The 42,478-nt window shown below is 71.1% G+C and carries 38 protein-coding genes and 1 pseudogene; 10 read left to right on the top strand and 29 right to left on the bottom strand.

Going from position 1 to position 42,478, the window contains the following annotated elements; all coding sequences use genetic code 11:
- Positions 1–948: zf-HC2 domain-containing protein (locus FNH09_RS17015; protein WP_162468701.1), on the bottom strand; the 948-nt coding region annotated here is incomplete at its 3' end.
- Positions 945–1,646: an RNA polymerase sigma factor SigE gene (gene sigE / locus FNH09_RS17010; protein ID WP_162468700.1), complete on the bottom strand. Its 702-nt coding sequence runs from the start codon at positions 1,644–1,646 to the stop codon at positions 945–947. The genes sigE and FNH09_RS17015, both read right to left, overlap by 4 nt.
- A gap of 295 nt (positions 1,647–1,941) precedes the next feature.
- Between sigE and FNH09_RS17005 the strand changes: the two genes are divergently transcribed.
- Complete coding sequence (locus FNH09_RS17005; RefSeq protein ID WP_152888702.1) at positions 1,942–2,592, top strand: O-methyltransferase; 651 nt, start codon at positions 1,942–1,944, stop codon at positions 2,590–2,592.
- A 177-nt stretch (positions 2,593–2,769) separates the two neighbouring features.
- On the opposite strand, the gene FNH09_RS17000 is transcribed toward FNH09_RS17005, so the two are convergent.
- Positions 2,770–2,937: a DUF3117 domain-containing protein gene (locus FNH09_RS17000; protein ID WP_003966491.1), complete on the bottom strand. Its 168-nt coding sequence runs from the start codon at positions 2,935–2,937 to the stop codon at positions 2,770–2,772.
- 384 nt (positions 2,938–3,321) lie between these two features.
- Here FNH09_RS17000 and chcB point away from each other — a divergent pair, with 384 nt between their 5' ends.
- On the top strand, positions 3,322–4,125 hold the full coding sequence (gene chcB, locus FNH09_RS16995) for a 2-cyclohexenylcarbonyl CoA isomerase (RefSeq protein ID WP_152888699.1): 804 nt from the start codon (positions 3,322–3,324) through the stop codon (positions 4,123–4,125).
- A gap of 80 nt (positions 4,126–4,205) precedes the next feature.
- On the opposite strand, the gene FNH09_RS16990 is transcribed toward chcB, so the two are convergent.
- Positions 4,206–4,784, bottom strand: coding sequence for a DNA-3-methyladenine glycosylase I (locus FNH09_RS16990; RefSeq protein WP_162468699.1), 579 nt, complete (start codon positions 4,782–4,784; stop codon positions 4,206–4,208).
- Positions 4,781–5,128, bottom strand: coding sequence for a DivIVA domain-containing protein (locus FNH09_RS16985; RefSeq protein ID WP_152888720.1), 348 nt, complete (start codon positions 5,126–5,128; stop codon positions 4,781–4,783). The genes FNH09_RS16990 and FNH09_RS16985 overlap by 4 nt, the downstream gene beginning before the upstream one ends.
- Positions 5,129–5,259: 131 nt before the next feature.
- On the opposite strand from FNH09_RS16985, the gene folP reads away from it, so the two are divergent.
- Positions 5,260–6,120, top strand: a complete 861-nt coding sequence (gene folP / locus FNH09_RS16980; protein WP_152888697.1) for a dihydropteroate synthase — start codon at positions 5,260–5,262, stop codon at positions 6,118–6,120.
- Positions 6,121–6,364: 244 nt separating this feature from the next.
- Here folP and FNH09_RS16975 read toward each other — a convergent pair whose 3' ends face one another.
- Positions 6,365–7,126 (bottom strand): LOG family protein, encoded by a 762-nt coding sequence (locus tag FNH09_RS16975; RefSeq protein ID WP_152888695.1) that lies wholly within the window; start codon positions 7,124–7,126, stop codon positions 6,365–6,367.
- 137 nt (positions 7,127–7,263) lie between these two features.
- A complete protein-coding gene (gene dapE / locus FNH09_RS16970; protein ID WP_152888693.1) occupies positions 7,264–8,343 on the bottom strand; it encodes a succinyl-diaminopimelate desuccinylase in 1,080 nt (359 codons plus the stop codon).
- Positions 8,344–8,427: 84 nt separating this feature from the next.
- On the opposite strand from dapE, the gene FNH09_RS16965 reads away from it, so the two are divergent.
- Both FNH09_RS16965 and FNH09_RS16960 read left to right on the top strand, forming a co-directional pair.
- The gene (locus FNH09_RS16965) at positions 8,428–9,456 is read left to right on the top strand and encodes a heavy metal transporter (protein WP_162468698.1); all 1,029 of its coding nucleotides are present in this window, start codon (positions 8,428–8,430) and stop codon (positions 9,454–9,456) included.
- A 356-nt stretch (positions 9,457–9,812) separates the two neighbouring features.
- Positions 9,813–10,250 (top strand): ATP-binding protein, encoded by a 438-nt coding sequence (locus tag FNH09_RS16960; RefSeq protein ID WP_152888691.1) that lies wholly within the window; start codon positions 9,813–9,815, stop codon positions 10,248–10,250.
- Between the two features lie 91 nt (positions 10,251–10,341).
- On the opposite strand, the gene FNH09_RS16955 is transcribed toward FNH09_RS16960, so the two are convergent.
- Both FNH09_RS16955 and fdxA read right to left on the bottom strand, forming a co-directional pair.
- Positions 10,342–11,439, bottom strand: a complete 1,098-nt coding sequence (locus FNH09_RS16955) for a bifunctional succinyldiaminopimelate transaminase/glutamate-prephenate aminotransferase (protein WP_162468697.1) — start codon at positions 11,437–11,439, stop codon at positions 10,342–10,344.
- Positions 11,440–11,571: 132 nt separating this feature from the next.
- Positions 11,572–11,892 carry a ferredoxin gene (gene fdxA / locus FNH09_RS16950; RefSeq protein ID WP_007495984.1) on the bottom strand — a complete coding sequence of 107 codons (321 nt, stop codon included), beginning with the start codon at positions 11,890–11,892 and terminating at the stop codon, positions 11,572–11,574.
- A 141-nt stretch (positions 11,893–12,033) separates the two neighbouring features.
- Here fdxA and FNH09_RS16945 point away from each other — a divergent pair, with 141 nt between their 5' ends.
- Complete coding sequence (locus tag FNH09_RS16945; RefSeq protein WP_162468703.1) at positions 12,034–13,062, top strand: GNAT family N-acetyltransferase; 1,029 nt, start codon at positions 12,034–12,036, stop codon at positions 13,060–13,062.
- Between the two features lie 17 nt (positions 13,063–13,079).
- Positions 13,080–13,931: a transglutaminase family protein gene (locus FNH09_RS16940; RefSeq protein ID WP_152888687.1), complete on the top strand. Its 852-nt coding sequence runs from the start codon at positions 13,080–13,082 to the stop codon at positions 13,929–13,931.
- A gap of 264 nt (positions 13,932–14,195) precedes the next feature.
- Here the strand turns inward: FNH09_RS16940 and FNH09_RS16935 are convergent, their stop codons facing one another.
- The 7 genes from FNH09_RS16935 to mshB form a co-directional block, all read right to left on the bottom strand.
- Positions 14,196–14,810, bottom strand: coding sequence for a response regulator transcription factor (locus tag FNH09_RS16935; RefSeq protein ID WP_152888685.1), 615 nt, complete (start codon positions 14,808–14,810; stop codon positions 14,196–14,198).
- Positions 14,807–16,003, bottom strand: a complete 1,197-nt coding sequence (locus FNH09_RS16930) for a sensor histidine kinase (protein WP_152888714.1) — start codon at positions 16,001–16,003, stop codon at positions 14,807–14,809. Before FNH09_RS16930 ends, FNH09_RS16935 begins: the two co-directional genes overlap by 4 nt.
- Positions 16,004–16,008: 5 nt before the next feature.
- On the bottom strand, positions 16,009–16,749 hold the full coding sequence (locus FNH09_RS16925; RefSeq protein ID WP_162468696.1) for an ABC transporter permease: 741 nt from the start codon (positions 16,747–16,749) through the stop codon (positions 16,009–16,011).
- The gene (locus tag FNH09_RS16920; protein ID WP_152888683.1) at positions 16,746–17,696 is read right to left on the bottom strand and encodes an ABC transporter ATP-binding protein; all 951 of its coding nucleotides are present in this window, start codon (positions 17,694–17,696) and stop codon (positions 16,746–16,748) included. Before FNH09_RS16920 ends, FNH09_RS16925 begins: the two co-directional genes overlap by 4 nt.
- Before the next feature lie 225 nt (positions 17,697–17,921).
- Positions 17,922–20,228 carry a peptidoglycan binding domain-containing protein gene (locus tag FNH09_RS16915; RefSeq protein ID WP_152888681.1) on the bottom strand — a complete coding sequence of 769 codons (2,307 nt, stop codon included), beginning with the start codon at positions 20,226–20,228 and terminating at the stop codon, positions 17,922–17,924.
- A gap of 191 nt (positions 20,229–20,419) precedes the next feature.
- The gene (locus tag FNH09_RS16910; protein WP_152888679.1) at positions 20,420–20,830 is read right to left on the bottom strand and encodes a DUF6113 family protein; all 411 of its coding nucleotides are present in this window, start codon (positions 20,828–20,830) and stop codon (positions 20,420–20,422) included.
- A complete protein-coding gene (gene mshB, locus FNH09_RS16905) occupies positions 20,827–21,690 on the bottom strand; it encodes an N-acetyl-1-D-myo-inositol-2-amino-2-deoxy-alpha-D-glucopyranoside deacetylase (RefSeq protein ID WP_152888677.1) in 864 nt (287 codons plus the stop codon). Before mshB ends, FNH09_RS16910 begins: the two co-directional genes overlap by 4 nt.
- 198 nt (positions 21,691–21,888) lie before the next feature.
- On the opposite strand from mshB, the pseudogene FNH09_RS50185 reads away from it, so the two are divergent.
- Positions 21,889–22,095, top strand: a pseudogene (locus FNH09_RS50185) (hypothetical protein); the annotation flags it as partial.
- A gap of 81 nt (positions 22,096–22,176) precedes the next feature.
- Here FNH09_RS50185 and FNH09_RS16895 read toward each other — a convergent pair.
- Entirely contained in the window at positions 22,177–22,371 is a 195-nt protein-coding gene (locus tag FNH09_RS16895) for a hypothetical protein (RefSeq protein WP_162468695.1), read from the bottom strand.
- Positions 22,372–22,544: 173 nt separating this feature from the next.
- Here FNH09_RS16895 and FNH09_RS16890 point away from each other — a divergent pair, with 173 nt between their 5' ends.
- Positions 22,545–24,662 (top strand): S9 family peptidase, encoded by a 2,118-nt coding sequence (locus FNH09_RS16890; protein WP_152888675.1) that lies wholly within the window; start codon positions 22,545–22,547, stop codon positions 24,660–24,662.
- A gap of 170 nt (positions 24,663–24,832) precedes the next feature.
- Here FNH09_RS16890 and FNH09_RS16885 read toward each other — a convergent pair whose 3' ends face one another.
- The 12 genes from FNH09_RS16885 to FNH09_RS16830 form a co-directional block, all read right to left on the bottom strand.
- Positions 24,833–25,894 (bottom strand): ABC transporter ATP-binding protein, encoded by a 1,062-nt coding sequence (locus FNH09_RS16885; RefSeq protein WP_152888673.1) that lies wholly within the window; start codon positions 25,892–25,894, stop codon positions 24,833–24,835.
- Positions 25,887–26,900 (bottom strand): ABC transporter ATP-binding protein, encoded by a 1,014-nt coding sequence (locus FNH09_RS16880; RefSeq protein ID WP_152888671.1) that lies wholly within the window; start codon positions 26,898–26,900, stop codon positions 25,887–25,889. Before FNH09_RS16880 ends, FNH09_RS16885 begins: the two co-directional genes overlap by 8 nt.
- Positions 26,901–26,907: 7 nt before the next feature.
- A complete protein-coding gene (locus FNH09_RS16875) occupies positions 26,908–27,894 on the bottom strand; it encodes an ABC transporter permease (protein WP_152888668.1) in 987 nt (328 codons plus the stop codon).
- Positions 27,887–28,810 (bottom strand): ABC transporter permease subunit, encoded by a 924-nt coding sequence (locus FNH09_RS16870; protein WP_162468694.1) that lies wholly within the window; start codon positions 28,808–28,810, stop codon positions 27,887–27,889. Before FNH09_RS16870 ends, FNH09_RS16875 begins: the two co-directional genes overlap by 8 nt.
- Before the next feature lie 6 nt (positions 28,811–28,816).
- The gene (locus tag FNH09_RS16865; RefSeq protein ID WP_152888664.1) at positions 28,817–30,451 is read right to left on the bottom strand and encodes a peptide ABC transporter substrate-binding protein; all 1,635 of its coding nucleotides are present in this window, start codon (positions 30,449–30,451) and stop codon (positions 28,817–28,819) included.
- Between the two features lie 216 nt (positions 30,452–30,667).
- On the bottom strand, positions 30,668–31,789 hold the full coding sequence (locus tag FNH09_RS16860) for an ABC transporter ATP-binding protein (protein WP_152888662.1): 1,122 nt from the start codon (positions 31,787–31,789) through the stop codon (positions 30,668–30,670).
- Positions 31,790–31,802: 13 nt separating this feature from the next.
- Entirely contained in the window at positions 31,803–32,864 is a 1,062-nt protein-coding gene (locus tag FNH09_RS16855; protein WP_162468693.1) for an oligopeptide/dipeptide ABC transporter ATP-binding protein, read from the bottom strand.
- Positions 32,865–32,879: 15 nt separating this feature from the next.
- Positions 32,880–33,857 carry an ABC transporter permease gene (locus FNH09_RS16850; protein ID WP_152888660.1) on the bottom strand — a complete coding sequence of 326 codons (978 nt, stop codon included), beginning with the start codon at positions 33,855–33,857 and terminating at the stop codon, positions 32,880–32,882.
- A gap of 98 nt (positions 33,858–33,955) precedes the next feature.
- On the bottom strand, positions 33,956–35,761 hold the full coding sequence (locus FNH09_RS16845; RefSeq protein ID WP_152888658.1) for an ABC transporter substrate-binding protein: 1,806 nt from the start codon (positions 35,759–35,761) through the stop codon (positions 33,956–33,958).
- A gap of 102 nt (positions 35,762–35,863) precedes the next feature.
- Entirely contained in the window at positions 35,864–36,886 is a 1,023-nt protein-coding gene (locus FNH09_RS16840) for an ABC transporter permease (protein ID WP_202919675.1), read from the bottom strand.
- 485 nt (positions 36,887–37,371) lie between these two features.
- Entirely contained in the window at positions 37,372–39,279 is a 1,908-nt protein-coding gene (gene typA / locus FNH09_RS16835; RefSeq protein WP_152888656.1) for a translational GTPase TypA, read from the bottom strand.
- Positions 39,280–39,512: 233 nt separating this feature from the next.
- Positions 39,513–41,786 (bottom strand): ABC transporter family substrate-binding protein, encoded by a 2,274-nt coding sequence (locus FNH09_RS16830; RefSeq protein ID WP_152888654.1) that lies wholly within the window; start codon positions 41,784–41,786, stop codon positions 39,513–39,515.
- 347 nt (positions 41,787–42,133) lie between these two features.
- Between FNH09_RS16830 and FNH09_RS16825 the strand changes: the two genes are divergently transcribed.
- The gene (locus FNH09_RS16825; protein ID WP_152888652.1) at positions 42,134–42,421 is read left to right on the top strand and encodes a hypothetical protein; all 288 of its coding nucleotides are present in this window, start codon (positions 42,134–42,136) and stop codon (positions 42,419–42,421) included.
- The last annotated feature ends 57 nt before the right edge of the window (positions 42,422–42,478 follow it).

The following is a 42,478-nucleotide window of genomic DNA, read 5'->3' as shown; positions in this document are numbered from 1 at the left end:
GGGGACGGGTGCGGCGAGCAGTCCGGGGGCGGTGGGCGCCGCGGACCACGCGGTGAGGGCGATCGGTGTGGCCACGGTGAGCGGACGTATCAGCGGGGACATGGCGGCGACGCCGGCCACCACCGGGGCGGTGAGCGCGTGCACGACGTCCTCGCCCGCGCCGGGCGCCTGCGCCCCGGGCAGCAGCGGCGCCGCCGACCCGGTCGGGGCGAGCGGGGTCTGCTCCGACGCCCCCGTCCGGCCCTGCCCGACGAGCGGCCCGAACCCGCGGCGCCGCTGGCCCTCGGAGACGCCCGTGGTCGACGTGCCCGGGGTGCGCGCCGGAGTGACGTTGCTGCCGCTGCCGGAGCCGCCGCGGGCCTCCGTGGCCGTGCCGCCCGGCGCACCGGTGGTGACCCCGCCGAGCGCCACCGCGGCGAGCGAGACCGCACCGGCGGCGACGAACGCGAACCGCAGCCCGCGCGAGGCGGACCGCTCGGCTTCGCCACGGCCCACCGGATGGATCCGGAAGCCGCGGTCGGGGGAGCCGGACGGCAGCACGGGACCGTGATCGCCGGAGGGGACGAAGCCGAAGTCGAACGGGTCCTCGCGCCGGACACCGAAGACCCCGGCCCGGCCGGCGAAGCCTCCGGAGGCACGGCCGGCGAAGCCCCCGAAGCCGCCCCCGCCGAGCGGCGGGGGTGCGTCGCCGGGGTCGCCCCCGGGAAGTCCCTGGAGCCGGGCCAGGAAGCTCTCGGAGGGGGCCGGTGGGGCCACTTCCGCGAAGACGTTCTTCAACCGGCGCTGGGCGTCGACCTCGGTCTTGCACTTCGGGCAGGTCGCCACGTGCGCCAGCACGCGCTCGCGCGCGTCATGACCGAGCTCTCCGTCCACCAGGGCGGAGAGTCGGTCTCCCAGGTGCTGCTCGGCCAGGAGCCGTTCGGTGGGGATGGGTCGTGATCCGGTCACGCGGTCGCGCCCCCTCCCCCCAGAGCGGGCACCCGGGGGACGAAGGAACGGCGCTCGGCGCGCGCCTGGGGCGAGCGGTGCGCCAGGGCCTTGCGCAGCTGGGAGCGGCCACGGTGGATCCGCGAGCGGACCGTGCCGAGCTTGACGCCGAGGGTCGCGGCGATCTCCTCGTACGACAGTCCTTCGATGTCGCACAGGACGACCGCGGCGCGGAACTCGGGCGCGAGGGTGTCGAGGGCCTGCTGGACGTCCGCGTCGAAGTGCGCGTCGTTGAAGACCTGTTGCGGGGACGGTTCGCGGCTGGGCAGCCGCTCCGCCGCGTCCTCGCCGAGGGCGTCGAAGCGGATGCGCTGCTTGCGGCGGACCATGTCCAGGAAGAGGTTCGTGGTGATGCGGTGCAGCCAGCCCTCGAACGTGCCCGGCGAGTACGTGGACAGCGAGCGGAAGACGCGGACGAAGACCTCCTGGGTGAGGTCCTCGGCGTCGTGCTGGTTGCCGGTGAGGCGATAGGCGAGCCGGTACACCCGGCCGCTGTGCATGCTGACGATCTCCTCCCAGGTGGGCGGAGTCCACGCCTGCCCGTCCGCGTCGGTGGAGAAAGTCGCGGTCTGGGTCGTGTCAGCGGCATGGCTGGGGTCAGCAGCAGTGTCGTTCACGGATTTCGGCCCGCCCGACGATCCGAGGAAGCGCCTCAGCACTCCCCCCCGATCCACAGGCTCAGCCGCACCTCCCCTGTCGGCTCTGGTGGTGTCCAGTGGAGCCCCTACCATAGCCACCTCGCCCGTTAGCTCCGGATAAGCGGTTTTACAAGAATTTGATCTGTGCTGGCACGGCTCATACGGCTGCGTGAGCACTTGCCCCTCGACCTGCTTGTCGCGCGGTCCGTCGTCGTGATCCAACCGTGTCCCCCCGCCCGTCTGCGCCACCTCTATAAACGCCCGGTCCCATCTGCGGGTTCCCGGCGGCAACGGATACAGTCACGCCCAGGCAACCATGGGACAGGAGAGGGTCATCACCGGCAACCGGCAGACGAGCTGGGCGTTCGCCGACGCCTATGTCGCCGAGGACGAAGCACTGCGCTGGGCCCGCGACCGGGCCCGCGAAGCGGGGCTGCGCTCGGTGTCGCCCGGCACGGGCGCCGCGCTGCGGTTGCTGGCGGCCTCGGTGGACGCGAAGGCGGTCGCGGAGATCGGCACCGGGACGGGTGTCTCGGGCATCCACCTGCTGCGCGGCATGCGGCCGGACGGCGTGCTGACCACCGTGGACCCCGAACCGGAGCACCAGCAGTTCGCCCGGCACGCCTTCCGCGCGTCGGGCTTCGCCAGCAACCGGGCCCGTTTCATCCCCGGCCGCGCGCTGGACGTCCTGCCCCGGCTGGCGGACGCCGGCTACGACCTCGTCTTCTGCGACGGCGACCGGCTGGAGTTCCTCGACTACCTAGCTGAATCGTTGCGCCTCTTGCGCCCCGGGGGCCTGGTCGTCTTCGAGGGCGTCTTCGCCAACGGTCGCACGGTCGACTCCGGGCCGCAGCCCACGGAGGTCATACGGATCCGGGAGCTGCTGCGCGACCTGCGGGAGATACCGGAACTGGTGCCGTCGCTGCTCCCCGTGGGCGACGGCCTGCTGTGCGCGGTCAAGCGCTGACGTACGCCCGCCCGCACCGCACGGCCGCGGCACCCGCAGGCCCCCGGCCCGCCGACGACACACCCATCGGCCCTCGGCCCGCCGAAGACGCAGCCACACCCGCACCCGCAGCGAACGCAGCCGCCCCGGCACCGAAGGGGCACCGGGGCGGCTGAAAGAGTACGGTCGCTTTCGCGCTCAGCCGACGACCTTCTTGAGGGCGTCGCCCAGCGCGTCAGCTTCGTCAGGGGTCAGCTCGACGACGAGTCGACCGCCGCCTTCGAGCGGAACGCGCATGACGATGCCCCGCCCCTCCTTGGTCACCTCGAGCGGGCCATCACCCGTTCGCGGCTTCATGGCCGCCATGCTCGTTCCCCTTCCTGAAACCAGCTCATCGTCAAAGCCGACGGCCCCTGGGAGGGCACGCGCAATCCTCAGCGTGGGACGCACGACACCGGCATCGAACACATTGCTTCCAGGCCATTATCCCGCATCTCAGGACCCGATGACCAACATCAGTCGGCATCGCTTGGGCAACGCGCGCGAGCAAAACCACTCAATTCGGCGATGTGACTGCGATACTGCTCCGCTGCACGGACGCCGCGCGACCGGAAACCCGTCGGAATTTCTTTGACGCAGGTCACACGGACGCTCCGGCGCACAGCCGGTGATCTCCGCCATGCTGTCCTTCGGACACCTGACGTACCGGCCGGTACGTCCTCACAGCGACACATCCGGAGGGGTTCCGCCATGGCCGACACCGTGCTCTACGAGGTGAGCGACGGGCTCGCGACGATCACCCTGAACCGCCCCGAGGCGATGAACGCGCTGAACGTCGAGGCCAAGGTCGCCCTCCGCGACGCGGTCGAGGCCGCGGCCGCGGACGGCGCCGTACGGGCCGTGCTGCTGACCGCGGCCGGCGACCGCGCGTTCTGCGTGGGCCAGGACCTGAAGGAGCACATCGGGCTGCTGATGGCCGACCGGGAGACCGGCTCGGACCGGACCATGAGCACGGTCAGGGAGCACTACAACCCGATCGTGCGGGCCCTGGCCGGGGCGCAGAAGCCGGTGGTCGCCGCGGTGAACGGGGTCGCGGCCGGGGCCGGTTTCGGATTCGCGCTGGCCGCGGACTACCGGATCGTGGCGGACACGGCCGCGTTCAACACCTCGTTCGCGGGCGTCGCCCTGACCGCGGACTCGGGCATCTCGTGGACCCTGCCGCGGGTGGTCGGGCCGGGTCGCGCCGCCGACCTGCTGCTCTTCCCGCGCGGTATCAAGGCACAGGAGGCGTACGAGCTGGGGATCGCGAACCGGATCGTGCCGGCGGCCGAGCTGCGCGCGGAGGCCGAGAAGGTGGCGCGGGCGCTGGCCGAGGGGCCGACGGTGGCCTACGCGGCGCTCAAGGAGGCCGTCGCCTACGGGCTGAGCCACTCGCTGGACGAGACCCTGGAGAAGGAGGACGAGCTCCAGACGCGGGCCGGGTCCTCGGAGGACCACGCGATCGCGGTCAAGGCGTTCGTCGACAAGGAGAAGCCGAAGTACCTGGGCCGCTGAGGCCGCCCGGCCGCGGGCCGGTCCGGCGTCGGAGGGTGGGCGCGCCCGGTCGTGGGCACGCCCGGCTCCGGCGGGCGGGCTCAGCCGCGGCGGGCGGTGCAGTCCGCGAGATGGTCGTCGACCAGTCCGCACGCCTGCATGAGCGCGTACGCCGTGGTCGGCCCGACGAAGCGCAGGCCGCGCTTCTTCAGGGCCTTCGACAGGGCCGTCGACTCCGGGGTGACCGCCGGGACGTCCACCAGGCCCTCGGGGGCCGGGCGGGCGGACCGGTCGGGGGCGTGCGACCAGATCAGCTCGTCCAGCTCGCCGGGGGCCCAGTCGGCCAGGACGCGCGCGTTGGCGATCGTGGCGTCGACCTTGGCGCGGTTGCGGATGATGCCGGTGTCGGCGAGGAGGCGTTCGCGGTCGGTGTCGGTGAAGCCCGCGACCTTGGCGATCACGAACCCGTCGAAGGCGGCCCGGAACCCCGGGCGGCGGCGCAGGATGGTGATCCAGGACAGGCCGGACTGGAAGGCCTCCAGGCTGAGCCGTTCGAAGAGTTCGTCGTCGCCGTGGACCGGGCGGCCCCACTCCTCGTCGTGGTAGGCCACGTAGTCGGGGGTGGACAGGGCCCAGGGGCAGCGCAGCAGGCCGTCCGGGCCCGCGATCGCGTCGCTCACCGGTGGTCCTCCTCGTCGGGCTTGTCCATGGAGATGCGGGGCCCGGCCTGGGCGCCCGCCAGCGCGGACTCCAGGTCGGCGATCCGTGCGTCGCGCTCGGCGAGTTCGGCGCCGAGGCGGTTGAGGACGTCGTCCACGTCGGACATGCGGTAGCCGCGGGCGGCCAGCGGGAAGCGCAGGCTGTCGATGTCGGCCCGGTCGACCGGGCGCTGCGGGGGCAGCGGGTCGTGCAGCCGCTCGGGCGCGGCCTCCGGCAGCGGGCCGGTGCCCTCGCCGCCGCCGACCACGGCCAAGGTCACCGCGGCGACCACCACGGCGAGCGCGACCACCAGGAAGAAGAACATAACCATCGCTGGGTCCCCATGCTCGGTGTGCTCGGTGTCGAAAGTGTCAGGGTCCGATCGTGCCATGCGAATCTGACGGTTAGGGTCGCAGGCGGCCGAAGACCAGGACGTACTAGGAGAGGTCACAGGGGATGCTCAGGCTGGGCAGGCGTGAATTCGACGCGCACGAGCCGGTGATCATGGCGATCGTGAACCGGACCCCGGACTCCTTCTACGACCAGGGGGCGACCTTCCGGGACGAACCCGCCCTCGCGCGCGTGGAGCAGGCCGTGGCGGACGGCGCGGCGATCATCGACATCGGCGGGGTGAAGGCCGGGCCGGGCGAGGAGGTGACGGCCGCGGAGGAGGCACGGCGGACCGTCGGCTTCGTGGCCGAGGTGCGGCGGCGCTTCCCGGACGTCGTGATCAGCGTGGACACCTGGCGGGCCGAGGTCGGGGAGGCGGTCTGCGCGGCGGGCGCGGATCTGCTGAACGACGCGTGGGGCGGGGTGGACCCGGGGCTCGCCGAGGTCGCCGCGCGGTACGGGGCGGGGCTGGTGTGCACGCACGCGGGCGGCGCGCAGCCGCGGACCCGGCCGCACCGGGTGACGTACGACGACGTCATGGCCGACATCCTGCGGGTGACCGTTGGACTGGCCGAGCGGGCGGTGGCGCTGGGGGTGCCGCGGGAGTCCGTGCTGATCGATCCGGGGCACGACTTCGGGAAGAACACCCGGCACAGTCTTGAGGCGACCCGGCGGCTCGGGGAGATGGTCTCGACGGGGTGGCCGGTGCTGGTGTCGCTGTCCAACAAGGACTTCGTCGGGGAGACGCTGGACAAGCCCGTGAAGGAACGGGTGCTGGGCACGCTGGCGACGACGGCCGTGTCGGCGTGGCTGGGCGCGCAGGTGTACCGGGTGCACGAGGTGGCGGAGACCCGGCAGGTGCTGGACATGGTGGCGTCGATCGCGGGCCGCCGGGACCCGGCGGTGGCCCGACGCGGCCTGGCCTGACCACCCCGGGCCGCGCCCGGCACATGGCCGGGTCCCTTGCGGACGGTCGGGCCCCGGCGAGGGCGGGCCTCGACGACGGTCAGACCTCGACGACGGTCAGGCCCCCGTGGACGGTCAGGTCCCCGTGGACGGCCGGGCCGCCGGCCGGCGGGCAGGCCTCGACGGACCGGGCGGCCCCCGACGAATCGTCAGGCCCCGGCGGGCGGGCGAACCGCCGCCGGGGCCGTCGGGCTCGGGTCCGGGCTCAGTGGCGGCCCGCCTCCTTGGAGACCAGTGCGACCGCCTCGTCCACGTCGTCCGTGACGTGGAAGAGGTTGAGGTCCTGCTCGGACGCCTTGCCCTGGGCGATCAGGGTGTGCCTGAGCCAGTCGACCAGGCCGCCCCAGTAGGTGCTGCCGAACAGGACGATGGGGAAGCGGGTGACCTTCTGGGTCTGGACGAGGGTCAGGGCCTCGAAGAGCTCGTCCAGGGTGCCGAGGCCGCCGGGCAGGACGACGAAGCCCTGCGCGTACTTCACGAACATCATCTTGCGGACGAAGAAGTAACGGAAGTTCAGGCCGATGTCGACGTAGGGGTTGAGCCCCTCCTCGAACGGCAGCTCGATACCGAGGCCGACCGAGACACCGCCCGCCTCGGACGCGCCCTTGTTCGCCGCCTCCATGGCGCCGGGGCCGCCGCCGGTGATGACCGCGAAGCCCGCGTCCACCAGGCCGCGGCCCAGCTGGACGCCCGCGTCGTACTCCAGGCTGTTCCTCGGTGTGCGGGCCGAGCCGAACACGCTGATCGCGGGCGGGAGTTCGGCGAGCGTGCCGAAACCTTCGATGAACTCCGACTGGATGCGCAGCACCCGCCACGGGTCGGTGTGGACCCAGTCCGACGGGCCGCCCGCGTCGAGGAGCCGCTGGTCCGTCGTGCTCGCCGTCACCTGGCTCCGCCTTCGGAGGACGGGTCCCAGTCGCTGTTCCTCCGGTGGCTGCTTCTTGCCCTCGGGGTTCCCGGTAGCCATGTGCGCTCCCTCCGCGGTCGGGACATCCCCCGCTCCGGCCGGACCGGAGTCGGGGGACAGGTCTTTCCACCTCAGCCTAGATCTACGCGGGTTACGTACGGGGGACGTCGGCATGTCCTGCGTGGAGCGGCGGCCCCTCAGTCCGTCAGCCAGGCGCGCAGCCGCTCCTCGCCCGCCAGGATCTTGTCGATATCCACCCGTTCGTCCCGCTTGTGTGCCAAGTGGGGGTTTCCGGGGCCGTAGTTCACCGCCGGGACGCCGAGCGCGGAGAAGCGGGAGACGTCCGTCCAGCCGAACTTGGGCTGCGGGGTGCCGCCCACCGCCTCGATGAAGGCCGCCGCGGCCGGGTGGGACAGACCGGGCAGCGCGGCGCCGCTGTGGTCGTCGATCACGAACTCCGTCACCCCGCAGTCCGCGAACACCTCGCGGACGTGGGCGACGGCCTCCTCCTCGCTGCGGTCGGGCGCGTAGCGGAAGTTGACCGTGACGACGCATTCGTCGGGGATGACGTTCCCGGCCACTCCGCCGGAGATGCCCACCGCGTTCAGGCCCTCCCGGTACTCCAGGCCGTCGATCACCGGCCGGCGCGGCTCGTAGGAGGCGAGGCGGGCCAGGATCGGGGCGGCCGCGTGGATCGCGTTGGACCCCATCCAGCCGCGTGCCGAGTGGGCGCGCTCGCCCGCCGTCCGCAGCAGGACCCGCAGGGTGCCCTGGCAGCCGCCCTCCACCTGGCCGTCGGACGGCTCCAGGAGCACCGCGAAGTCACCTTCCAGCCACTGCGGACGGTGCTCCGCGACGTGCTTGAGGCCGTTGAGCTCGGCGGCGACCTCCTCGTTGTCGTAGAAGACGAAGGTCAGGTCGCGGTTCGGGGACGGGACCGTGGCGGCGATGCGCAGCTGGACCGCGACACCGGACTTCATGTCGCAGGTGCCGCACCCCCACAGCACGCCGTCCTCGTCGAGGCGGGAGGGGACGTTCCCGGCGATCGGCACCGTGTCGATGTGGCCGGCCAGCACGACCCGCTCCGGACGCCCCAGGAAGGTGCGGGCGACCACGTTGTTGCCGTAACGCTCCACCGTCAGGTGCGGCAGGGTGCGCAGCGTCGTCTCGATCGCGTCCGCGAGGGGCTTCTCGGTGCCGCTCTCGGACCGGAAGTCGACCAGCTGCGCGGTGAGCCGGGCGGCGTCCGACGTGAGGTCAAGTGGGGTATCGGCCATGGCGCCGACCCTAGCGCGCCGGACCCTCCGCCCACTGTCCACACCCGGCGCGGCGGCCCCAGGGGCCTCCGCTACCTTGTACGAGTGCCAGAGCCGTCCCCCACCTCCCCCAAGCGCCGCGGCCGTCTCCTCCGTTTCGGAGCGGCCGTCGTGGTCCTGTGCGCGGTCGCCGGTTATCTCGCGGTCCAGTACCTCACCGGAGGCACCGGCGGCCCCGGCTGCCGGGTCGTCTCGGGCCAGGGCGATCCCGCGGTCTACGAGTTCACTCCCGAACAGGCGGTGAACGCGGCGACGATCTCGGCGGTCGGCACCGACAGAGGGCTGCCCGAGCGGGCCGTGACCATCGCGCTCGCGACCGCGCTCCAGGAGTCGGGGCTGCGCAACATCGAGCACGGCGACCGCGATTCGCTGGGTCTGTTCCAGCAGCGGCCGTCGCAGGGGTGGGGCACCGAGCAGCAGATCATGGACCCGACGTACGCGGCGGGCGTCTTCTACGAGCACCTGGTCAAGGTCTCCGACTACACGGAACTCCCGCTCACCGTGGCCGCGCAGCGGGTGCAGCGCAGCGGCTACCCGGAGGCGTACGCCAAGCACGAGTCGGACGCCGCGCTGCTCGCCGCCGCCCTCACCGGGCGCACGGCGGCCACCCTGACCTGTGACGGCCGTCAGACGGCCGCGACCGCCGCCACGGCCGCGGGGCCGAGCGCGGTCCGCACGGCGCTGGTACGGGACTTCGGGCGCGAGGCGTTGCAGGAGGCCGGCGCGGAGGTGGACGGCAAGCACGGCAGCAAGCACGGCGGCGGCAAGGCCACGTCGGCGCCCGTGCCCGAGGTGAGCGCCGCGGCCGACGGCCGGACCGTGACGGTGCCCGTGCCGAGCGGCACGGGCGACGCGGCGGGGCGCAGCACCGACGAGCGCGGCTGGCAGATCGCGCACTGGGCGGTGGCCAACGCCTCCGCGCTGCACATCTCGCGCATCTCCTACGCCGGGCGGGAGTGGACCGCCGGGACGACCGACAGCCGGTGGCGCACGGCCAGGACTCCGGCCGCCGACACGACCGAGACGGAGCAGGCGGCCGGGGGCTCGATCCGGATCGTCACCGCACCGCAGTAGCGGGCGGCGGACGGCGATCAGGGGCACCGCGCAGCCGTACGGGGCTTCACCCGCGCGGGTTGTGCGGGGCGGCCGGGGACGAACCCCCGCGCGGGCCCGCGTGCCGGTCCGTCCCGATACGCCGCATCCCTTGCGGCCCAAGGGCCTTGCGGTTCAGCCGAGTTGCAGACCGTGCGACCTTTGCCCGATTTTATCCGTACCTGATAATGCGATGCATTGCGAATTCTTTGCGCGGGACGTCCGCAACCTTCGCGGGCTTCGAGCGGTAGTCAGGGGGACCGAGCCCGGTCGATCAATCCCGATCAACTAACGGGTCCGGTCGGACACTTCCCTGTTCTCTCCCTCGAAGGAGCATCATGTCCCTGCCTCTGACCCGCCGGATCGCCCGTGTCGCGCTGCTGGTCGCAGCGGGAGCGGCTGCCGGGGTCGGTGCGGCCGGCTCCGCGAGTGCGGCCGCCGAGCTGCCGGCCACCCCGAACCTCGGCGGGCTGACCGCCCTGGACGGCGCGAACCTCGGCAACACGATCGACGGCGCGGCACACCACGTCACCGCATTCACGAACGAGACCGACGGCAAGGCCGCCAAGAAGGCGGCGCCGACCGCGGGCAAGACCGGTGGGAAGGCCGCCAAGAAGGCGGCGCCCGCGGCCCACAAGGGCGCGGGAGCCGGCGGGGGCGTCCTCGGGCAGGCGACGTCGGCGGCCACGAAGGGCGGACTGCCCACGGACTCCCTCACCAAGGGCGGGCTGCCGATGCAGACGCTGCCGCTGAAGGGGCTGCCGCTGGGCGGCTGAGCCGACACCGCACGGCGACGGGGTCCGGGGGAAACCCGGACCCCGTCGCCGTGTCCTGTCCGCGCGCCGGGCCGCGGGGGCCCGTCGGCGGTCAGCGTGCCAGTCGCTCCACCGCGGCCCGTACCCGCTCGTCCGTCGCCGTGAGCGCGACCCGGACGAACTTCTCGCCCGCGGTGCCGTAGAAGTCCCCGGGGGCGACCAGGATGCCGAGGTCGGCCAGCCGGGACACGGTGGTCCAGCAGGACTCGTCCCGGGTGGCCCACAGGTAGAGGCTGGCCTCGCTGTGCTCGATCCGGAAGCCGTTGCCCAGCAGCGCGTCGCGCAGCAGCGTGCGCCGGGACGCGTACCGTTCGCGCTGCTCACGGACGTGGACGTCGTCGCCGAGCGCCGCCACCACGGCCGCCTGCGTCGGGGCCGACGTCATCATGCCGCCGTGCTTGCGGATCTCCAGCAGCGGGCCGAGGACGGCCGGGTCGCCGGCCAGGAAGGCCGCGCGGTAGCCGGCCAGGTTGGACCGCTTGGACAGCGAGTGGACCGAGACGATGCCCTCGTACGAGCCGCCGTTGACGTCCGGGTGCAGGACCGAGACCGGCTCCGCCTCCCAGCCCAGCTCGATGTAGCACTCGTCGGAGAAGACCAGGACGCCGTGCTCGCGGGCCCAGGCGACGATCCGGGTGAGCTCCGCCTTGTCCAGCACCCGGCCGGTCGGGTTGGACGGCGAGTTCAGCCAGAGCAGCTTCAGCCCGGCCGGGTCCAGCTCGGTCGGGTCGTCGTAGACCTCGTGGTCCGCGCGGGCCAGGCGGGCACCGACCTCGTAGGTCGGGTAGGCCAGGCGCGGGTACGCCACCCGGTCGCCGGGGCCCAGGCCCAGCTGGGTGGGGAGCCAGGCGACCAGCTCCTTGGAGCCGACGATCGGCAGGACGTGCCGGTGGGTGACCCCACGGGCGCCCAGACGGCGCTCCAGCCAGCCCGTGAGCGCGTCCCGCAGCTCGGGGGTGCCCCAGACCGTCGGGTAGCCCGGGGAGTCCGCGGCGGCGACCAGGGCCTTCTGGATCAGCTCGGGGACCGGGTCGACCGGGGTGCCGACGGACAGGTCGACGATGCCGTCCGGATGCGCGGCGGCCGTCTTCTTGTACGGCTCCAGCTTGTCCCAGGGGAACGTGGGCAGCCGGTCGGAGACTGAGGACACGGGAATCTCGCTCACTTTCTCGAACGCACGGCCCCCGCGAACGGCAAACGCCTCGGCCCCGTACGGCGTGATCGGGCGGCGATCAGGCCGTACGGAACCGAGGCGGCACGGTGTTGCGGGCCGCTTGCGGTGTTACTCGGCCTGCGGCGGCAGCGCGGCGACGAAGGGGTGGTCGCGCTCGATCAGGCCCAGCTTGCTGGCGCCGCCGGGAGAGCCGAGCTCGTCGAAGAACTCGACGTTCGCCTTGTAGTAGTCCTTCCACTCCTCCGGAGTGTCGTCCTCGTAGAAGATCGCCTCGACCGGGCAGACCGGCTCACAGGCACCACAGTCGACGCATTCGTCCGGGTGGATGTACAAGGACCGCTGGCCCTCGTAGATGCAGTCGACCGGGCACTCCTCGATGCACGCCTTGTCCTTCACGTCGACACAAGGCTGCGCGATGACGTAGGTCACGCTGTCGTTCCTCCTCGATAGGGCGCTGGCGGGCCTCCTACAGGCTCCGCCGCCTGGCGCGCGGGAGCGCGGCGTCGTCGATGCCCGCCCCTAGTATCTCCGTTCTTGGGCATGATCCGAACAGGAGGGGTGAACCGACCTGTGGAAATCTCGGCCGCCGGTCGTCTGGAGGTCCGCATCACCGCCGCTGACGTGGGCAAACGCGTCTCTGTGCGACGGTTGACCGACCCCGGTGACACCGGAGGGAAATTCACCGACACGGTCGGCGTTCTCACATCATGGGACGACGCTGTGGTCGTGATCACACGACGGGACGGCGAAGTCGTACGGATCCCGCGGTCCGCGCTGGTCGCGGGGAAGGTGGTGCCCGCCGCGCCGGCGCGGCGTCGCGGCCCGGCCGCGTCCTACGAGGAGCTGGCCGGGGTCGCCGCGCGCGCCTGGCGGCCGCTGGAGAGCGCGCGGCTCGGCGGCTGGGAGCTGCGGGCCGCCGCCGGGTTCACCCGGCGGGCGAATTCGGTGCTGCCGCTCGGTGACCCTGGTCTCCCGCTCGACGAGGCGCTCACCGAGGTACGACGCTGGTACGAGGAGCGCGGCCTGCCCGCGTACATCCAGACCGCGACCGGCGCCGAGGGCACGGAGGAACTGCTGTGCGCGGAGCTGGAGCGGCGCGGGTGGGTGCGCGAGGTGAGCGCCGAGGTCTGGGCCGGGGCGCTCGCGCCGCTCGCCGACCTGGGCGAGCCGTCCGGGGTCGTGCTGTCCCGGGAGGCCGGTGAGGCGTGGCTGGCGCGCTATCAGCGCAAGGGAGTGAGCGACGTGGCCTTGACCGTGCTGGCGAGCGGGCCCTCGGTGTGGTTCGCGACCGTGCCCGGCGAGCGGGCGGACCAGCCGCCCGCCGCGATCGGGCGGTGTGTCGTCGACGGGCGGTGGGCCGGGTTCGCCGCCGTCGAGGTCGACCCGGCGCTGCGGCGGCGCGGGCTGGCCACCGCCGTGATGGCCGCGCTGGCCCGGCGGGCCCTCGACGAGGGCGCCTCCGCCGCATGGCTCCAGGTGGAGACGGACAACGCCGGGGCGCGGACGCTGTACGAGCGGCTGGGCTTCGCCGCGCACCACGCCTACCACCACTACCGGGCGCCGGCCGGGTCCGACGACGGCCGGTACGGATCTCCGTGAGCGGGCACGAGCCTGCCATGCGCCATCCGTTCCCCCCGCCGCCCGAACGCTCGGCCGCGCTGCGTCTGCGGTTCGCCGAGGAGGCCCGCTGCGAGAAGCCCGACCTGTCGGCGCTGTGTCTGCTGCTGGGCGCGGTGGCCGACGGCACGCTCGACGAGGCGGGCATGGACGCGGCGCAGATGGAGCTGGACCGGCTGGCGGGCCAGCTGCCGTTCCGGCCGGGCGGGCCCGCGGCCTGGGCCCGTGCGCTGCGCTCGGTGCTCGGGGAGCGCTGCGGGTTCGGCGGTTCGCCGGCCGACTACCAGTGGCTGGGCTCGTCGCTGCTGCACGAGGTGCTGCGCCGGCGGCGCGGACTGCCGATCCTGCTGTCCGTGGTGTGGATGGAGGTCGCGCGCCGTGCGGGCGCGCCGGTGTACGGGGTCGCGCTGCCGGGACACTTCGTCGTCGGGTTCGGGCCGCAGGACGAACAGGTGCTGGCGGACCCGTTCGACGGGGGGCGGCTGCTCAGCGGGGCCGATGCCGAGCTGCTCGTCGTGGGGGCCACGGGGGCGCGGCTGACGCCGTCGATGCTGACGCCCGCGGACCCGCTGGAGGTGGTGGGCCGGGTCCTGAACAACGTCCGGGCGTGGGCCTCGGCCCGGCCCGAGCGGTCTGACGTGGCGCTGTGGGCGGTGGAGCTGGCGCTGCTGCTGCCCGCGCATCCGGCGCGGCTGCGGTACGAGCGGGCGCAGATCCTGGTGCAGCGCGGGGACTTCGTGGCCGGGGCCGCGGAGATGGAGGTGTACGCGGACCTGGTGGACGTGGTGGACGCGTCCCTGGCGGAGAAGGTGCGCGGCCAGGCGACGGCGGCCCGCGCCCGCCTGAACTGATCCCCGGCCCCTCCCCGGGACCACCGCCCGGCCCGGTCGCCCCGGCAGCTCACGCCCGGCAGCCCTGGCGACCCGGCGATCCGGCGGTCGGCAGTCGGCAGTCGGCAGTCGGCAGTCGGCAGTCGGCAGTCGGCAGTCGGCAGTTTCGCGGCCCGGGAGCCCAGCGCCCCGGCAGCCCGGCAACCGCCGCCCGGCCCGGCGCCCTGAAGCTCGGCGACCGATGACTCCGCAACCCGGCGGCCTCGCGGCCTCGCGGCCCAGTCGCTACAACCAGCCCTTCTCCCGGGCGGTGCGTACTGCTTCCGCGCGGTTGCGTACCGCTAATTTCTGGATCGCCGTGGAGAGGTAGTTGCGGACCGTGCCCTGGGACAGGTGCAGGAGCTTGGCCAGTTCCGCGTTGGTGGAGCCGTCGGCCGCGGCGCGCAGCACCTCGCGTTCGCGGTCGGTGAGGGGGTTCGCGCCCTCGGCCAGCGCGGCCGCCGCGAGGGTGGGGTCGATGACCCGCTCGCCGGCCAGCACCTTGCGCACGGCCTCGGCGAGCTGGGCGGCGGGGGCGTCCTTGACCAGGAAGGCGTCGGCGCCCGACTCCATGGCGCTGCGCAGGTATCCGGGGCGGCCGAACGTGGTGAGGACGACCAGCTTCACCCGGGGCAGTTCCCGGTGCAGCAGGGCCGCCGCCTCTATGCCCGTCGCGCCCGGCATCTCGATGTCGAGGAGCGCCACGTCCACGTCGTGCGCGCGGGCCGCCGCCAGGACCTCGTCCCCGCGCGCCACCTGGACGACGACCTCGATGTCGTCCTCCAGGCCGAGCAGCGCGGCCAGCGCCTCGCGGACCATCGACTGGTCCTCGGCCAGCAGAACCTTGATCGTGTGGCTCATGCCCCGGATCCTATGTCCGGCCGGGATGCGGCCGGGACGCGGGCGACCAGACGGAACCCGCGCTTGAGGGGACCCGCCTCCAGGGTGCCGCCCGCCTTCTCCAGACGCTCGGTCAGACCCGTCAGGCCGTTGCCGGGAACCTTCCCCGAGCCGCCCTGGCCGTCGTCCTCGACGGAGAGTTCGAGGACGGGGCCGTCGAGGGTCTGGCGGCGCAGCAGCTCCACCGTGCAGCGCCGGGCTCCGCTGTGCCGTACGACGTTGGTGACCGCCTCGCGCAGCGCCCAGGCGAGGGCGGCCTCGCCCTCCTCGGGGACGCCGTCGAGGTCGGGGGCCGGGGGCAGCCCGGCGGTGACACCGGCCGCCGTCAGGGCGACCTGGGCGCCGGCGAGCTCGTCGGCGAGGCGGGCCCGGCGGTAGCCGGTGACGGCCTCGCGTACGTCGACCAGGGCCTGGCGGCTGACCTGTTCGATGTCGGCGATCTGCTGGGCCGCCTTGTCGGGGTGGCCGGGAAGCATCCGGCCGGCCAGCTCGCTCTTCAGCGTGATCAGCGAGAGCGAGTGGCCCAGCAGGTCGTGCAGGTCGCGGGCCAGGCGCAGCCGCTCCTCGTTGGCGGCGAGCTGGGCGACGGTGGCCCGTGCCTGGCGCAGCTCCACCGTCGTACGGACCAACTGCCGTACGCCGGTCATCGCGAAGCCGATGAGGACGACGAGCAGGACCAGGTTGCGCGCCTCCTCCTCGCCGCCGTGCAGGCCGACGAGGAGCATCACGACCGCGGTCAGCGGGATCGTCCAGTACGAGACCCGCAGCGGGAACGTCGTCCCGCAGGCGACCGAGACGTACACGAACAGGCCGAGCCAGGGCGTCCCGAGCGTCAGGCACAGGACCACGGCCAGTGCGCCGAGGGCGACCACCATGAGGGCGACGGCCAGGGTGCCCGTGTAGGCCTTGCCCATGTGCCGGAAGACCAGCGCCAGATAGACCGCGACGAAGGCCGTGAGGCCCGCCCAGCCGGCCCACGTGGCCGCGGGCGTGTGGTCGCCCGAGACGAGGTCGTGGACCGGCGAGCTGAGGAACACCAGCCAGATGACTATCCACACCGACTTGCGCAGGGCCTCACGGAGGGTGCGCGGGGACTCCCCCAGCCGCACGATCCGGGCCGTGCGGGCCTCGTCGGGCAGCGGGTCTTCCGTCATGGCACTCACGCCTTCAGCGTGTCCTTCCGGTACAGCCAGGCCGCACCGCCGGCGAACAGGACGAAGAAGACGGCGAGGATGGTGACGTCCCGGGCGTGCGGAACCTGGCTCTGCTCGATCGCCTGTCCCATCGCAGCGTACGCGTGCGTGGGCAGCCATTCGGCGATGTCCTGCAACCACTGCGGGAAGGTCGACGACGGCATCCACAGGCCGCCGAGCATCGACAGGCCGAAGTAGGTGATCATCGTGATCGGGCGGACCGCGTCCCCGCTGGCGAGGTAGCCGATGGCGACCCCGAGGGCGGCGAAGACGAGGCTGCCGGCCCAGATGGCGCCGGTGAGGGCGAGCCACTGCCAGGCTTCCAGGCGTACGTCCTTCACGGCCGCCGCGACGACGAACACGACGACGATGGACGGCAGGCTCACCACGGCCGCGCTGGCCGTCTTGGCGAGGACGTAGCCGCGGCCCGGCAGGGTGGTCAGCCGCAGCTGCCGCACCCAGCCGCTCTCGCGCTCCTTGGCGATGCGCTCGCTGTTGCCCATCAGGACGGCCGTCAGGGCGCCGAAGGAGGCCATCGAGACCATCATGTACGTCGGGAGGGTCAGCCCGGTGCCGTCGATCCTGGTCTTGCTGTCGGCCTGGCCCGCGATCAGCAGGAACAGCACGGACGGGTAGATCACCGAGAAGAACAGGAACTTGCGGTTGCGCAGGGCGCGGGCGAGTTCGAGCTTGATGAGGGCGTTCACGACTGCTTGGCCTCCTCGGCGGTGGTGATGGCGACGAAGGCCTGCTCCAGGCCGAGCCCGGCGACTTCGAGGTTGCGGGGGTAGACGCCCAGCCCGTACACGGCGTGGACGGTGGCGTCGGCGTCGGTGGACTGGATGCGGACGGTCCGGCCGCCGTCCTCGGCGGCGCCGCTCTGGGACACCTTGATCGAGGTGAGGAAGGGCAGGGCGCGCAGCGCGGTCTCGTCGACCGGTCCTTCGAGGTCGAAGGAGACCCGCCGGGCGCCGGCCTTCGCCTTGATCTCGGCGGCGGTGCCGTCCGCGAGCAGCCGGCCCCGGTGCAGCACGAGCACCCGGTCGGCGATGGCGTCGGCCTCTTCGAGGTAGTGCGTGGCGAACAGGACGGTACGGCCCTGGTCGGCCTGTTCGCGCATGGTGGCCCAGAAGGCCTGGCGGGCGGAGACGTCCATGCCGGTGGTCGGCTCGTCCAGGACGATCAGATCGCTGTCGCCCGCGGTGGCGAGCGCGAACCGGACCCGCTGGGCCTGGCCGCCGGAGAGCTTGTTGACCTTGCGGTCGGCGATCTGCGCGATGCCCGCCCGGGCCAGCACGTCGTTCGCCTTGTACGGCTTCGGGTGCAGGGCGCAGGCCAGCCTGACCAGTTCGCCGACCGTCACCTCGTCCATCAGGCCGCCGCTCTGGAGCATCGCGCCGACGTGTCCGGCGACTATGGCCTCGCGGGGGCTGGTGCCGAACACCCGGACCGAGCCGCTGTCGGCGTGCTTGAGGCCGAGCAGCAGATCCAGGGTGGTCGACTTGCCGGCCCCGTTGGGTCCGAGCAGCGCCACGGTCTCCCCCGGGTGCAGCTTGAGCGACAGGCCGTCCACGGCCCGTACGTCCCCGTAGCTCTTGCTCACCTGATCGAACGCGACCACCTCGGTGGCGGTTGCCTTCACTGTCGTCGTCATGGGCACCATCGTGGCGGCGACGGCCCCCGGCACGGCAGTGTCGGCGGTCCCGACTGTCGTATGACAGATGTCATGCCCACGAGGCGACGGCTCGGTGCGCGAACACGGCCGGGGAACGGCCGCGGGACACGACGAGGGGGCACCAGGCGGTGTCCGCCGGGTGCCCCCTCGGTTGGCCGTTCCGGCCCGGGAGCCGCCCCGACCGGGCGGATCCCGAGACCTGTCCTAGCTGGGGTTCGTGTCGATGACGGCGACCCGGTTCGTGGTGCTGAGCAGGGCCGGGCGCAGGGCGCTGATCACGTCCTGCACCGTGACGGCCGTCTTCTGGCCGGTGCCGCGGGTGATGAGCACGCCGTCGAAGGTGTGGCCGTAGAGCTCCTTGAGCGCGGCCTCGTTGTAGCTCTCGACGAGCTTGCCGTCGACCGCCTTGACCTCCAGGAACTTCCACAGGGACTTCTGCGGGCTGAAGGGGATCGAGTGCGCGGCGTCCGTCTGCACGGTGACCTTGCCGGACATCGCGGGCTGGGCGAACTTCTTCATCATCCGGTCGACCTCGGCGTCCGAGATCGTCGGCTGCCGGGTGGTGGTCGGGACCTGCACGGTGGCGGCCGCGCCGGTCTCCACCTGGGTGCGGTAGGCCTGCTGGACCACGGTCTTCGACCCGGCGACGTCGATGCCCTTGCCCGGCTTGCCGTAGACGGCCACGGCCTTGCCCGACTGGAACCTGATCGTGCCGTCGTTGGAGCTCGCGCCGCCCGCGGCGCTCTCCAGGGCGGCCTGGAGTTTCTCCTCGTCGACGGGCATGGCGGGCTCGATCTCGCGCTGTCCGCCGAAGAGCGAGCCGATCACGGAGACCGGGTTGTAGTCGCTCTGGGCGGCCGCGGCGACCGTGGCCTGCTCGTCGAACTGGAGCCCGGCCTGATCCGGCTTCAGCGTGACGGTGGTGCCGCCGACCGACAGCTTCAGCGGCTGGCCGACCTTCTTGCCGAAGGCGTCGTCGAGCTTCTTGACGGCGTCGTCACGGGTGCCGCCGCCGATGTCGACGCCGAGCACGGTGGTGCCCTTGGGCACGTCGGAGTGGTTCATCAGCAGGCCCGCGCCGTAGGCGCCGACCAGGACGACGACCGCGAGGCCGCCGAGCAGGACCAGCTTGCTGCGGCCCTTCTTCTTGCGGGGCGCGGCGGCGGGCACGTTCTGCGCGACGGGCTCGGGCAGCTTCGGACCGGTGTGCTGCGGCGGTCCGTCGAAGCGGGGGCCGGGTCCGAACGGCGCGCCGGGGGGCGTGACGGGGATGCCGCTGGTGACGGTGTCACCGGAGACCTTGTCCCGGGGGCCGCCGTAGCCGCCGGGGCCCGGGCCGGGGGCCGGCTTCTGCGGGGTGAGGATCGCGGTGTCGTCGCTCAGTCCGCCGCCGGGGACCGCCGCGCCGCCACGGGGGCCGGCGGGCATGGGGTCGGTGAAGGACTCGCCGCTGAAGGACTCGCCGCTGAACGACTTGGGCGTGCCGGGACGGCCGGGGGCACCGGCGCGGTCGGCGGCACCGGGACGAGCGGGGCCACCGGGACGACCGGGGGCACCGGGACCGCCGGGCGCGCCAGGGCCGCCGGGCGCGCCGGACGCGCCGGGAACGCGACGGACGCCGAGACCGCCGGGGGGACGCGCACCGGCGGGTGCGCCGGGCGCCGAGCCGGCCGGGGGCACCAGCGGGCCGTCGCCGGTGACGGGGCCGCCGGTGGGACCGGAGGGGCCCTGGGCGCCGCCCTGGCCCCCGGGACCGCTCGGCGGGCCGCCGTGGCCGCTCTGGCCGTTCTCCGTGAAGTACGGCAGGTCGTCGCGGCGCGGCTCGCCGGCTCCGGGGCGGGCACCGCCGCCCAGCGGGCCCGCTGCCAGCGCCTCGGTCACGTCGAAGGAACCGGTGCCGCCACCGTGGCCGGGCGCGACCGGGCCGCCGGTGGCGCCGGGCAGTCCGGCGCCGTTGGTACCGCCGGGACGGGAGCCGCCGGGGGCGCTCGCGGGGCCGGGGCGGCCGGCACCCGGCCGCGCGCCCGTGGCAGGCCCGGGACCGGCGGCGGGCGCCGGGGCGGGGGCTGTGCCCGCCGCCGAACCGCCGGGCATGCCCGCACCGTTGGTGGAGCCGCTCTTGGCCGTGCCGCCCTTGCGGGGCGCGAACCAGTCGCTGGTCTTCTCCTCGGCCGGGGCCTCGGGCTCGGCCGACGGCTCGACGGCCGCGGCGGACGGGGCGACGTCCGGCTGCGCGTGGGTGCCGGTGTCGTCGCCCGGGACGCTCTCGGGGTCCGTGACGGGCGTACGGACGACGACCGGCGGAATCGGCCGCGACCCGGGGATGTTGATCCGGATACGGGTCGTCAGCGTGGTCTCGGTCTTGCGCTCCTCCGGCTGGGCGGCCGGACGGCCCGTCCCCGCGCCGGTGTCGGAAACCATGGGGGTCCCGTACGGCGGCGTGCCCGAAGGGTATGCGGCTCCGCCGCGCCCGTCGGGCCCGGAGGACGGAGTGTCAGTTTCACGACTCAAGGCAGGTTCTCCCGGTTGACTCCGCCGCCCGCACAACCTCATGTGGGGTTCCCTGTGCTCGAACGGGGTCGAGTGCGCGGGGAAGGCTCGGCGGCGCGCACCACCATACTGGCCGCTTCCGGCCTGTATCCCGCGACCGCCGGGTAAAACCACACGGCAGGTACCCGTGCGCCGTACGGCGAAGTGGTACGTCACTTGCCAAGTCGGACGGAGTCGGCCTCCGATCGCCGCCCCCAGCCGAGGGTGGCGCAGATCACAGCAAGGGCCATGCCGCCCAGCAGGAAGAGGTACGAGCCGCCTCCCGCGCCGAACAGGAAGTCCCCTTCGGGACGGGTGGCGGTGAGGAAGACGACGGTGACCATCCAGCCCGCGGCGGACGCCACGGCCCCGCCGCGGCTGCCCGTGACGCGCGCCCCGCCGAGGAAGAGCCCGGCCGCGCCGGCGAGCGCGAGCAGCAGTCCGCCCGGGAACCAGCCGGACTGCACCAGGGCCCCGGCCATGGCGACCACCACGCCGAGCACGAAGAGCCCCAGACAGGCCAGGACGCGTCCGGCGGAGGGCCGTCGCAGCGGCTGGGCGAGCATCGAACCGTGTTGCGTCATGACGTCTCCTCCGCCCCGGCGAACAGGTCGGACACCCGTCCGGCCCCGTCCGCGCCGCCCGCCAGCTCGTAGTACTCGGTGGTGAACAGCGGCTGCGCGAGCTCGTTGGAGAGCGCGAAGGACGCCTCGTCGGGGGCCACCTCGATCTGGGTGGCGTGCGCGCGCATCGCGGCGGCCTTGGCGGCGGCGTACGCGGTGCCGTCGATCTCGGCGGTGATCCGCTCGCGGGCCACCACGCCCGGTACGTCGTCGACCGCGGCGGTCTCGGTGAAGGGCAGGCCGGGCAGGCGGTCGCGCAGGCGGCCGAAGGCCTCCTCGGCCACGGGGCGCGGCATGCGGTTGAAGTAGACCCTGGGGATCGGCAGACCGGCGTCGGCGGCCAGCTCCGCGGCGCGCACGGCGACGCGGTGGGCCTGGATGTGGTCGGGGTGGCCGTAGCCGCCGTCGGGGTCGTAGGTGACGAGGACCTGGGGGCGCACCTCCAGGATGACGTCGAGGAGGTGGGCGGCGGCCTCGTCGACGTCCGCCTGCCAGAAGCAGGCCGGGTCGTCGTTGTCGGGCAGGCCCATCATCCCGGAGTCCCGGTAGCGGCCGGGGCCGCCGAGCTGACGGAAGTCCTTCACGCCGAGCTCGCTCATCGCGGCCGCGAGTTCGCCCAGCCGGTGTTCGCCCAGCGCGTCACCGCTCAGGTGGGCGAGCTCGGGCGGGATGACCTCGCCGAGCTCGCCGAGGGTGCAGGTGACCAGGGTCACCCGAGCGCCCTCGGCCGCGTACCTGGCCATGGTCGCGCCGTTGTTGATCGACTCGTCGTCCGGGTGCGCGTGCACCAGCAACAGACTCCGGGCGCTCTGTTCCGTCATGCGTCCACCCTACGTGGGCGGCGGTTTCGTGGATCACGTCACTCGGAGTGGCCGCACGCCTTGCCGTGGACAGTGACGGCCCTGCCGCTCGGAGTCACCGCCGGGACGTCGCGGCACGGTCGTACGGCGAAGGGGGCGCGGCATGACACAGGTGGACGGTGAGGCGGTCCGGCTCAAGAGGGAGGCGGACGAACCGGGTTGGGGGGTGGAGCCGGACGAGCGCCTCCGGGAGATGGGCGCTTGGCTCACGTCCCGCTTCGGACGACGCCGACGACGAGTGCCGCCCGTCCCGGGCCGGACGGCAGGATCGGGCTGCTGAAGTTCGCGGACACCACCACCGTCGTCCGCGTCCGCGACTCCACGTACACCGCCGGCCCCCGCCTCCGGCTCTCGCCCGAGGCCTGGGCCGACTTCGTGCCGTACGCGTCCGAGGGCCGACGGACCGGTCCGGTCAACAGCCCACCGGAGCCCGCACACCCGTGCACATCAGAACTTGAGGCTGCCGATCATGCTGGCGACGCTCGTGGTCAGATCGCTGATCGTGGGCGCCACCGTCGACGAGGCGAGGTAGAACCCGAGGAGCATGCACACGACCGCGTGCCCGCCCTTCAGGCCCGACTTCTTGATCAGCAGGAAGACGACGATCGCCAGCAGCACTACCGCCGAAATCGAGAGTGCCACGGCGGCTCACCTCCAAGGACCGGGGACGTGGGGGCATAGCAGGGGAACTGGTAAATCCGTACAGCAGCCAGCGGGTTCATACCCACACAGCGCTAGTGATCATAACTATCCGTGCGCGCGCATCGGTCGGCGCACTGCCGCACAAGGGGGCGCATGGCCAATATGGTCAAGGCATGACGACCGAGCCTGATTCCTTTCCCCGTCGGCACGCGCGCACCCAGCGTTTCACGCTCGGCGCGCCGCGTTCGTACACCGTGGCTCCCGACGGCGCGCGGGTCGTGTTCCTGCGCTCCGGCTCCGGCACCGACCGGGCCAACTCCCTCTGGGTGCTTGACGTTCCGGAGGGGCACGAGCGCGTGGTCGCCGATCCCCGGGCCCTGCTGGGCGGGGCCTCGGAGAACCTCTCCGCCGAGGAGCGGGCGCGCCGCGAACGCAGCCGAGAGGGCGGCGCCGGCATCGTCGGCTACGCCACCGACGAGGCTGTGGAACTGGCCTCGTTCGCTCTGTCCGGGCGGTTGTTCACGGCCGAACTGCGGGCCGGTACGGCACGTGAACTCCCCGTCCCGGGGCCGGTGATCGACCCCCGGCCCGCTCCCGACGGGCGGCACGTCGCCTACGTCCACGAGGGCGCCCTGCGTGTGGTGGACGCCGAGGGCGCGGGCGACCGGGCGCTCGTCGAGCCCGAGTCGGAGTCGATTTCCTACGGACTCGCCGAGTTCGTCGCGGCCGAGGAGATGTCCCGTTCGCGCGGCTTCTGGTGGGCGCCGGAGTCGGACCGGCTCCTGGTCGCGCGAGTGGACGACACGCCGGTGCGACTGTGGTGGATCTCCGACCCCGCGCAGCCTGAACGTGACCCACAACACGTCCCGTATCCGGCGGCCGGCACGCCCAACGCGGAGGTGCGACTGCTGATCGTCGACCTCGGCGGAAGCCGCACGGAGGTCTCCTGGGACCGGGCGCGCTACCCGTATCTGGCGCGAGTGCACTGGTCAGCGGCGGGTGCACCGCTGCTGCTCGTGCAGGCGCGGGACCAGCGCAGCCAGTTGTTCCTGGCGGTGGACCCGGACACGGGGGCGACCCGGATGGTGCACGCGGATGAAGATCGGATTTGGCTGGATCTTTTCGCCGGCGTGCCCTGCTGGAGCCCGTCGGGAAAGCTGATCCGGATCGCGGACGAGGGCGGCGCGCGGGTCCTCACGGTCGGCGAACGACCGCTGACCGGACCGCAGTTGCACGTGCGGGCGGTGCTCGACGTCGCCGACGAGGACGTCCTGATCTCGGCGTCGGCCGGGGAGGGCGCGACGGCGCCCGAGACCGGTGAGGTACATGTGTATCGAGTCAACGAGCGGGGCCTGGAGCGCGTCTCGCAGGTGCCCGGCGTGCATACGGCGGTACGCGCCGGAGGCGTGACCGTGCTGGCCTCCGCCACGCCGGACCGGCCCGGGACGGAGGTGCAGGTGCTGCGTGGCGGAAAGCGGACGGCGACTGTCCGGTCGTACGCCGAAAATCCTGGTATGTCGCCGCGCGTGACGCTGACCGAAGGGGGCGCACGGAGAATTCCGTGCGCCGTGCTTATGCCTACGGACTACCCCGGTGACACTCCCCTGCCGGTCCTGATGGACCCCTACGGCGGCCCGCACGGCCAGCGGGTGGTCGCCGCGCACAACGCGCATCTGACCTCGCAGTGGTTCGCCGACCAGGGGTTCGCGGTCGTCGTCGCGGACGGGCGGGGCACCCCGGGGCGCTCGCCGGGCTGGGAGAAGGCGGTCCACCGGGACTTCACGGTGTCACTGGACGACCAGGTCGAGGCGCTCCAGGACCTCGCGAAGTCGTACCCGCTCGACCTGTCCAGGGTGGCGATCCGCGGCTGGTCGTTCGGCGGCTATCTGGCGGCGCTGGCCGTGCTGCGCCGCCCGGACGTCTTCCACGCGGGCATCGCCGGCGCCCCGGTCACCGACTGGCGCCTGTACGACACCCACTACACCGAGCGCTACCTGGGCACCCCGGACGCGGATGCGGACGCGTACGCGCGCAGCGGTCTGGTCACGGACGAGGGCCTGTCCGCCGCCGACGGGCCGCACCGCCCGCTGATGATCGTGCACGGGCTGGCCGACGACAACGTGGTGGCCGCCCACACCCTGCGGCTGTCCTCGGCCCTGCTGGCCGCCGGCCGTCCGCACGAGGTGCTGCCGCTGTCCGGCGTCACCCACATGACCCCGCAGGAGACGGTCGCCGAGAACCTGCTTCTCCTCCAGGTGAACTTCCTGCGACGCGCCCTCGATCTGGACTGATCCACGCCGGTTCAGGCGCAAAATACAGCAGCGGGCCGGGAGACATGGCGCTCCCGGCCCGCTTACGGCACCCGCACGGCCGTACGCTGTTCAGACTGACGCGTCCGTATATCGGAACCGCGTCGGCCAAGTTGCCTGCGTGTTAACGCACTTGGTGCGGGTTTGCCATGCTATGGCGTCCCGTCATCATGATCGTCCGAGGCCCCCTCGGGCGGCACGACCTGCTTCTCCTCGGCGAAGTGGCAGGCCGAGTCGTGGGCCTGCGGACCGCTCGCGTGCCGGAACTCGGCGGGCACGGCCAGCACCGGCACCTCCAGCGCACAGCGCTCCTGGGCCTTCCAGCAGCGGGTGCGGAAGCGGCAGCCGGAGGGGATGTTCGTCGGGGACGGCACATCACCCGCCAGGATGATCCGCTCGCGGTGCTCGCGAGCGTCCGGGTCGGGGACCGGGACGGCGGACAGCAGGGCCTGGGTGTAGGGGTGGGTGGGGTGATCGTAGATCTCCGCGTCCCTGCCGATCTCCACGATCCGCCCGAGGTACATCACGCCGACCCGGTCCGAGATGTGCCGGACGATGGACAGGTCGTGCGCGATGAAGAGGTAGGAGAGCTCGAACTCGTCCTGGAGACGCGCCATCAGGTTGATGACCTGTGCCTGCACCGACACGTCCAGCGCGGAGACCGGCTCGTCGGCGACGATCACCTCGGGCCGCAGCGCCAACCCCCGTGCGATGCCGATGCGTTGGCGCTGCCCGCCGGAGAACTGGTGGGGATAGCGGTTGATGTACTCGGGGTTGAGACCGACCACGTCCAGCAGTTCCTGGACCCTGCGGCGCCGGTCGCCCTTGGGCGCCACCTCGGGGTGGATGTCGTACGGCTCCCCGATGATGTCGCCGACGGTCATCCGGGGGTTGAGCGAGGTGTAGGGGTCCTGGAAGACCATCTGGATGTTGCGCCGTACGGCCTTCAGCGCCTTCCCGGACAGCCGGGTGATGTCCTCGCCCTTGTACCGGATCGCGCCGGCCGTCGGCTTCTCCAGGTTGACCAGCAGCTTGGCGACCGTCGACTTGCCGCAGCCGGACTCCCCCACGATGCCGAGGGTCTCGCCGCGCAGCAGGGTGAAGTCGACGCCGTCGACGGCCTTCACGGCGCCGATCTGCTTCTTGAACAGGATGCCCTGGGTGAGCGGGTAGTGCTTGAAGAGGCCGCTGACCTCCAGGATCGGCTCAGCCATGGAGGCACTCCCGCCAGAAGTGGCACGCGCTCACGCGCTCCGCGCCCGGCTCGGCCACCACGTGTTCGGGCTCCCCGTGCGCGGACACCTCGTACAGCGGCGGGACGTCGACGCGGCACACCTCCTGGGCCATCGGGCAGCGCGGGTTGAAGGCGCAGCCGGGCGGGATGGCCATGAGGTTGGGCGGCAGGCCCTTGATCGCGTAGAGCTCCTGGCCCTTCTGGTCCAGGCGCGGGATGGAGTCCAGCAGGCCCCGGGTGTAGGGGTGGGCGGGTGCCTTGTAGATGTCGTGCACGGGCGCCTGCTCCACGATCCGTCCGGCGTACATCACCGCGATCCGGTCGGCCACGTCCGCGACCACGCCCAGGTCGTGGGTGATCAGGATCAGTCCCATGTCGTACTCGCGCTGCAACTCGGCGAGCAGGTCCATGACCTGGGCCTGGACGGTGACGTCGAGGGCGGTGGTGGGTTCGTCGGCGATGATCAGGGCCGGTTCCAGGGCCAGCGCCATCGCGATCATGATGCGCTGGCGCATGCCTCCGGAGAACTGGTGGGGGTACTGCTTCACGCGTTCCCTGGCGGCGGGGATGCGGACGTGGTCCATGAGTTCCACGGCCTTGGCCCGGGCGTCCTTGCGGCTCATCCCGCGGTGCACGACGAACATCTCGCCGAGCTGTTCGCCGACGGAGAGCACGGGGTTCAGGGACGACAGCGCGTCCTGGAAGATCATCGCCATCCCGGCGCCCCGGACCTTGCGCCGCTCCTCCTCCTTCAGGGTCAGCAGGTCCCGGTCCTGGAAGAGGATCTCGCCGCCGGTGATCCGCCCCGGCGGCATGTCGAGGATGCCCATGATCGCCTGCGCCGTGACGGACTTCCCGGAGCCGGACTCGCCGAGCACGGCGAGCGTCTCGCCCGCGTCGACGCCGTAGCTGACCCCGTTGACGGCCTTGGCGACACCGTCCCTGGTCCGGAACTCCACGTGCAGATCGCGTACTTCGAGCAGCATGTCGCCGTCACCTCAGCTTCGGGTCGAGGGCGTCGCGCACCGCGTCGCCGAGCATGATGAAGGCCAGGACGGTCACCGCCAGGGCGCCGGAGGGCCACAGCAGCGCGTGCGGGGCGTTGCGGATGTACGGGGAGGCGGCGGAGATGTCGATCCCCCAGGACACGCTGGGCGGCTTCAGGCCGACGCCGAGGTACGACAGGGTCGCCTCCAGCGAGATGTAGGTGCCGAGCGCGATGGTCGCCACGACGATCACCGGCGCCACCGCGTTCGGGGCGATGTGCCGCAGCAGCAGCCGGGAGTTGGAGGCGCCCAGCGCGCGGGCGGCCTGGACGTAGTCGTTCTGTTTGGCGGTGATGACGGAGCCGCGGGCGATCCGGGAGATCTGCGGCCAGCCCAGCAGCACCATGAAGCCGATCACCGGCCAGACGGTGTTGCTGGTGACCACGGACAGCAGGACCAGACCGCCGAGGACGACCGGGATGGCGAAGAAGACGTCGGTGATCCGGGACAGGATCGAGTCCCAGAACCCGCCGAAGAAGCCCGCGAAGCCGCCCAGGATGCTGCCGAGGATCGCGACCCCGAGCGTGGCGAGGACGCCGACCGTGACGGACGTACGGGCGCCGTAGACGGTGCGGGTGTAGACGTTGCAGCCCTGGCCGTCGTACCCGAACGGGGCGCCCGGCTGGGAGCCCTCCTGGGCCTTGGAGAGGTTGCACTTCAGCGGGCTGCCGGAGGCGATCGCCGAGGGCCACAGGGAGATGAAGACCAGGAAGAGGATGACCAGCGCGGAGATGATGAAGACCGGGTTGCGGCGCAGGTCGCGCCAGGCGTCGGACCACAACGAGCGGGGCTTGCCGGCCGGACCCGTGCCCAGGGGGCCGCCGGGCGTCTTCTCCAGGGTCTCGGCCTCGCTGGCGGCGAGGTCCATGGCCCCTCCCATGCCGGTCGGGGCGATGACGCCCTCGGGTGCGCCGGTGCCCTGATGGTCAGACATAGCGGATCCTCGGGTCGAGTACGGCGTACAGCAGGTCGACGAGCAGGTTGGCGACCAGGAAGACGATCACCAGGACGGTCACGAAGCCGACCACGGTCTGGGTGTTCTGGCGCAGGATGCCCTGGTAGAGCTGGTAGCCGACGCCATGGATGTTGAAGATCCGCTCGGTGACGATCGCGCCGCCCATCAGGGCACCGATGTCGGTGCCGATGAAGGTGACCACCGGGATGAGGGAGTTGCGCAGCAGGTGCCGGGTGACGACCCGGTGCCGGGGCAGACCCTTGGCGACCGCCGTACGGACGTAGTCGGAGCGCTTGTTCTCGGCGATGGAGGTACGGGTCAGCCGGGTGACGTAGGCCAGGGACACGGAGGCCAGCACCAGGCCCGGCACGATCAGCTCGCCGAAGGTGGCGTCGGGCGAGACCGACGGTTTGATCCAGCCCCACTTGACGCCCAGCAGCAGCTGGAGCAGCAGACCGGTGACGAAGGTGGGGACGGAGATCACGACGAGGGTCAGCAGGAGCACCCCGGTGTCGACGGGCGAGCCCCGGCGCAGGCCCGTGACGACACCGAGGGCGATGCCGACGATGACCTCGAAGAGGATCGCGACGATCGTCAGACGGATGGTGACCGGGAAGGCGCTCGCCATCAGCTCGGTGACGGGTTGGCCGTTGAACGCCGTACCGAAGTCGCCGGTGAAGACGTTCCCCATGTAGGTCACGTACTGCTGCCAGACCGGCTTGTCGAGGCCGAAGTCCCTCTTCAGCTGGGCGGCCGTGGCGGGGTCGCACTGCCGCTCGCCGCACAGGCCCGCGATGGGGTCGCCCATCACGTTGACCATGAGGAAGATCAGCAGAGTGGCGCCGATGAACACCGGGATCATCTGGAGCAGGCGCCGGACGACGTAGCGTCCCACGACGGATCAGCCGACCTTGATCTCGTTGTACACGGGGACGGAGAACGGGTTGAGTTTGACGTTGGACAACCGCTCCGAGTAGCCCGCGCTGCCGTTCTGGTACCACAGCGGAATGGCCGCCATGTTGTCCCGGACGACCTTCTCGGCGTCCTGGAAGGTGCTGATCGCCTTGGCGCTGTCGGTCTCGGCGTTGGCCTGGTCGACGAGCTTGTCGAAGTCCTTGTTGGACCAGTGGCCGTCGTTGGAGGAGGCGTTGGTGTAGTAGAGCGGCTGGAGGAAGTTCTGGATCAGCGGGTAGTCCATCTGCCAGCCGGCCCGGAAGGGGCCGCTCATCTTCTTGTCGCCGATCTGGCTGCGGAAGTCGGCGAAGGTGCCGACCGGGTTGCCGACGCAGGCCTTGTCGTTGCCGAGGGCGTTGTTGATGGAGTTGCAGACGGCGTCGATCCACTGCTTGTGCGAGCCGGTGTCCGCGTTGTAGGTGATCTTGACTTGCCCGTTGGGCAGTCCGCCGCCCTCCTGGATCAGCTTCTTCGCCTCGGTCGGGTTGTAGTCGCAGGCGTCCCCGCACAGGCCGTCCTGGAAGCCCCCGGCCTTGCCCAGCACGGGTGAGGTCCAGTCGCTGGCCGGGGTGCGGGTCTTCTGGAAGATGGTGTCGGTGATCTGGGCGCGGTTGATCGCCATGGACAGGCCCTTGCGGACCTTCTCCGAGCCGCTCTTGTTCCAGTCGCTGTCGTAGAACGGGAAGGCGAGGGTCTGGATGATGCCGGCGGGGGTGTTGATGTACCGGCCGGACAGGTCGTTCTTGACGTTCTTCAGCTGGGCCGCGGGCACGTCGTCGACCAGGTCGAGGTTGCCGGCCAGCAGGTCGGTGTAGGCGGTGTTGTTGTCGGTGTAGACCTTCAGGGTGACCCCGTCGTTCTGGGCCTTGTCGTCACCGGGGTAGCCGTCCCACTTCTTCAGGGCCATCTGGGAGCCCTTGGTGTAGGAGTCGATGGTGTACGGGCCGTTGCCGACCGGCTTGCTGAGCCAGCCCGCGTGGTCGCTGAAGAACGACTTCGGCAGCGGGGCGTAGGCCACGTAGCCGAGGGTGTCGGGGAAGGTGGAGAACTTCTGGGTGAGCTTGACGGTGAAGGTCTTGTCGTCGACCACCTTCAGACCGGAGAGCGTCTGGGCGGTCTGCTGGCTCCCGTCCTCCGGGTGGACCTTGTCGTAGCCCTCGATGTAGCCGAAGAAGTACGCGTTCTTCTGGTTGTTCTTCAGGCTCGCGCCGTAGTTCCAGGCGTCCACGAAGGAGGACGCGGTGACGGGCTCCCCGTTGCTGAACTTCCAGCCGGGCTTCAGCGTGACGGTGAAGTTCTGGGAGTCCGGGGTGTCGATCTTCGCGGCGAGCATGTCCTCGGCCGCGCCCGTCTGGGGGTTGTACCGCTTCAGCCCCCGGAAGATCATGTCGAGGACCTTGCCGCCCTGGACCTCGTTGGTGTTGGCGGGCTCCAGCGGGTTCTGCGGGTCGCCCCAGGAAGAGCTGAGCACCCCGCCGGACGTGCCGCCTCCGCCTCCGCCTCCGCCGCCTCCGCAGGCCGTCGCCGTGAGCGCTACCGCCGCCGCGCATGCGGCCCACTTGGCGTGCGTGGCTCCGCGCATGGAGTGCCTCCTCAAGGTCGCGCATCACTGCGCTGTGCCGGCAGCGCCGCAGCGCTGATCCTTTACCGGCCAATATCACCTCAAACGGCGCACAACGCACATGCACTTCACCCGTTCCGGGGAGGGCAGGCGCTGCCGGACGGCCGCCGGAGACACGCGACCGGGGCGGGGCGTGAAAGCCCCGCCCCGGTCGGCGGTCCGTTTTTCCTGCGCGGTTCAGCCCTGGTCGGCCGACCCCTCCAGCGCCTGGAGCGCCGGGTCGAGGATGACGTCCTCGTCCCGGGCCTCCGTGGTCGGCTCCTCCGGGAAGTGGCAGGCCGTCAGGTGGCCGGCGCGGTTGCCGGAGATCTGGAGCAGCGGCGGCTCCTCGGTGGCGCACTTGTCCTGCGCCTTCCAGCAGCGGGTGCGGAAGCGGCAGCCGGACGGCGGGTGGATCGGGGACGGGACGTCGCCGGAGAGCCGGATCCGCTCGCGGGGCTCCGCGTCGTCGTCCATCTCGACCTCGGGCACCGCCGAGAGCAGGGCGTGGGTGTACGGGTGCCGGGGCCGGTTGTAGATCGCGTCCCGGTCGCCGACCTCGACCACCTTGCCGAGGTACATGACCGCGACACGCTGCGAGAAGTGCCGCACGACGGCGAGGTCGTGGGCGATGAAGAGGAAGGCGATGCCCAGCTCTTCCTGGACCTTCTTGAGCAGGTTGACCACCTGCGCCTGGATCGACACGTCCAGCGCGGAGACCGGCTCGTCCGCCACGATCAGCTTCGGGTTCAGGGCGAGCGCGCGGGCCACGCCGATGCGCTGGCGCTGGCCGCCGGAGAACTCGTGCGGGAAGCGGTTGTAGTGCTCGGGGTTGAGGCCGACGAGCTCCAGGAGCTCGCGGACCCGCTTCTCCCGGCCGCCCTCGGGCTCGATCCCGTTGACCTCCATCGGCGACTTGATGATCGTGCCGACGGTTTGCCGCGGGTTCAGCGAGGAGTACGGGTCCTGGAAGATCATCTGGATCTCGGACCGCACCGGCGCCATCTCCCGGCGCGAGGCGTGGGTGATGTCCCGGCCGGCGTACGTGATCTTTCCGGCGGAGGGCTCCAGCAGGCGGGTGATGAGCCGCCCGGTGGTCGACTTGCCGCAGCCCGACTCGCCGACCAGGCCGACGCTCTCGCCGACGCCGACCGTCAGGTCGACGCCGTCGACGGCCTGCACGGCGCCGACCTTCCGCTTGATCGGGAAGCCGCCGTAGATCGGGAAGTGCATGGTCAGACCCTGCACCTCCAGCAACGGCTCGGCGGGCGTGACGTCGGCGGGGCCCTGCTGTGCCGGGAGGGTGAGGTTGTCGCTCATGTCTCGGTTCTCCCTAGCGCAGCCGGGGCTGGATCTTGTCGATGAAGATGGTCTGCTTCTGCTCGGCCGTCAGGTGGCAGGCGGCCGCGCGCCCGTCGCCCAGCGACGGCCGGGTGTCGGTGCAGAGGGTGCCGGGCACCTCGTCGCGGAACGCGCACCGCGGGTGGAAGGGGCAGCCGGTCGGCGGGTTGAGCAGCGAGGGCGGCGAGCCGGGGATCGGCGTGAGCGCCTCGTCGACGTCGCTGTCCAGCCTCGGCATGGAGCTGAGCAGGCCCCAGGTGTAGGGGTGCCGCGGCTCCCGCATCACCTCGCGCACGCTGCCGCGCTCGATGGCCCGGCCCGCGTACATCACGAGCAGGTCGTCGGCCATGGTGGAGATGACGCCGAGGTCGTGCGTGATGAAGATGATCGCGGAGCCGAACTCCTGCTGGAGGTCCTTGAGCAGGTCCAGGATCTGGGCCTGCACGGTGACGTCCAGCGCGGTGGTCGGCTCGTCGGCGATCAGCAGGTCGGGGTCGCACATCAGCGCCATGGCGATCATCGCGCGCTGGCGCATACCGCCGGAGAACTGGTGCGGGTAGTCGTCGAAGCGCATCTTGGGCTGCGGGATGCCGACCTTCTCCAGCATCTGCACGGCCCGGTCCCGGGCCTCCTTCTTGGAGGCGCCGGTGTGCTTCATGTACGGCTCGGACAGCTGCCGGCCCACCGTGTAGAACGGCGAAAGCGCGGTCAGCGGGTCCTGGAAGATCATCGCCATCTTGTTGCCGCGGAGCCGCTCCAGCTCCCGCTCCGAGGCGGTGACGAGCTCCTTGCCGTCGAGGACGATCTCGCCCTCGACGGTGGTGCTCCGGGGGCTGTGCAGCCCCAGGATCGTCAGGTTGGTGACGGACTTGCCGGAGCCGGATTCACCGACGATGCCCAGCGTCTTGCCGCGCTCGACGTCGAAGGAGAGTCCGTCGACCGCCTTGACGATGCCGTCCTCGGTGGAGAACTGCACCTTCAGATCACGCACCGACAGGAAGCTCTCCGGGCCGGTGGGGGCCGGGGCGTCCTCGGTCTTGGTCAGTGTGGTCACGGTGGTTCGTTCTTCCTAGGAGAGCCGGACGCGCGGGTCGATGTAGGCGTACGCGATGTCGGTGAGGATGTTGAAGATCAGGATGAAGAAGGCACCGAACAGCATGACGCCCATGGTCAGCGGCAGGTCCTTGTGGGACGCGCCGTCCACGGCGAGGCGGCCGATCCCCTGGAGGGAGAAGGTGATCTCGGTGACGACGGCGCCGCCCAGCATGCTGCTGATGTCGATACCGAGCACGGTGACGATCGGGATGAGCGCGCCGCGCCACGCGTAGCGGAAGAACACGTACTTGCTGGACATGCCCTTGGCCCGGGCGGTGCGCACGTGCTCCTCGGCCATCTGCTCGATCATCGACGAGCGCGCCATACGCGTGTACTGCGCGGTGAAGATGGTGGCCATCACCAGGGTGGGCAGCAGCAGGCCCGTGAACCACTTGATCGGGTCGTCGGTGATCGGGTGGTACTGCGGGTTGTCCATCCAGCCGGTGCTGTAGACGAAGATGATCAGCACGATCGGGCCGAGGAAGTAGATCTGGAACGAGCTGAGCACCATCGACGCGCCCGTGGCGACCTTGTCGACCATGGATCCGCGCTTGTAGGCGGCGAGCATGCCCGCGCCGACACCGACGACGAGGAAGACGACGGCACCGCCGAGGGTCAGCGTCAGGGTGGTCGGGAAGCGGTCCATGATCGTGGACCACACCGGGTCGCCCGAGTAGAACGACACACCGAGACACGGAGCGTTGCAGTGTCCGGTCGGGAAGTCGCGGCCCATCACGATGCCGGACATGAAGTTCCAGAACTGCTGCGCGAGGGGCTGGTCCAGGCCCAGCGCCTCACGGATGTCGTGCAGTCTCTGGGGAGAGCAGTCCTTGCCACAGGCCAGAGAGGCATAGTCGGAAGGTGCGGCGACGAACAGGAAGAACGTGACGGCGCCGAGAAGGAAAAGCGTGACGACGGCACCGACCGAGCGCCGGAAGATGAACTGAAGCATGGCGGGGAGGCTGCTCTCTGCGGAGACGGTGGAGGGTTTCGCGGAAGTGCGGGGGCGCGCTCCGCCTGGTGCGCGCCCCCGCGATCAGCCGTAGAGGGTTACGACTTCACGTAGATACGGTTGATGTCGAGAAGGCTGGACACCGAGCCGTAGCGGGCACCACCGATGTTCGAGCCCGAGAGCTGGAACTGCTTGGTGTACCAGAGCGGGGCCGCCGGAACGACCTTCTCCAGCAGGTAGTGCTCGGCTTCCTTCCAGGTCTTCGCGGCCTCGACCGGGTCCTGGGTCAGAGCGGTCTGGATGAGCTCCTTGACCTTCGGGTCCTTGACGTGCGCGTAGTTCGGCGAACCGTCGGTGACCTGGGCCGGGTCGTAGACCGGCGTGATCACGGTGCCGGGCGACGGCCAGTCCTGGCCCCAACCGGTGATGTACATGTCGTACGGGTTGGCGAGCTTGCCGATCTGCTCGTAGTAGCTCGCGGAGTCGACCTCCTTGGAGACCACCTCGAAGCCGACCTTGGTCAGGGCGTCCTCGATGGCGACCTTGCGCTTCTGGCCGGCCTCGCTGTTGGAGTAGGCGAAGACGAGCTTCTTCTCCGCGGCCGGGAGAGCCTTCACCATCTCCGTGGCCTTCGCGATGTTGCCCTGCGGCGCCTTCAGACGGCCGTACGGGTCGTACGACGCCTCGTAGCCCGGCAGGGTCGGGGCGAAGTAGTTCGGCGCGACGTCGCCGCCGTAGGCACCGCCCTCACCGGCGATGAGCGACTTGGAGTTGACCGCGTAGGTGATGGCCTGGCGGACCTTGATGTCCTTGACGCGGTCCAGGTTGAAGGACAGCTGCATCACGTAGGGCTGGTAGCCCTTGACCGTGCGCTTGTTGACCGCCGGGTTGCCGATGACGTCCTGGATCTGGGTGGACTCGACGCCGCCGGTGAGCTGGATGGCGTTCTTGTCGTCACCCTGGTCGGCGATCAGACGCTTGGTCTGGGTCGTCTCGGTGATGCCGAAGGTGAAGTTGAAGCCGTCCGGGTACTGGTGACGCACGGAGTCCGTCTTCGGGTCCCAGTTGGTGTTCTTGGTGAGCACCAGGGACTTGCCGGCCTTGTACGAGGCGATCTTGTACGGGCCGGTGGCGACCGGAGCCTTGTCGTAGGACTCCTTGGTGTCCGTCTTCGCCGGGACGACCGCGTAGCCCGCCATGGCCAGCGTCTGCGGCAGGTCGGGGCGCGCGGTGTCGAAGTGGAAGATGACGGTCTTGGCGTCCGGGGTGTCCAGGACCGAGGCCGGCAGGTGCTTGCCGTCGAAGCCGCCGCCGGGCAGCAGCTTGCGGTAGTCGGAGGCGTACTTGTTGCCCGCGAGCCAGGTCTGGAGGTAGGGCGGGCCGTCGAAGATGAACTTCGCGAACTGGCGCTCGACGGTGTGGCGGACGTCCGCGGACGTGATCGCGTTGCCGTTGGCGTCCTTGACGCCGTCCTTCAGGGTGAAGGTCCAGGTCTTGCCGCCGTCGGAGGACTTGCCCGAGTCGGTGGCGAGGTCGCCCGCGACCGAGACGTTGCCCTTGTCGTCCTCCTGGAACTGCGTCAGGCGACGGAACAGGAGGTTGGCGACCTGACCGGCGTCGGAGACGTAGATCTGGCCCGGGTCGAGGTGGGAGAGACCCGCCTCCTGGTAGACCTGGACGGTGCCGCCGCTCTTGGCGCCGGGGACCTCGGCGGCGGGGCCGGTGGAGCCGGCCGCGTCGACGTAGGTGACCGGCTTCGACTGGACCGAAGCTTCCTTCTGGTCCTTCTTGGAGTCGGTCCCGGACTTGCTGCCCTTGTTCTCCGAGCATCCGGTCAGCGCGAGGGAACCGGCCGCGATGGCGACCACGATGGCGCGCGCTCTGCGCGAAGTGAACGACTTCATGTTGGCGTAAGCACCTACCTGTCGGTTGTTATCCATGAGTACTGCCTGACGCGGCTGGTAGGCCGACGCGGGGGCGGCAGTAACCCCCCACCAATGGACGAGCTACCGCCCGGACTTGGGGTCGAAGGCGTCCCGGACCGAGTCTCCGAGGAGGTTGAAGGCCAGGACGAAGATCACCAGTGCCACACCCGGGAAGAAGATGAACGCCGGGTCCTGCTGGGCGTATTGCGAGCCCGCCGCGAACAGTCGTCCCCAGTCCGGGGTCGGCTCGACGAAGCCGACTCCGGCGAAGGAGAGGAAGGCAATGGTGAGAATGGTGCTGGGCAGCTGGTACGTGAACTGCACCAGGATGGGCGTCACCACGTTCGGCAGGATCTCCTTGCGGACGATCCGGCCGGGCGAGGCGCCGGAGACCTTGGCGGCCTCGACGAACTCGCGCTCACGCAGAGACAGTACGGTCGAACGCACCAAACGCGCCATACCCATCCAGCCCAGCAGCCACAGCACGATCAGCATCGCCAGCGCGCGGAAGTATGTGGGGGTCTCCTCACGCGGGTCGACGAAGAACGCGGTGACCACAGGCATGAACGCGATGAAGAACAGCTGCTGCGGGAAGGACAGGAAGAAGTCCGTCACACGGCCGATCCAGTAGTCGGTCCGTCCGCCGAAGTAGCCGCCGATCAGGCCGATGACGATACCCGTGACCATCAGCAGGACGGTGACGCCGACGGCCATGAACAGCGAGGTCCGCATGCCGTACACCAGCATGGCGAACACGTCGCGTCCGTACTGCGGCTCGACTCCGAACCAGTGCGACCCGGAGAGCCCGCCGAACCAGCCCAGCGGAAGCCCGAACTCGTCCAGGACGGGCGTGTCGTTGTAGGTCGGGTCCTGGCCGTACAGCGTGTACGGGTCGGTCCCGCTCAACTTGGTGAGCACCGGGGCCAGCAGAGCGACGACGAAGTAGAAAATCACTACCACCGCACAGATGACGCCGGTACGGTCACGCTTGAAGCGCTGCCACATCAACTGGCCGGGGGAGCGACCCTCGAGCTTCTGCTCACCCTTGTCGGCCCCGGGCTTCGACTCGTCGAGCTCCGGGTCCAAGGCGACTGGACTGGTCATGTGTGTCTTTCCCCTGGGGTTGGAGAGCTGAGCGCAGCACAGATACCGGCAGGTTCTGTGGTTTGGGGGAACTTTCGCCAAGGAGCTCAACGCGCGTCAAGGGAAGAAGACGTAGGGATCTCCCTATCGTCAATATTTTGAGCAAAAATTGCGACGATCGACACCTGTGCGCGCTTGACACGTGAGACAGCGACCCGCCATTTCGGACATACGCGACCTAATTTTTGTTTACATGTCCGAAACTTGACAGCTGAATCTCCGATAACCGAACACAGTGTGCACGGCGTCGCATTGCGGCTCCTATCACTCCCTGCACACACTCTCCACATTTCCCTCACATATTCCGCGGGCGCTCCTCGCGCCCGCCGGCCGCGAGGAGCGCCGGACCGGCCCGGCAGGCGCGACCGGAGCCCCCGGGCACGCCGAAGGCCCGGCCCCTCCGACGTGCGGAGAGGCCGGGCCTCGGGGGCGTTTTCCGGGGAGCGTCAGCCGTGCTTGGCGCGGCTCGCGGTGCGGGCGCGGTCGCGCTGGTCGAGGACGACCTTGCGGATGCGGACCGCCTCCGGGGTCACCTCGACGCACTCGTCGTCGCGGCAGAACTCCAGGGACTGCTCCAGGGAGAGCTTGCGCGGCGGGACGATCGCCTCGAACGAGTCGGCCGAGGACGACCGCATGTTCGTGAGCTTCTTCTCCTTGGTGATGTTCACGTCCATGTCGTCGGAGCGCGAGTTCTCGCCGACGATCATGCCCTCGTACACCTCGGTGCCCGGGTCGGTGAACAGCACACCGCGCTCCTGGAGGTTCGTCATCGCGAACGCGGTGACCGCACCGGCGCGGTCGGCGACCAGGGAGCCGTTGTTGCGGGTCTGGAGCGTGCCGAACCAGGGCTCGAAGCCCTCGTGGATGGAGTGTCCGATACCCGTGCCACGGGTCTGGGTCAGGAACTCGGTACGGAAGCCGATCAGACCGCGGGAGGGCACCACGAACTCCATGCGGACCCAGCCGGAGCCGTGGTTGGACATGTTGTCCATCCGGCCCTTGCGGACGCCCATGAGCTGGGTGACGGCGCCCATGTGCTCCTCGGGCACGTCGATCGTCATGCGCTCGACGGGCTCGTAGGTCTTGCCGTCGACGTCCTTGGTGACGACCTGGGGCTTGCCGATGGTCAGCTCGAAGCCCTCGCGGCGCATCTGCTCGACCAGGATGGCGAGCGCGAGCTCACCACGGCCCTGGACCTCCCAGGCGTCCGGACGCTCGGTGTCCAGGACGCGCAGCGAGACGTTACCGATCAGCTCGCGGTCGAGGCGGTCCTTGACCTGGCGGGCGGTGACCTTGCGGTCCTTGACGGCCGCCTTCGCGTCCGCGCCCTTGCCGGTGCCGCCCCGGCCGACCAGCGGCGAGGTGTTGGTACCGATGGTCATCGAGATCGCCGGCTCGTCCACCGTGATCAGCGGCAGCGGGATCGGGTTCTCGGTGTCGGCGAGGGTCTCGCCGATCATGATGTCCGAGATACCGGCGACGGCGCAGATGTCACCGGGGCCGGCCACCTCGGCGGGCTTGCGGGTGAGCGCCTCGGTCATCAGCAGCTCGGTGATGCGGACGTTGGACATGGTGCCGTCACGCTTGATCCACGTGACGGTCTGGCCCTTGCGCAGCTCGCCCTGCTCGACGCGCAGCAGCGCGATACGGCCGAGGAAGTTGTCGGCGTCCAGGTTGGTGACGTGGGCCTGGAGCGGGGCCTCCTCGTCGAAGGTCGGGGCCGGGATGTGCTCCAGGATGGTGGAGAAGAACGGCTCCAGGCTGGTGGAGTCGGCCGGGACCGTGCCGTTCTCCGGCTTGGTCAGCGACGCGATGCCGTCACGGCCGCAGGCGTACACGATCGGGAACTCGATCTGCTCCTCGTCCGCGTCCAGGTCGAGGAAGAGGTCGTAGGTCTCGTTGACGACCTCGTCGATCCGGGAGTCCGGGCGGTCCGTCTTGTTGATGCACAGGATGACGGGCAGGCGCTGCTGGAGCGCCTTGCGCAGCACGAAGCGGGTCTGCGGCAGCGGGCCCTCGGAGGCGTCGACGAGGAGGACGACACCGTCGACCATCGACAGACCGCGCTCGACCTCGCCACCGAAGTCGGCGTGGCCGGGGGTGTCGATGATGTTGATGGTGATCGGGTCCCCACCGTCCTTGGGGTGGTACTTCACCGCCGTGTTCTTGGCGAGGATCGTGATGCCCTTCTCACGCTCCAGGTCGTTCGAGTCCATCATGCGGTCGTCGACCGAGTCGAGCTGGTGGGCGGCGAAGGCACCGGCCTGCTTCAGCATTCCGTCGACGATGGTCGTCTTGCCGTGGTCGACGTGGGCGACGATGGCGACGTTGCGGATGTCGTGGCGCGTTGCCATGGTGTGGCGTACTCCCGGAGTGGTGAGGACGGCCTGCGCGTACGTCAGTGTTACGCGGGCCCTGCCGGGCTTGACATGCCACGGCCTCACCCCATGGTACGGGGCTGTGGCGGTTGGGGCGCGCCAGGGCATATCCGCCCAGCTCAGCCCCGCATTCCACGGGCACGGACGGGCCCTGCCGGCCCCCGGGACCGTCTCGTCGCCGGAGGACCGGGTCGGGCCGCCGGAAGCGTCTAGTTGCCGGAGGGGCTCGGTGACGGGCGGGTCACGCCCTTCTTCAGGAAGCCCATGTCCTCGTAGACCGGGGTCTGGAAGCCGAAGGCGCCCGCGTTGACGAGGTCCTTGCGCACCGCCGTGAGCTGGGGGCGCTGGTACAGCGGGATGGATCCCGCGGCCGCCCAGATCCGCGCGTCCGCCTTGCGGATCAGCGAGCGTTCCTCGCCCTGGTCCAGCGTCGAGATCGCCTCGTCGAAGAGCTGGTCCACCTGGTCGGTGCCGACCCGCGTGTAGTTCTGCTCGACGGTCAGGGAGCCGTCGGCGGCCGGCACCGGCTTGGCGTAGATGGGGCGGGCGTCGGTGGCGGGGAAGGCGCTGGCCGGCCAGGAGTAGAGGGCCAGGTCGTACTCGCCGGAGGCGATGTGGTCCTTGAAGTAGCTCTCGTCGGCGACCTTGGACACCTCGGTGCGGATGCCGACCCGCTCCAGCATGCGGGAGATGTGATCGGCGACGTTCCACAGCGGCTCCGAGCCGGCCCCGGAGGGGAGCACGAAGCGGAGCGTGAGCGGCTTGCCGTCCTTGGCCAGCGCCCCCGCCGCGGCACCCGCCGGGGCGGCGGTGCCCTTGGGGGCGTACGCGCCCGGCGCGCCGCCCTGGCGCAGATGGTTGTCGGTGTACTGCTTGCCGTCCTGCGCCAGCGGCCGGGGTCCCCCGTCGCCCGTGTCGCGTTCGGTGTCCCGCCCGGTCACGTGGTGCGGCTTGTTGTCCTCGCCGACGATGTACGCGCCCTCGCTGCCGCCCGTGGACTCGGGCTCGGGCTTCTTGCCCTCGGCCCTCTTCCCTTCGGTCTTCTCCCCTTCGGCCTTCTTCTCGTCGGTCTTCTTCTCGTCGGTCTTCTTCCCCTCGGCCCCGGCGGCCTTCTCGGCCGGCTGCGGCTTGAGCGGGCCGCCCGGCACCCAGCCCGCGTCCGCGAGCAGCGCCCGCGCCTCCGCGGTGTCCTGGCCGCCGAGCGCTCCGCTGCCGTCGGCGTAGGCGTCCTGGCCCGAGAGCGCGAGGTGGCTGCCGACGGACGCGACGGGCAGGCCCAGCGGCTTGAGGACGAGCTTCGCCAGCTCCTCCCGGTCGATGGCGCGGGCGACGGCCCGGCGCACCCGCTCATCTGCGAGGGGACCGCCGGCGCCGTTGAGGGCGAGCTGGGTGTAGGCCGGTTCCAGGGATTTGCGGACCTCGATCTCGCGCAGCGCGTCCTGCTGGGCCCGCCACCGGGCGATCTCCGAGGTGAGCTTCCTGCGGGCCTGGTCCTCGCGGCCGGCGGCCTCCTTGTCGGAGCCGTGCAGCAGAGCCCAGGAGCGCAGCGCCTTGGCCGCGGTCCGGCCGCCCGCCGGGCCCTGGATCGCGCTGTCGGCGCCCTGCTGCGAGGCGAGCGTGATGCGCTGGGCGTCGGCCGGGGCGATGTCGGCCAGGTCGAGCACGCCGGTGGCCAGGGCGGCGGCGCGCTCGTCGCGCGGCACGGCGGCCAGCACGATCTCGGACAGCTTGGCCGGACGGCCCCACCAGCGCGGATTGCGGACCAGGGTGACCCGGGCGTTCTTGTGGTCGACCTGCTGGACGGCGAACGGCCCCGCCGTGACGCTCAGCTTGCGCCGGGCCCCGTCGTTGAAGGCGTCCGGGGTGCCCATGACGTCCTTCGGGTACAGCGGCGCGAACAGCGACTGCCAGTCGGCGTACGGCCGGGCGAAGGTGACCCGGACCTCCAGGTCGTTGTCGCCGCGCTCGATCTTCTCGATGCGGTCGTAGCCGGCGTTGCGCGCGGTCCAGTACGCGCTGTCCTTGCCGGACAGGGCGCGCCACTGGGCGGCGAAGTCGGCGGCGCCGATCTCCCGGCCGTCGCTCCACACGGCCTGCTGGTTCAGCCGGTACAGCACGACCTGCTTGGGCTCGGTCTCGACGACCCGGGCGGACTCCAGGAAGTCCGGGTTGCGCTGCGGGCGCCCGTTGGCGTCCAGCCGGAACATCGACGGCAGGACGGCCTGGGCGACCCGGGTGGTGGTGGCGTCCGCGTCCGACTGGAAGGCGTTGAGCGTCTCCGGCACGGTGTCCACGGCCCAGTGCAGGGTGCCGCCGTCGGCGACCAGGGAGCGCGCGGACGCCGCTACGTCCTGCCCGGCCAGCGGCCTGCTCGGCTCCTCCTCCGAGCTGCACGCGGCGAGCAGGGGCACCGCGAGCACGCCCGCGGTGAGGAAGGCGACCGAGCGCATGACCGCGCGCGGTCCGAGGCCGTCGTAGGACATCTCTGGGCACCTCCGGGGAGCCGCTCCCACCCGGGACACAAGTGGGGTTTGATCACATATGGCGGTATTTTGGAGCTGATCAGATCTATGGACCCACTGAAGAGGAAAGGGTTCAGCGGTCCGGGGCGACACGGCGGCAGCGGCACGGAACCCCACCCGTGCGGCGCAACCGCGCGAACCCCGGCACTTACGGAGCGCAAAGGGAGCGCACCCGGGTGTGCGCGGGAGGCGTGCAATCCGCCAATCGCTGCACATGCCTTCACACCGGCAGGTGTGACGCGCAACACTCGCAGGCGCATGAACGTCACCACCCAAGGCCACCCGGCCCCTGGAAGTGAGGTCACGTCATGTCCGTGCACGACGACCTGATATCGGTCCAGCGCAGCCTCGACGATCTGTCGCGGTCGGTGGGCCGCCTGGAACGGCAGCTCGGCACCGGCGGGCTGGAGATGCGCCGCGTCCGCGCGGACGCCGCCCATCTGCGCGAGAGCGTCGAACTGCTGCGTACGGCGGCAGCTCAGGCCGCCCCCCGCAGCCCGGAGCTGGTCACCATCTCCGACACCCCCTACGACATCACCCTGTGGACGGACTCGGACGACGAGGGCCTCGGCGTCCGCGACCGGCACGCCCCCTGATCCGGGCGCCCCTCGAACGGGCCCGCCCCCTGAACCGGCGCGTCCCCCTACCGGACC

Origin of the sequence: Streptomyces adustus, from assembly GCF_009377175.1 — a bacterium.
In the GTDB taxonomy this organism is placed as follows: domain Bacteria; phylum Actinomycetota; class Actinomycetes; order Streptomycetales; family Streptomycetaceae; genus Streptomyces; species Streptomyces adustus.
Note: the sequence above shows the minus strand (reverse complement) of the source record. Positions and strands in the feature narration are given on the sequence as shown.

Bases quoted from the DNA above. Each gene is read 5' to 3' on its own strand.
- FNH09_RS17005 (WP_152888702.1), top strand. From the start codon at position 1,942: ATGGGACAGGAGAGGGTCATCACCGGCAACCGGCAGACGAGCTGGGCG.
- FNH09_RS17000 (WP_003966491.1), bottom strand. From the start codon at position 2,937: ATGGCGGCCATGAAGCCGCGAACGGGTGATGGCCCGCTCGAGGTGACC.
- chcB (WP_152888699.1), top strand. From the start codon at position 3,322: ATGGCCGACACCGTGCTCTACGAGGTGAGCGACGGGCTCGCGACGATC.
- FNH09_RS16985 (WP_152888720.1), bottom strand. From the start codon at position 5,128: ATGTTCTTCTTCCTGGTGGTCGCGCTCGCCGTGGTGGTCGCCGCGGTG.
- folP (WP_152888697.1), top strand. From the start codon at position 5,260: ATGCTCAGGCTGGGCAGGCGTGAATTCGACGCGCACGAGCCGGTGATC.
- FNH09_RS16975 (WP_152888695.1), bottom strand. From the start codon at position 7,126: ATGGCTACCGGGAACCCCGAGGGCAAGAAGCAGCCACCGGAGGAACAG.
- dapE (WP_152888693.1), bottom strand. From the start codon at position 8,343: ATGGCCGATACCCCACTTGACCTCACGTCGGACGCCGCCCGGCTCACC.
- FNH09_RS16960 (WP_152888691.1), top strand. From the start codon at position 9,813: ATGTCCCTGCCTCTGACCCGCCGGATCGCCCGTGTCGCGCTGCTGGTC.
- FNH09_RS16940 (WP_152888687.1), top strand. From the start codon at position 13,080: ATGCGCCATCCGTTCCCCCCGCCGCCCGAACGCTCGGCCGCGCTGCGT.
- FNH09_RS16935 (WP_152888685.1), bottom strand. From the start codon at position 14,810: ATGAGCCACACGATCAAGGTTCTGCTGGCCGAGGACCAGTCGATGGTC.
- FNH09_RS16930 (WP_152888714.1), bottom strand. From the start codon at position 16,003: ATGACGGAAGACCCGCTGCCCGACGAGGCCCGCACGGCCCGGATCGTG.
- FNH09_RS16920 (WP_152888683.1), bottom strand. From the start codon at position 17,696: ATGACGACGACAGTGAAGGCAACCGCCACCGAGGTGGTCGCGTTCGAT.
- FNH09_RS16910 (WP_152888679.1), bottom strand. From the start codon at position 20,830: ATGACGCAACACGGTTCGATGCTCGCCCAGCCGCTGCGACGGCCCTCC.
- mshB (WP_152888677.1), bottom strand. From the start codon at position 21,690: ATGACGGAACAGAGCGCCCGGAGTCTGTTGCTGGTGCACGCGCACCCG.
- FNH09_RS16890 (WP_152888675.1), top strand. From the start codon at position 22,545: ATGACGACCGAGCCTGATTCCTTTCCCCGTCGGCACGCGCGCACCCAG.
- FNH09_RS16885 (WP_152888673.1), bottom strand. From the start codon at position 25,894: ATGGCTGAGCCGATCCTGGAGGTCAGCGGCCTCTTCAAGCACTACCCG.
- FNH09_RS16880 (WP_152888671.1), bottom strand. From the start codon at position 26,900: ATGCTGCTCGAAGTACGCGATCTGCACGTGGAGTTCCGGACCAGGGAC.
- FNH09_RS16875 (WP_152888668.1), bottom strand. From the start codon at position 27,894: ATGTCTGACCATCAGGGCACCGGCGCACCCGAGGGCGTCATCGCCCCG.
- FNH09_RS16865 (WP_152888664.1), bottom strand. From the start codon at position 30,451: ATGCGCGGAGCCACGCACGCCAAGTGGGCCGCATGCGCGGCGGCGGTA.
- FNH09_RS16860 (WP_152888662.1), bottom strand. From the start codon at position 31,789: ATGAGCGACAACCTCACCCTCCCGGCACAGCAGGGCCCCGCCGACGTC.
- FNH09_RS16850 (WP_152888660.1), bottom strand. From the start codon at position 33,857: ATGCTTCAGTTCATCTTCCGGCGCTCGGTCGGTGCCGTCGTCACGCTT.
- FNH09_RS16845 (WP_152888658.1), bottom strand. From the start codon at position 35,761: ATGAAGTCGTTCACTTCGCGCAGAGCGCGCGCCATCGTGGTCGCCATC.
- FNH09_RS16840 (WP_202919675.1), bottom strand. From the start codon at position 36,886: ATGACCAGTCCAGTCGCCTTGGACCCGGAGCTCGACGAGTCGAAGCCC.
- typA (WP_152888656.1), bottom strand. From the start codon at position 39,279: ATGGCAACGCGCCACGACATCCGCAACGTCGCCATCGTCGCCCACGTC.
- FNH09_RS16830 (WP_152888654.1), bottom strand. From the start codon at position 41,786: ATGTCCTACGACGGCCTCGGACCGCGCGCGGTCATGCGCTCGGTCGCC.
- FNH09_RS16825 (WP_152888652.1), top strand. From the start codon at position 42,134: ATGTCCGTGCACGACGACCTGATATCGGTCCAGCGCAGCCTCGACGAT.